The sequence below is a fragment of the Marinibaculum pumilum genome (genome assembly GCF_042646425.1).
Taxonomy (GTDB): domain Bacteria; phylum Pseudomonadota; class Alphaproteobacteria; order Ferrovibrionales; family Ferrovibrionaceae; genus Marinibaculum; species Marinibaculum pumilum.
Map to the genome: position 1 here is coordinate 223,050 of NZ_JBHRTR010000031.1, position 55,635 is coordinate 278,684.

Sequence of the window (55,635 nt, forward strand, 5' to 3'; positions counted from 1 at the left end):
GGCGGAGGTGGCGGCGGAGGCACCGCTGACCACCGTGGTGCACAATGCCGGCGCGATTCGCGAGAAGCTTCTGGAAGAGGTGACGGCGGAAGATATAGAGGCGCTGACGGCGCTGCACATCACCGCCGCTGTGCTGCTGGTGCAGGCCTTCCTGCCGACGATGAAGGCCGCCGGCTTCGGCCGCATCGTCCTGGTCGGCAGCCGTGCCGCCCTGGGCCTGCAGAAGCGCACGGCCTATTCGGCGACCAAGGCGGGGCTGATCGGCCTGATGCGGACCTGGGCGCTGGAACTGGGCCCGTCGGGCATCACCGCGAACCTGGTGGCGCCGGGACCGATCGCGGAGACGCAGATGTTCCACGACGTGATCCCGCGCGACGATCCCAGACTGGAACAGATCGCCCAAGGTGTGCCGGTGCGCCGCCTGGGCCGGCCGGCCGATGTGGCACGCGCCGTCGCCTTCCTGGCGGCGCCCGACAGCGGCTTCATCACGGGTCAGAACTTCTTCGTCTGCGGCGGCACCTCCGTCGGCAGCATTACCTACTAGGGGACCAATGTGACTGCGGAGACCGCCGCCTCGGCCGGCCTGGCCGGCTTCCTGGAGGGCATCGTCACGGGCCGCATCCGGGTGGTCGACCTGACCATGACCCTGCAGCCGGACTTCCCCACCATCGTCCTGCCACCGGAATTCGGCCAGAGCTGGCCGTTCCGGATGGAGGAGATCTCGCGCTACGACCATCGCGGGCCGTTCTGCTACTGGAACAATTTCGCCTGCGGGGAACATACCGGCACCCATTTCGATGCACCGATCCACTGGATATCGGGCAAGGACCTGCCGCAGAACGCCACCGACACCATTCCGCCGGAGAAGTTCATCGCCCATGCCTGCGTCATCGACTGCGTCGATGCGGCGGCTGGCGACCCGGACTACCTGCTCACCATCGCGGACGTTGAGGCCTGGGAGCAGCGTCACGGGCGCATCCCGCCGCGGTCATGGCTGCTGATGCGCACCGACTGGTCGCGCCGCGACTGGACCGGCTACATGAACATGGCGGAGGATGGCGCCCATACGCCGGGGCCGCATCCGGACCTCATCCCTTGGGCGGTGGAGGAACGCGACATCATCGGCTTCGGGAGCGAGGCGGTCGGCACCGATGCCGGCCAGGCGCAGCATTTTCCGGTGCCCTATCCCTGCCACTACCACGCGCATGGCAACAACCGCTTCGGCCTGCCGTCGCTGACCAACCTGGACAAGCTGCCGCCGCAGGGCGCGGTACTGATCACCCCGCCGCTGAAGATCCGCGACGGCTCCGGCAGCCCGACCCGGGTCCTGGCCCTGGTCGAGGAAGGCTGACGGTCGCCGCAGCGCTGCGCCGCGGAGCCGTCTTCAGGCCGCCACCGCCTGGGTCGGGTGCTGCCGCGCGCAGATCCGGAACGGAAGGCGCGGGGCGATGCCCACGATCAGGCGGCCCTGGAATTCCTCCGGCGCCCGGCCGTCCGGGCCCGGTTCTGCCACGGTGGAGAAGAGCAGAGCCGTGACCTGTCCCGGCTGCACCGCTTCGGGAGCTGCGCCGCCTTCGCCCGGCAGACCGGCGCAGAGCGGCAGGCAGATCCTGTGGACCAGCGTCTCGCCGCCGCCGACGATCAGGTTCGCTGCCGTCCAGCTGGTGGCGGCGCGGGTTTCCACGCCCAGCGCATAGAACGCCTCCAGCGGTCGGCTGTAGGCCGTCGGCCGGTCGTCGGCGGGGCGCTTGCGGGTCGCACCGGTGCCGAAGGTCCGCGCGATCGCGTTGCCGACGATCCGGTATTCGAAGCCGAGACGGCCGGCGCCGCGGTCGACCTTCAGCAGGCCGATATGCGGGACCAGGCTGCGCGGCAGCCGTTCCGGCCTGAAGGATCGCCGCTCCGGCGTCTGCGCGTCGCCGCGCAGGCTGTCCCAATGCGCGAAGAGCTGCCGCTGGACGACCGGTACGATCCCGGCCATGAAGTCCCCATGGGACAACTCGACGAATGTCGGATCCTGAAAAGCCATTGCCCCCGCCTGCTTCCCGATTGCCACCATCCCGGGATCCGGTCCCGATTTGATGCAACCGGGCCGGCCGTCCCTGTCTGGCAGCAGGCGTTGCAAGCGGCGGTCCAGACCAATATGGCCGATTTCGGGCCGCCCAATGTCGGCAGGTTCGTGTCGGCAGGCCCGCATCGGCCGGCCTGCACGGGCCGGCCGGGACTCAGTCGCGCTGGTCCTCTGGGATCAGGTCGTCCTTGGACGAAGAGAAGATGAAGAGGATCGTGGTGCGGCTCTTATGCGCATAGCCGAACTGCGGGTCTGTGGTGCCGACCATCTGCCCGTCCCGGCTGTCCGTTGCCGTTGCGACGAACTTGGCGATGCCCTTGCGCTCCTGGTCGCGATACAGCGCGAGGCTGGGCAGGGTCAGCAGGCCGATATCGATCTCCGGCGTGCCGATCAGGCTCTCCCGCTTGTCGATCGACAGGGCGCCGGAGCGGATGCTGACGATCATGTCCGCGCTGTCCCTGTCCTTCGCCAGCCGCGCGCCGTTCTTCAGCAGCCGGTCGCGGATTGCGCCCAGGGCATACTTGCCGTCAGGCGTGTCCATGTTCACCGGCTCGATATGGATGCGGGTCCCGGGCGGGATCGGCAGGCGCATCCGCTCCGCTGCCTCGTCGGCGGCCTTGGAGATCAGCAGCTGTTCCGTTGCGGTCCGCTCCGGGTGGGTCTGGCGGGCGGTGCTGCAGGCGGCAAGCAGAAGCGCCGGCGCAAGGATGGCGAGGATGGGAATAAGGCGGGGCATACTCGGGCGTGACGGGACCTGTACCGCCCCGCGCACCGGGCCGGCTTCGCCGTAGAATGATCCGGCGGGCGAAAAGGTTCCACCCGGCGCCGCCGTCAGGCGGAGGTAGCCCGGGGGATCAGCGGCGAAAGGCCGGAGCGACTGGTCTTGCCGTGCAGGCTGCGGCCCAGCGCCTCCTCGCAGAAGGCTGCGGTGTCCAGCAGGGCGTCCAGATCCAGCCCGGTGTTCAGGCCCATCGCCTCCAGCAGGTTGGCGAGGTCCTCCGTCGCCACATTGCCCGTATGCCCGCCGCCATACCTGATCTTCGCCGGATGGCCGCCGACCCCGCCGAAGGAGCAGTCGAAATGGCGGCAGCCGGCTTCCAGCGCGGCGATGCAGTTGGCGATGCCGCTGCCGCGGCTGTCGTGGAAATGTGCGATCGCGGTGAGCCCGGGCAGTTCCGCCGCCAGCTGCCGGAACAGCCGCGCGACGGCCGGCGGGGTGGCCATGCCGGTGGTATCGCCGAGGCTGACATGGCTGATGCCCAGTTCGGCGAAGCGGGTGCAGTCGGCGATCACCGCCGCCTCGTCGACCCGGCCCTCGAAGGGACAGCCGAAGACCACGGAGAGGGAGCCGACGATGCGGTAGCGCCCGCCCGCGGCGTCGGCCATCTCGGCGATCCGCTGCCACTGCTCGGCCTTGGAGCTGCGCAGGTTCTTCTGGCTGTGTGCCTCGCTGGCGGAGGCCAGCAGGCTGATCTCGTTCGGGCCGCGCCCGGCATCCGCGTCGGCATTGGCGCGCTCCACCGAGCGCAGGTTGGCGCAGGTCCCCTTGTAGAAGACGCCCGGCCCGCGACGGATCCGCGCCAGCACCTCGCTGGCGTCGGCGAACTGCGGCACCACCTTCGGGTTGGAATAGGAACTGGCCTCGATCCGCCGGAAGCCGAGCGCGGTGAAGCGGTCGATCAGCGCCACCTTGGTATCGGTGGCGACGAAGTCCGGCTCGTTCTGCAGCCCGTCCCGGGCGAAGCATTCGTTGAGGATGACGTCCGGGCCGGCCATCGCTGTCAGGCCTTCTCCTTGTCCTTGCTGAACAGCTGGATCGCGTGGTCGCGCAGCCGGTTCTTCTGGATCTTGTTGCTTTCGGTCATGCCGATCTGGTCGAAATTCTCCACGAAGGCCAGGTGGCGCGGCACCTTGTAGTTGGCGCAGCGGTCGGCGCAGAACGCGATCAGGCTGTCCTTGTCGAGCCTCTGCCCGCGCCGCAGCACAACGAAGGCGGCGGGGACCTCGCCCAGCCGTTCGTCGGGAATGCCGACCACCTGCGCCATGGCGACCGCCGGGTGCTGCAGCAGCACTGCCTCCACCTCCAGCGGCGCGACATTCTCGCCGCCGACACGGAACATGTCCTTCAGCCGGCCGAGGAACTGCAGGCGGCCCTTGATGTCGGTCTGGCCCAGATCGCCGGTATGCAGCCAGCCATTGGCCTCCAGCGCCTGGTCGGTTTCCTCCTGGCGCTTGTAGTAGCCCTTCATCACGCTCCAGCCGCGCACGCAGATTTCGCCGGGGATACCGTCCTCGCAGGCATCGCCGGTCTCCGGATCGACCACCACGCATTGCATGCCCCAGTGCGGGCGGCCCCAACCGGCCGCGCGAAGTTCCGGCGGGTCGGTGCGGTCGGACAGGATGACGTTCGGGCCGGCTTCCGACAGGCCATAGGCGTTGCAGATCTCGTAGGCGCCGAGCTCCTCCATCACCCGCAGCATCACCTCCTCGCCGGCGGCGGCCCAGCCGCCACGCAGGACCAGGTCGCGCTGGCTGGCGGTGGGATCGTCCAGCATCATCAGGAACATGGTGTCGTTGCCGGAGGTCAGGGTACAGGCCTCCGTCTCCATCGTCCGCAGCGCCTCCGCGGCGTCAAAGCGCGAGGCTGTGACCAGGGTGCAGCCGCCGACCAGGGAGACCAGCAGCGACATCGTCGTGCCCGCGACATGGCTGAACGGGCGCGGCGAATAATAGCGGTCGGTACCCTTCACCCCCATGCGGCGGCAGACGCTGGCGGCATTGCCCAGCATCGCCGAATGGGGAAGCATCACGCCTTTCGGATTGGCCGTGGTGCCGGACGTGAACTGGATCAGCATCAGGTCGTCGGGCATCACCGCCGCCCGCACCCGGCCCAGCTGCTGGTCGGAGATCACGCCGCCGCGGGTGGCGAAGGCGCTCCACGACATCGCGGCGGCGGGGACGGTATTGCCCACGACGACCAGGTTGCGCAGGTCGGGCAGCTTCTGGCCGGGCAGGGCCTTGTCGATCGCCGGTTCGATGCGGCGCAGCATGCCGACGAAGTCGATCTTGCCCAGGAAGCTGTCGGTGGTGAACAGCGCCTTAATGTCCTCGTGCTTCAGCGCATAGCCCAGCTCCTCGATCTTGAAGCGGGTGTTCAGCGGCACGGTGACCAGCCCGATGGAGGCGGCGGCGTAGTACAGCACCGCCCATTTCGCCGAATTGCCCAGCAGAATGCCGATATGGTCGCCGCGCTGCAGGCCCAGGCCCAGCATGCTCTTCGCCGCTGCATCGACATGCGCCTTCAGCGCCGTGTAGCTCAGCCGTCCGTCCTCCGCGACGATCGCCTCGCGATCCGCGCAGCGCTTGCAGGTATCCTCCAGGATCTTGAAGAGCGGTCCCGGCAGGGGGGAGGCGGTCAGGGGGGAACCGATGATGGCGGAGGTGCTCATGGCGTCATGCCTTCGGGTGCGGGGTTGCTGTCACTGCGTTGCGGTCAGGAGGCGGCGCCGCTGCCTGGCCCGGCGGTCATGCCGGCACGCCAGCTGGCGGTCTCCAGATTCTCTTCGATGGCCAGGATCTCGTGCGCCAGCGCGCCGTGCCGGCTGTCGTCGGCGCCGCGGTCGATCGCCTGCTTGGTCTGGCGCAGCGCCGCCACCGGCGCCCTGCAGATCTGTGCCGCCAGCTCGTCGGCGGCCGCCTGCAGCGCATCGTCGGGCACCACCCGGTTCACCAGGCCGATGGCACGCGCTTCCGCCGCGTCCAGCGCACGGCCGGTGAACAGCAGCTCCTTCGCCAGCCGCCGCCCGACGATCCGGGACAGCCGCTGGGTGGCGCCGACGGTGCCGCGCTGGGTCTCCGGGTAGCGGAAGCTGGCGCCTTGGCCGGCGATGATGAAGTCGCAGGCGGCGGCGATCTCGCAGCCGGAGCCGATGCAGGCCCCGCCGACGACGGCAATCGTGGGCATGGCCAGCCCCTCGATCGCGTCATAGGCGCGGAACGCGCGCAGGCGGCGGCCGCGGATCTGGTCGTCGTCCATGCCGCTTCGTTCCTTCAGGTCGGCACCGGCACAGAAGGCGGGGCCGTCCGCAGCCACCAGCACGCAGGCCAGGTCCGGCATCTCCGCCGCCTGCCGCACGGCGGCCAGAAGGTCCAGGCACATGGCGTTGTTCAGGGCGTTGCGCGCATCGGGCCGGTTCAGGGTGATGCGGGCCAGCCGGCCGGCGCCGCAGGGTTCGGTCGCGAACAGCACGGTCGACATCAGATCGCCCCCTCGCTGCGCAGCGCCGCGATCCGCTCCGGCGTATAGCCCAGCCGGTCGCGCAGCACCGCGTCGGTATGCTCGCCGAGGGTCGGCGGGCGCAGGAAGTCCGGATCGTCGAAGCCCTCGAAGCGGAAGGGCAGGGCCAGGCCCGGGAAGGTGCCGGCTTCGGGATGGTCGAATTCGCGGACCAGGCGGTGGTCGGCGACCTGCTCGTCGTGCAGCACCTCGGCCAGGTCGCGGACCGGGCCGGCGGGGACGCCGGCCGCGTCGCAGGCGTCGCACAGCTCGGCCCGGCTCAGGCCGGCGATCGCTTCCTCCAGCCGGGCCATGACCTCGGCCCGGTGGCGCACCCGGCCGGAATTGGTGGCGAAGCGCGGGTCCGCGCCCCAGTCGGCGATATCCAGCAGCCGGCACAGCGGTGCCCAGTGCTGGTCGGCGCCGGTGATGTGGACGAAGCCGCCGTCGCGGCAGCGGAAGGTGGCCGACGGCACCCGGCCCGGATGCTCGGTGCCCAGCCGGGCCGGCACCTCGCCCAGCGCGAAATGGCGGGCCGCGGCCAGGGTCAGCAGGCTGATCTGGCCGTCCAGCATGGCGAAGTCCAGATAGCCGCCGCGGCCGGTCTGCGACCGCCCGGTCAGCATCGACAGGATGCCGATGGCGATCCACAGGCCCGACGACAGGTCGGCGATCGGCAGGCCGGGTTTCACCGGTCCGCCGCCCTTTTCCCCCGTCAGGCTCATCAATCCGCCCATCGCCTGGAACACCGTGTCATAGCCCTTGCGCGACGCCATCGGGCCTTTCTGTCCGAAACCGGTGCACGAAACGTAAATGAGGCGCTGATTCCCGGCTTTCACGCTGGGCCAATCGAGGCCGTATTTCCGCAGGCCGCCGGTCGGGAAATTCTCGATCAGCACGTCCGCCGTGCCGATCAGGTCGCGCACCACGGCGCGGCCGGCCTCGCTGCGCAGGTTGGCGGTGACCGACAGCTTGCCGCGGTTGCAGGCGTAGAAATAGCCGCTGCGCTCCACCCCGATGGCGGCGGCGATCGCCGCCTCGTCGTCGCGCTTCTCCGGCGGCAGGGCGGCGCGGGCCGCATCGGCGCCGATGAAGGGTTCGTAGCCGCGGGTCTCGTCGCCGCTGCCGGGCTGCTCGATCTTGATCACCTCCGCACCCAGCTCCGCCAGGATCATGTCGGCGAAGGGACAGGCCAGGACCCGGGCCAGTTCGACGATGCGCACGCCTTCGAGCGGCTTCACGAGGCATCGTCCTTCCGGAAGCCGCGCATCCGCGCATTGGTCTGCCGGCCGAGCTCCAGGCCCTCCTGCAGCGGCAGGTCGGCGACCGCCTGTAGCAGCTTCTTGCTTTCCGCCATCGCCTGCGGCGATTGCGCGGCCAGGCTGGCGGCCAGCGCAGCGCCCTCGTCGGCGAGGGCGGCGGCGGGCACCACCCGGTTGACCAGGCCCAGGGCCTGCGCCTCCGCCGCGTCGATCCGCCGGCCCGTTGCCACCAGGTCAAAAGCGATCTTGCGGCCGACCTGGCGCACCAGGGAGGCCATGACGATGGCGGCAACGATGCCGTGCCGCACCTCCGGATAGGCGAAGATGGCGCTGTCGGCCGCCATCACGTAGTCGCAGGCCAGCGCCAGCCCGGCGCCGCCGCCCATCGCGTGACCGTTGACCAGCGCCACCACCGGCATCCGCAGCTGCGGCACCACCGCGTGCAGCCGCCCGGTCAGCGCGGCGCGGCGCTCCACCAGGTCCCGATTGTCGGGTGTCAGGTCCTTGAACTCAGACGTGTCGGCGCCGGCGCAGAAGCCGCGTCCGGCGCCGGTCAGGATCATGGCGCGCACGGCTCCGTCGGCCTCCGCCGCCTCGAAGGCCGCGACCAGTGCTTCGGTCAGGGCGAAGTTGAGGGCGTTGAGCTTCTCGGGACGGTTCATCACCAGGTGACGGACACCGTCGCGGTCCTCGCTCAGCAATACCGGCTCGGTCACGGCGCTCTTCCTCCCTTGCCCGCGATATGGTGGTTGCCGGCGCGCCCGAGCGTCTCTCGGTATGTGCCGGGCAGCGAGCAAGCTAGGAATTTTGTTTGACATCGTCAAACAGTTGCGCTGCCTTTCCAACCGCAAGGGGGAGGGAGCATGCGCATCGTCGACATGACATGGCGGGCCTACCGGATCGGCATGGCGGATCCCGACTGGCGCTCCGCCGGCGGCCGGTTCGAGGGGATCGCCGGCCAGTTCGTCTTCCTGCACGGCGAGGACGGCACCATCGGCCGTGGCACCGCCATCGCGCAGGAGCGGTTCGGCCTGGGTCCCGATGTCGTGGCGGCGTTCCTGGCGGAGCTGAAGCCGCGGATCGTGGGACGGCCCGCGGAGCGGATCGGTGCCTGCATGGCGGATCTGGAGGGGCTGTGGCAGGTGCCGGCAGTGGTGCGGGCCGGCATCGACTGCGCCCTGCACGAACTGGAAGCAAGGCGCCGCGGGGTGCCGCTGTGGAGCCTGTTCGGCGGGCCGCTGCGCGACACGATCCCCCAGGTCCGGATGATCCCGCTGAAGGCGCCGGAGGCGATGGCCGGCATGGCGGCCGCCTTTGCGGCGGAGGGCTACCGGTTCCTGAAGCTGAAAGTCGTGGGCCGGCCGGACGAGGATCTGGCCCGCATCGCCGCCGTGCATGCGGCGGTGGGCGTCCAGGCGCGGCTGATGGTCGATGCCAACGGCGCCTATGGGCTGCCCGACGCCCTGGCGGTGCTGCCGGAGATGAAGCGCCTGGGCATCGAGATCTTCGAGCAGCCGGTGGACCGCGACGACCTGGAGGGGCTGCGGCGCCTGCGCCAAGCGGGGCTGGTGCGCATCGAAGCGGACGAGAGCGCGGCCTCGGTGGCGCGCGTCCGCCGCCTCCTGGAGATGCGGGCCGTCGACCTGGTGGGGCTCAAGGTGCCGAAGCTCGGCGGGCTGCGGGCCACCGCCCAGGCGGCCGCGCTGTGCGACGCCGCGGGCATCCCCTACCGCTTCGGCACCACCTTCGGTTCCACCCTGGTGCAGGCGCAGAGCCTGGCGCTGGCGGCCTGCCTGCCGGGTCTGGCCTGGGCCAGCGAGCATGCCGTCTTTGCCGACTATGCCGACGATCCCTGCAGCGGTCTGTCGGTGACGGAGGGGACGCTGGCGGTGCCCGACGATTCCGGAAGCGGCGTGCAGCTGGGCTGAGCGGCCTGGGTTCAGGTGTCGAAGACGATCTCGCCGCCGGCTTCGCTCCGCATCTCCGCATAGACCTGCCGGCTGGTGCGCTCCACCCGGCGGATCAGCGCCACCAGCTCGCGCCGTTCCGCGGCGCTCAGCTCGCCCAGCATCCGTTCGTTGGTGGCGCGCCGCAGGGCCAGGACCTCGGCCACCAGCGCCCTTCCTTCCGGGGTCAGGACCAGTGACCGGCTGCGTGCGTCATCCGGGTTGGCGGTCTTCTCCACCAGGCCGCGCGCCACCAGCTGCGAGATGGTGCGACTCATCTGGCTGGTCAGGACGCCGGCACTGCGCGCCAGCGCCTGCAGGGTCGACTCGCCCAGCCGGTGGAGATTGGCCAGCGCCCGCCACTGCATGATGTTGAGGCCGAATTCCGGCCGGATCGACAGCAGGGCGATGCGGGTCGACACGTTTGCCAGGATCTGCAGGTGATAGCTGAACAGCCCCTCGATCGAGGCGCCGCCCTGCGGATCGGCGGCCGGTTCGGTGCCGGCCGTCGCCGTCGCCGCCGTCGCCGGTGCCCTTGCCTGGGTGGATTGGGGTTTCGCTCTGCTCATCACCTGTGTCCTGACGGCGGGCCTGGGACATCTCGTCCCACCTGCCCGTTCCCTAGCTCAGCACGGGCCGCAGGGCTTTGACAATGTGAAGTAAATTGCCTTCCATCTTTCGAACGAGGCCGGCATGCCGGCCTCGGGTTGCACCAGGAGGGCGTCATGAGCAGTGCGGAGACCTCAGCCCAGGACGCGGGCTTGCAGGACGTGGGCTTGCAGGACGTGGGGCCGCAGGACGTGGGCTCAGCGGAGGATGGCGCGCCCGACAGCTACCGGCCGCTCGACGACCGGACCCAGCCGGTGCCGGTGATCGCGGGCTATATCGAGACCGCCCGCCGCACACCGCGGCGGAACCCGGTGCAGCGGCCGACCACCCTGTCCGACCTGGTGGGGCCGCGCCAGTTCGGCGGCAAGCTGCCCCTGGGCAGCGGCGACCTGTACGAGACGAAGCAGGGTCACCCGGCACTCGGCGTGCGCATCCATGTCGAAGGCAGGGTGCTGGACGAGGAGGGTCGCGGCGTGCCCGGTGCGGTGCTGGAAATCTGGCAGGCCAATGCCGCCGGGCGGTACCGCTACGACGCCAGCGGCTTCGGCGCGATCGATCCGAACTTCGCCGGCTATGGCCGTATCCAGGCGGATGCGGAGGGCCGCTACAGCTTCGTCACGCTGAAGCCGGGCGCCTATCCCGTCTACAGCAATCCCGGGCGCTGGTGGCGACCGCCGCACATCCACCTGTCGATCTTCGGCGCCGGCATGGCCAGCCGGCTGATCACCCAGGTCTATTTCCCGGGCGAGCCGCTGAACGGCCGGGACATCATCCTGAACGCGATCCCCGATGCGGCGGCAAGGGAGCGGCTGGTGATGCGGGAAATGCCGATCCTGGACGTGCCTGCGGAGAACACCCTGGGCTTCCGGCAGGATTTCGTACTGCGCGGGCGTCACGCCACCCCGTTCGAGGAGCAGCACAGCGGCGGAAGCGGCACCGCGGCGGGAGGGCATGCCGGTGACTGAACTGCTGACGCCGACCGCCTTCCACACCACCGGGCCCTTCTTCCCGCCGGATTTCCTGCGGCCCGGCGACAACGACCTGACCTGGCTGACCGATCCGTCGCGACGGGCGCAGGGGGAGGCGCTGGTCATCACCGGCCGGATCACAGAGCAGGGCGGAGCACCGCGGACCAATGCGGTGGTGGAGCTCTGGCAGGCGGATGCCGGGGGCCGCTTCGCACATCCGCTGGATCCCGCACATGAAGAGGCCGATCCCGACTTCGCCGGCTGGGGCCGGACGGCAACCGACGGCGACGGGCAGTTCCACTTCGTCACCGTTCGCCCCGGCGCCTTCCGCGACCCGATGACCGGGGAGATGCGGGCGCCCCACCTGAACCTGCAGATCCTGTCCTCCGGCCTGATGCGCCGGCTGGTGACGGCGATCTGGTTTCCCGATGACCCGGCCAATGGCAGCGATCCTGTCCTGTCGGCCGTGCCGTCGGACCGGCGGGGCCTGCTGCTCGCGACCGCGGCACCGGAAAGCAATCTGGGGCCGGCCGGCGCGGCCTGCTACAGGGTCGATATCGCCCTTCAGGGCGTGGCGGAGACACCCTTCTTCGAGGATTGAGGGCTTCGGGCCTGCGGGACGGGGGCTACAGCACGCTCCCGATCGCCCAGACGCTGCCGGCCGTTGCGGCTGCCGAGGCCGCGAGGCCGAAGGCGACGACGAGACCGTCGCCAACGGCCAGGCCGAGGCTCAGGAGGCAGAGCGCCGCGCTGGGCATCGCGACGCCGAACGGCACCACGGCCAGCGGGAACATCAGCAGCGCCAGGAGGATCATCGGCAGGGCGAGCAATCGTTCCGCCGGCCCTCGGCCCAGCTGCGGCAGCCGCCGCCGGAACAGCCGGTCCAGCCACACGAGCTTCGGCTCCAGCCAGTCGATGGCATCGTTCAGCCGGTCGGCGGGCACCTCGACCCGGGCGGCGCGGCGCGGCATCCACAAGCCGTCGCGCCCCAGGGCCAGCTGACCCGCCATGCCGAGGATGATCGCCCCGGTGGCGATCGACATGCCGGGAATCGCCCCGACCGGGGAGAGCGCCAGCAGCGCCGGCGCGAAGATCGCCGCCGCATGGCCGCGCCGGCCCAGCCGTTCGACAAGGTCGCCCAGGGTCGTGTGCCCGCCGGCTTCCGCCTCCGCGGGGCGGAGGTCGTCCAGCATCTCGATAAGGCCGTCCGCCTGTGCCCGCCCCGGGCTGTCGTCCGGCCTGTCGCTGCCGCCGCTGCCCGCTGCCGCCTGCATCCCGGCCCCGCTGCGATCTCCGCTGGTCATGCCTCTCTAACGCTGCAACCATGGCGCGGTTCCCGCTGCGCTTCCAGGCCGGGGCGGGGGGCGAAGGGAACCGGGCGGGGAGGGCCGGGTTGGCGCTATCATGACCCGCAGCGAACTCAACATCCTCCGGCGCCTGTGGCGCAGCACCAAGCAGGGGCTGTGGTTCCGTCCCCTGCTCTGGATCCTGGCGGTGACCCTGCTGGCCCTGGCGACCTATCCTCTGGGGGCCTGGCTGCTGGACCTGCTGCCGCTGCCGGAGGTGAAGAGGGAGACAGCGCAGGCGCTGCTGGAACTGCTGGCCAGCGCCATGCTGACGGTGACCACCGTCGCCTTCTCGATGGTGATGGTGGTGATCACCTTCGCCTCCGGGCAGGTCTCCCCGCGGTCGATCCCGGGGATCCTGCGCGATGCCGCGATCCAGGATGCCCTGGGCGTGTTCCTGGCCGGGCTGGTCTTCGGCCTGCTGGGCATGCTGTCGATCGAGGTGATCGGCATCTGGCCCCACGGCCCGCTGGTCACCGTGCTGCTGGGCGGGGTGATCTGCACCCTCACGGTGATCTACCTGGTGCGCCTGATCCACCATGTCTCGCGCCGCGTCCAGGTCACCCACATCCTGGCCCAGCAGCGCATCCTGGGGCATGCGGCGATCGAGCGCTTCTTTGGCACGGCGCCGCCGGGCAAGGCCGTGCCTCTCGATACCGACGGTGCGGATGGGGCTGGCCGGTACCCCGGTTTCGGTGACTGCAAGCTGCAGCTGGATGCACCCGTCTCGGGCTATCTGCAGGTACTGAACCTGCAGGATGTCTTCCACTTCGCCCTGGCGCACGACCTGTTCGTCCGGGTGCTTCATACCGAAGGCGATTATGTCGGCCGCGGCTGGCCGATCTTCGACATCCATGCGGCCCGCATGCCGGATGACGAGACCCTGTCCGCGCTGCGCGCTACGGCCCAGATCGGCGAGGAGCGGACGCCGGAAGGCGATCCGCTGTTCCCGCTGGAAGTGCTCGGCGAGATCGGCGAGCGCGCCCTGTCGCCCGGCGTCAACGATACCGGGACGGCGCTTGCCGCACTCGACCATGTCGCCGACTGCCTGCTGCGCTGGGCCCGGCATGCCGATCGCCTGCCGGGGCTGACCGATGACGACGGCCGCCTGCGGGTCGCCGTCACGCCGCCGCGCCTGGCCACCGCGCTGGAACGGACGGTGGCGCGCATCCTGCGCAGCGGCCAGGGCAATCCGGAGGTGGAAAGGCGGGCCCTCTGGCTCCTGGACCAGCTGGCCCGAAGCGACAGCATCGATGCCATGGCACGCACCGCCATCGTCGCCCTGCGCCGTCGTGCCGCGCGGCGAAACGGGGAGGATGGCGGCAGCGGGAACTCCTGAACCCCGGCCACCGTTAATGCGACGCACGCCCCGTCCGGGCCGCCGGCGCGGACCGGAGGGGCAGCGATCTCAACGGAGGTGATGATGACGGCCGACAGCAACAGCAGGACCGATCGCAACCAGGGCGAGGGCGACCGCGAGTCCGCGCGCCGCTACAACAAGGATGCCCGCGAATTCGTCGCCGACCACGACGTGTCCAAGAAGGCGAAGGATGCAGAGAAGGCCCTGTCCGGCAAGGAGGGCAGCGCGCTGAAGGAAGCTGAGAAGGCGGGCAAGTCCAAGGCGCGGGAAGAGGATCCGCAGGTCAGCCGCGACCGCTGAGGCGGCCGCGGCCGACGATCACCTGCCATTCGGCCGGAAGGCCCTGCACAGGCAGAACAAGCGCCCGGCCGCACGAGAGATGCGGCCGGGCGGCGAAGCGTTGGCTTCATTGCGGGACCATGGGGTCGCATCCAAGCGAGGGCGAATGTCCAGAGATGATTCGGTTTCGGCGGGGACCGCGCTGGCCGCCCTGGCCATCTGCGAGTCACTGCTGATCTCGCTGGTGGAAAAGGGGCTGCTGGACGAAGTGGAGCGCGAGGAGATCCTGGAAGCCGCGCTGGAGATGCATGTCAGGGCGGAGAGCCAGCGCTTCAGCCGGCGTGAGCACGAGGCGGCGGCGGAAATGATCCGCCGTGTGCTGGTGCGCTCGGATGCGCTGGGCGGATGAGGCGCCGTAGCCGTTCCGGGCATGGCCGATCCAGGCAGGGCAGGCACAGGTCCTTGGCCCGCCGGGCGCCTGATCGTATAGAGGTCCGGCCCGGCAGGGGGCCGGGACTGCAGGCGATCAGGGATGTCAGACAGTACGTTTCACGTCGATCTTGCCCAGATGATTGAGCAGATCGTCGGCAAGCTGTCGCGCTTCTTCGACATGACCGAGGAAATGGCCGACGGCATCAGGGTCCTGTGCAAGGACAGCACGGAATTCGCCCGCGGCACCCTCCTGATCGAGGCGGACCAGCCCTATCAGAAGGTCTTCCTGGTGCGCCAAGGATGGGCGGTGCGATACAAGCTGCTGCCGTCGGGTGACCGGCAGATCATCAATTTCGCCCTGCCCGGCGACTTCCTGTGCTTCAACGCGTCGATCTTCGGGACCTCGGACCATTTCGTCGCCGCCAAAACGTTTCTGCAGACCTTCGCGTTCGACATCGCGCCGTTCCAGCACATGCTGACCAGCTATCCGGCGATGGCACTGGCGATGTCCTGGGCCAACGCCCACGAGGAGGCCGTCCTGGCGGAACGCATCGCCTCGCTCGGGCGCCGCTCCGCGCGGCAGCGGATGGCGCATCTGTTCTGCGAGCTGTGGCGGCGGCTGCAGCTGCTGGGGCTGACCGAGCAGGGGGCCTTCCCGCTGCCTGTCACGCAGGAGGATCTGGGCGACACACTGGGGCTCAGCGTCGTTCACGTGAACCGCACCCTGCGCCGCCTTTCCGCCGATGGCCTGATCGCCCGCGAGCACGGGCTGGTCAGGATCCTCGACATGGGCCGGCTGCAGCAGGTCGCAGGGTTCGAGGACGGCTATCTGCATTTCACCGAACTGGCCGCGCGGCGGCGCTAGTAGGGCCGCCGGCGACACGAGATCCGGCGAGCCGGACAGGAGGAGGGGAGCATGGAGGCCCCGGCGACGATCCGAGAACGGCTGGCTGCCGATGGAGGGGTCCAGCCCCTGATCGATTCCTGGGAGGTGTTCCCGGCTCTCGAGCAGGCCATTCACCAGGCGGAGCACGAGGTCCTGCTCGCCTACTGGACCTTCGACCAGCGCCTGCCGCTCAGCTCGACCGACCTGGCGCCGGGGCTGGAGACCTGGGAGGATCTGTTGCTGGAGAAGGCCCGGCAGGGCGTTGCCGTGCGGATCCTGCTGACCGATTTCGATCCCGTCATGGCCCATCCCCTGCATCGCGGGACCGTCCAGAGCTATCGCAGGCTCGAGGCGTTGCGGCGGCGGCTCGAGCCGGCCGCCGCGGAACGCCTGCAGGTCGTTCTGTCGCTGCATGATACCCGTGTCGGCCGGGCGGCCGAGCTGCTGCTGCAGCCCGTGGCGCGCGGCCGTCTGGCCGGGCTCTGCCGGGAAGCCAGCGCATTGGCCCGTGAGGAGGGCCGGGAGGCGCTGAACCGCTGGCTGGAGGCCGCGCCGGGGATCTGGCGCCATGTCGCGCTGCGGGGCGACGCATTGAAGCCCCGCGCGGGGCTGATCCCGATCCATCCCGCCGTGCATCACGAGAAGTCCTGCATCATCGACGGACGCACCGCCTTCGTCGGCGGCCTGGACATCGGTCCCAAGCAGTATGACGACCGGGAACACGATACCGAGATCCCCTGGCACGACCTGGCCTGCCGGATGAACGGAGAGGGGGTGGGGATCCTGGAGCGTCGCCTTCGGGCGCGCTGGCAGCGTGAACTGGCCCTGTTCCAGCATCGCTGCGGGCTGCTGCAGGCTCCGGACGGCGTGACCCCGCTGCCGGTGCCGGTCGCCGAAGGCGGTGAGCCGCGGGATGCCGGTGCCCCGGTTACGCCGCCCTCCGTGTCGCTGCCCTCCGCGGGCCTGCCGCTCGACACCGAGCCGCGGGTGCTGTCCACACAGGCGGCCCTGCGGACCCCGATCTTCCGGATGACGCCGCCGCCGGCCGATGACGGCTTCCGCAACGCCTATCTGGACCTGATCGGCTCCGCGGAACGGCTGCTCTATCTGGAAACGCAGTTCCTGCGTGCCGGCGAGATCGCGGAGGCCATCCTGCGGCGGGCCCGGGAGGTGCCGTCGCTGGAGGTCATCCTTCTGTTGCCTCTGGTCAGCGACCTGATGCGCGATACACGCGACCCCAACCCGGGGTCGCGCCACGGGCAATGGCTGCAGCGCGACGCGGTCCGCCGCCTGCGCAAGGGGCTGGGCCATCGCTTCGGGGTCTTCACCCTGGTCCGCAATGCGCCCGCGCCCGCCTCTGCCATGGCGCATACCCGCGCCTATGGCAGTGACATGGTCTACGTTCATGCCAAGCTCGCGATCGCCGACGACCGCCGCATGATCCTGGGTTCCGCCAATCTGAACGGGCGCAGCCTCCACTTGGACACGGAGGCCGGGATCGACTGGTCGGACCCGCCGGCGATCAACCTGTTTCGCCGGCGTCTGTGGCGCCACCTGTTCGGCGATCTCGAGGATGCCGAGGCGGTGGCCGCTTTGGAAAGCCGGCCCCTGGGGCATTGGCGCCGCCTGGCCACGGAGAATGCCGGGCGGCAACCGGGCGAGCGGCGCGGCTATGTCGTGCCATTTCCGGATGAGGCCCTTGGCTGGCGTGCCGCCCGGCACTGGCTGCTGCCCGACACCTGCGTCTGACATGCGGGCATCTGGCCGTGGGAAAGCAGGCCGGACCGCGCCTGCGCGGGCCAGCATGAGCGCCGGGTCAGGGAAAATCCGGACGTCGCAGGAAAACACAAAAGCCCGCCGACCTGGACAGGGCGGCGGGTCTTCCGGTGAGCAGCCGGACAGGCGTGTGGCTGCTGCCCGTCATCATCGGCAGAAGATAGGGGGGCCGCGCCTCGCCGCAAATCATGCGGGACGCGCGGCTGGCAGGCGCTAGCTGCGCTTGCGTCCCCGCTTCAGAATCTCGAGCATTTCGGACGGAACCTGCTCGTCCAGGATCGGGTCGTAGAGCTTGCGCAGTCCGGCCGACAGGACCTGGTCGATCCCGTCTCCCTGTTGCTCTTCCGCCTGGCTCTTGGGTTCAGCCTTCGCTTCTGCCTCCTGCCGGCCCTTGTTCTTGTCCTGGGCCATGGTGCGGCGTGACATCTCCATAGACGCCTCAGTCATGACGATACTGCCTTCTCAACGGAAACCTGGCCCTCAAGCAGCGGCCGCAGCGCGGCCCGGGCTCGCGACAGGCGGGAGCGCACGGTGCCGATCGGCACGTCCATGATCTCCGCGACCTCCTGGTAGGCCAGTCCCTCGACGCCGATCAGCATCAGCGTTTCCCGCTGATCCTCCGGCAGGGTGTCGATGGCAACCGCCAGTTCCTGCAGGGCCAGGGAATCGATCTGATTGCCCTGGGTCGGAATCTGCACCTCGTGCGGATCGGCATCCTTGGTGAACTTCGCCGCCCGGATGCCGTTGAGATGCGTATTCCGCATGATGGTGAACAGCCAGGCCAGCAGGTTGGTCCCCGGCTGGAACTGGTGCAGCTTGTCGAGCGCCCGCAACAGGGTGTCCTGCGTCAGGTCGTCGGCCTTGGCCTGCTCCCCGGTCAGGCTGCGTGCATAGCGGCGCAGCCTGGGGATATAGGATTCCAGGTCGTCGATCAGCGCTTCCTGCTCGACCGAAAGATCCGGACGGAGCCGGTCCTTCGCGCCTGCGGCAGGTGCCACCGTTTCCGCTGCTGCGGCGGCGAGCATCGGCTCGCGCATCACCACCGGCGCCGGACTCGACCGGCTTCCAACATTGTGGCTCGCCGTTGGTTTCATCAGGATCAGGCCTCCGCCTTCTCGAGGATCAGGTTCGGATCCCGGAACGACAGGGCCTGTGAAATCGCCGCCTTCAGGGTCTCGGGGTTGAAGGGCTTCTCGATCACATAGGTCGGTTCTGCCCGGGACCCGGTGAGCACGTCTTCTGGATGACCGGTCACATAGACGACCGGCGTACTGCCGCGGCGCATGATCTTCTGCGCCGCATCCAGGCCGCTGCTGCCGTCGGCCAGGCGGACGTCGGCAAGAACGAGGTCGGGCTGGGTGGCATCGAACAGTTCCAGCGCCTCGTTCTCGGTGGTCGCCGTCCCGGCAACCTGATGCCCCATCTCCTCAATGATCTGGCTGTTGCCCAGCGCGATCACCGGATCGTCCTCGATGATCAGGATATGCGCCTGCGGCAGGTTGGACAGCTCCTCCCGCGCATGGTCGATCATGGCGGCGATTTCTTCGTCGGGCTGGCGCAGGATCACGCTGATCTGCGGCACCTGGAACTGCTCCAGCTCGTAAAGCAGGAATGCCTGACGCTCCCGTCGCGGCAGGGTGGACAGCATCCGGCGGATCTGGGCGCCCTCGGGATCCGTGAGGTCGGCGCCGCGATCGGGCTGCGGTGGCGGCGCCAGGCGCATCCAGACATCGTGGAACGTGCGGAAAAGATGCAGTTTCGGCGCCCGCTCGAATTCCGCCTCGTCGATTTCCTGAAGGACCGCCTCCAGGCAGGCCTTCACATATTCGTCGCCGCGGATCTGCGACCCGGTCAGTGCCCGGGCATATCGGCGCAGATAGGGCAGGTGAGCAATCACCTGATCGGCCCCGCTACTCATTCAACCCCTCCTGTGTTGCTCGTGCCCGGCGGTTGGCCCGCCATGCGCACGATCAAGAACCCCGTTGAAACGCATGCCCAGCCAAATGGTTCCATGGACCCGTTTGGCCAGCGCGCGGTGCATTCCAACGACGACCGATCGCCAATCCTAGCATGCTCCGCGACGGGCGCGCGGCGGTGCCGCCGGGCCATGCGGTCCCGGCGGCACGATCATGCGTCAGTCGAAGTCGAGGTCGATATCGTCCTTGTCGGTCAGCGCGCCGGTGGCGGCGCCGACCGCGCCGCCCAGAATGGCGCCGTGGACCGGACTGGCGCCCAGCACGGCCGCGCCCAGGGCGCCGGTGCCGGCGCCAATGCCGCCGCCCGAAAGGGCGCGCTCGCCGCTCGAATTGCCGCAGGCGGCAACCGAGCCGGCCGTCAGCACACAGAATGCAATCACCGCGATCTTCTTCATAACCAGCCCTCCTTACCAGCGTGGTTTCGCAACGAAGAACAGCCGGTTCTGGTCTTGGTTCCGGCGAGTAATCGGCATTTGTTCCGGTGGTGTGACTTTCGTGACAGCCGTCACGATTTGGCCGCGGGAACCAACCGGGCAAGCGGTCGTTCTTTCTGTGCAGCCAATCAGATCCGCCCCGCCGCTGCTGGCAGGGCCTTGCGAACCGAGACGGGAGATCGAGACATGTTGGGTTGGGCACTTGGGTTTTTCATTCTTGCGCTGATCGCCGCACTGTTCGGCTTTGGCGGTATCGCTTCGGCATCTGCCGGCATCGCGCAGATTCTGTTCTTCATCTTCCTGGTGCTGCTTGCGATCTCGCTGATCGCGCATCTGTTCCGGGGGGCGGCGCGGCGCTGACCCGCCGGCCAGGCAAAAAAAGGGGGCGACCCGAAGGTCGCCCCCTTTTTTGTGCGCTGTACCGGACGCTCAATCGAAATCGAGATCGATATCGTCCTCGTCGGTGAGGGCGCCCGTTGCGGCACCGGCGGCACCGCCGACCGCGGCGCCCGCGACCGGATCCGCGCCCAGAACAGCAGCACCGAGGGCGCCGGTGCCGGCGCCGATGCCGCCACCGCTGAGCGCGCGCTCCCCCGTGGAATTGCCGCAGGCGGCCAGCCCGGCCGTGGTTGCGATGCAGAAGGCGACGATTGCGAGATTCTTCATGACCATGACCCCTTCTTGTTGGACAGGTTGAGGTGGTTCACCTGCCCAACACCAGGGTCGGAAACGAGGTTCCGAATAGGCCAGCCGGCCAGCGCCGCCCCGCGGCTTCGGTTCAGGCCAGCTGTTCGGCGTAGAGCGCCTGGTACTCCTCCGCGCCGATCTTCCGCGGGTTCGTATGTGTGCAGATATCGGCCAGGGCATGCTCCACCATGCCCGGCACCATGTCCGCGCCGACGCCCATCGCCTTCAGGTTGGGCGGCAGGCCGATCCGCGCGTTCAGCGCCTCGATCGCCGCCGCGAGATCCGTGTCGGGCGCCAGGCCCATCGCGTGCGCGATGCGCCCATACTTGTCTTCGGCATGCCCCGCATTGAAGCGCAGGACGGTTGGCAGCAGGACCGCGTTGAGGGTGCCGTGGTGCAGGTTCAGGGCCTTGATGCGGCCGGCGGCATGGCTCATGGAATGCACGGCGCCGAGCCCCTTGTTGAACGCCAGCGCGCCCTGGCTGGCCGCGATCATCATCTGTTTCCGGGCCTCGCGGTCCTGGCCGTCGGCCACTGCCCGTTCCAGGGCGCCGTCGCGGATCGCGCGGCTGAGCCCGTCATAGCCGAAGGCGTCGGCCATCGGGTTGTCTGTGGGCACCAGGATCGCCTCGATGCAATGGGTGACGCAGTCCATGCCGGTTGCTGCCGTCAGAAGGGGCGGCAGGCCGATGGTCAGCTCCGGATCGCAGATCGCCAGCCGCGGCACCAGCGATCCTGCCGCCAGGATCAGCTTCTCGCCGCTCTCCATCACGATTACAGAACCGCTGGAGACCTCGCTGCCGGTGCCGGCCGTGGTCGGCACCGCAACCACGGTGGCGGGGTTGCGGATCTTCTTGGTGCCGCCCCGGGCGGCCGTGAAGGACATCAGCTCGCCGTCATGAGTGGCCATGACGGCCACCGCCTTGGCCAGATCCATCGAGGAGCCGCCGCCCAGCGCGACGATGCCGTCGCAGCCTTCGGAGCGGTAGATCGCGGCGGCCTCCAGGACGGCCGCCTCGGTCGGGTTTTCCGGCGTCCTGTCGAAGACCGCGTGCGGCAGGCCGTCGAGCGAATCGACCAGCCGGGCCAGGAGGCCGATCCGGGCCAGTCCCGGGTCGGTACAGACCAGCGGGCGCGTGATACCGATCCTGCGCAGCTGGCCGTTCAGCTGCGACAGCGCGCCGAAATCCAGCAGGATGGAGAAGCGGAAGTTCATCAGGCCCATGACATTTCCTCGATTGTGTCCGGCGCGTGCCCGGTTGGCTGGGCGCCAAGTTGGCCCGCGCCGCGATGGCGTGCAACTTTCCCCGCCGGCGGACGCTGCGGAGGCCGGATGCGCATCGACGCGGGGGGGCGGCGGGTGCCAGAATGCGCCGCGGGGGCTGGATGTCACTGCATGGCTTCGGGGGACAGGCCATGCGCGGATCGTGGCACGGCGCGGCCGTGCCCATGGGCAGGTTTCAAAGGCACGACAAGGTCGTGCCCGGGGACAGGTTTCAAAGCAGATGGCAAGGCTCTTTTCGCAGGCAGCGCGCTGCGCTGCCATCCTCTCGATCATGGTCCTGTCCGGGGGCGGCACCGCGGTCGCGGCTGCGCCGGCCGACGGACAGGCGCCCATCCTGGCCGAAAAGGTCGCGGCCGGAACCCTGCCGCCGCTGGCGGACCGGCTGCCCGGGACACCGCGGGTCATGCAGGTGCCGGGGGCGGATCGGGCTGTGTATGGCGGCGAGCTGCGTACCCTGGTGCGCAGCGCCAAGGACGTGAAACTGGCCTTCGTCTACGGCTATGCGCGACTTGTCGGCTACGGGCCCGACTATCAGCTGGCCCCTGACATCCTGGAAAAGGTCGACGTGCAGGAAGACCGAGTCTTCACCCTGCACCTGCGCGAAGGCCATCGCTGGTCGGACGGCCATCCCTTCACCGCGGAGGACTTCCGCTACTGGTGGGACGATGTGGCCAACAATGCGGAGCTGTCGCCCAGCGGCCCGCCGCGCGACATGCTGGTCGACGGCAAGCCGCCGCTGTTCGAGGTCCTGGATGATCGGACCGTGCGCTACAGCTGGGAGAAGCCGAACCCGGTATTCCTGCCCCGCCTGGCGGGGGCGGCCCCCCTGCTGATCTACCGGCCCGCCCACTATCTGAAGCAGTTCCATGCGCGCTATGCCGAGGCGGCGGCGCTGCAACGGATGACCGGCGAGGCGCAGGCGGCCAACTGGGCGGTGCTGCATGACCGGGAGGACAATCTCTACAATTCGGACAATCCCGACCTGCCCAGCCTGCAGCCCTGGACCGTGCAGACGCGCAAGCCGGCGGAACGGTTCGTGATCGAGCGCAATCCCTATTTCCACCGGGTAGACCAGCGAGGGCGGCAACTGCCCTATATCGACCGGCTGATCCTGCTGGTGGTCAATCCGGGCCTGCTGGCGGCGAAGGCGGCCAGGGGGGAGGCGGACCTGGCGGCGCGCGGCCTGACCTTCCAGGACACGCCGCTGCTGCGCGAACATGCGGCGGAGTTCAGTTACCAGGTCCGGCTGTGGCGTCAGGCGACCGGCGGGCATATCGTCCTCTACCCGAACCTGAACACCAGCGACCCGGTCTGGGGGCCGCTGCTGCGCGACGTGCGGGTGCGGCGGGCACTGAGCCTGGGCATCGACCGCGACGCGGTGAATGAGTTCCTGTTCTTCGGCCTGGGCCGCCCGGGCAACAACACGGTGATGGAGGAAAGCCCGCTGTTCGAGCCGCACTACCGGCACGAATGGGCGGTCCACGATCTCGAGAAGGCCAACGCCCTGCTGGACGAGGCCGGACTGACGGTGCGCGATGCGCAGGGCTGGCGCCTGGGGCCGGACGGCAAGCCGCTGGAGATCGTGGCGGAGACCGCCGGCGAGCAGCCGGAACAGGTCGACGCCCTGGAACTGATCCAGTCGGACTGGGCGAAGCTGGGCATCGAGATGGCGATCCGACCCTCGCACCGCGACACCCTGCGCGGGCGGGCCCTGTCGGGCGAGTCGGTGCTGTCGGTCTGGCCGGGCCTGACCAACGGCCTGGTGACCGCCGACATGCCGCCGCTGGAGATGGCGCCCAACAGCCAGATCGACTTCCAGTGGCCGGTCTGGGGCCTCCATGCGGAGACGGCCGGTGCCTCCGGCACGCCGCCGGACCTGCCGGAAGCGCGCGAACTGTCGGAACTCTATGCCGCCTGGAAGGAGGCGAAGAGCGCCGGCGAGCGCGACGAGATCTGGACGCGCATGCTGCAGATCCATGCCGACCAGGTCTTCACCATCGGCGTCGTCGCAGGCGTGCCGCAGCCGGTGCTGGTCTCCGACCGTCTGCACAACGTGCCTGAAGAGGCCGTCTACAGTTTCGACCCGGGCGCCTTCTTCGGCGTCTACAACCCGCCCGGGTTCTGGCTCGATCCGAAATAGGAGCATGTGACGATGACACTGACCCCTGTCCGGTGGCTGCGACCGGCTGCCTGCCTCACCCTGATGGCGGCGGTCCTGGCACCGTTCGCCGCCGACCCGGCAAGGGCACAGGTCACGGCGGGCTACTCCATCGAGTTCGAGCTGCCCACCTTCCCCTTCAAGAAGGCAATGAACGCCCGCTTCCGGCCGGATCTCGACCCCCTGGTGGACGAGATCTCGCGCCGGCAGGAGGCGGGCGACGACGTGACCTGCTCACTGCAGATCTATCGCGAGGCGCATTGGCTGGTGAACTACACGCCCGATGCGGAGCGGGCAAAGAAGCGGATCGCCGACCTGGAGGAGAGCCTGAAGGAGAAGGACCAGTCCTGGGCGCTGGAGCAGACCGAGAGCGACGGCTCCTGGGGCGCCTGCTACGACGCCTGGTTCTTCCGTCTGCAGGCCTCGGTGGATCCGCTGAAGCGCCTGCAGGGGGAGGGGCAGCAGCCGAAATACCCGCTGAAATTCCTGCAGCCGGTGAACGAACCGAAGAAGCTTACCGACATGCTGGAGGAGATGAAGATCTCCGACATCGATGCCGGCGAGGCGAACCGGCGGCGGGAGCTGAACATGGTGGTGACCGCCATGGGGCAGCTTCTGTTCCTGGACTATCTGGCGCCGATGCTGCCGGCGGACTATCCCCGCGAGCAGGTCGCGCAGGGCCTGCGCGACTACATGGACAATGACTGGCAGAACAAGGACACGGGGTACTGGGGCGCCTGGTACCTGCAGAACGGCGAGCTAGTGAAGACCGACGATCTGAGTGTGACCTTCCACATCATTTCCTACCGCCGTGGCGACGTGAAGATGCTCGACCAGCTGGTGGACACCACCTTCAGCCTGCGGGAGACGAAATACCCCTATGGCTGGCAGGACCGCGGCACGACGAACAACCACCACAACTACGACGTGGCGACGATCCTGAAGTACGGCTGGCCGGCGATGGACTATATCCAGCGGTCCCGCGCCAGCGCCGAGATCGGCATCATGCTGGCGCGCAGCCTGCGCCTGACCCTGGACGGGCAGGGCCGGTTCTACACCGACGCCTACGACAATATCGGCGATGCCTACTATTTCGGCGTCTCGTTCCTCGACGTCGCCGGCTATTTCGACCCGTCGAAGCGGTTCTGGGCGCAGAAGCTCAAATTCCCCGAATCCCGGAACCTGAAGCAGCGCCTGATCGCGAACATGAAGGCCCTGGACAGCGAGGACCCGATGATCCTGCTGGCTCTCCAGAAGCTGGGCGTGGATACGACAGGCGATGGTGCCGCGGCGGGCGACGACCCGGGGTCGTCCGACTAGAGCGGCATCCGGCTATAGGGTTCCCATCTTTGGTAGAAGCGTAGTCGTTCTCGGGCTTGACCCGAAAACCCATTCCGCAACCCGGTCAGCAGCTGGGAGGCTGGCGGAATGGATCCCCGATCAAGTCGGAGATGACGATTGTGTATGTGTCGCCGCTTCCATCTGTTCCGGGACCGCTCTAGAAGTCCGCCTGGCCCGAAGGAATGGCCGCCATATGGGCGGCGAGCCATTCCTTCGGGGTCAGCACGGTAACCGGCAGTGACTGCCGCACCGACAGCAGGTCGGAGTCGCTGCTGATCAGGGTGGCCCCGGCGATCTGGGCCAGAGCCGCGAACTTGCGGTCCGACGGGTCCGGCACCACCGCGAAGACGGCGGGCGGGGCGCCGGACTCGAACGCGCATCCATCCTCGAACAGGCGCTCCGCGATGGTGGGGTCGAGCCGGGGGATCTGTCTCAGGACATGGCGGGTTTCGGCGCGGGTATCCGCATTCCAGGCCAGCCGGAGCCGGCCGTCCGCAGCCAGCGACACGATCCGGCCGCTGGCGCTGCCGGAATTGAAGCCGGCGGCCACGAAGACGTTGGTGTCGAGTACGACCAGCGGCGCGGCGGCCGGACAGGCCCCGTCCGCCGGTGCCTGCCCGGACGCGTCCAAACCGCGGCGGTCCGCTAGTCGGCGGCCTGCTGTCCCTTGTCGTCGGCGCCGGCAGTCTCCAGCGCCTTGATGCGGCGTTCCAGCTTGGACATGCGCGAGTCCATCTGGGCGATGTCGATCGCGGAGCGCTCGGTGTCCACCGCCAGGGAGACGACGATGTTCTGCAACGCCCAGAGCGTGCCCTCCGCCCGGGCGAACAAGAGGTCGTTGAGGGTGTAGTCGCTGTCATCCTCGCTGACCGGTTCGTCGCCCAGCGCCGGCAGGGTCGCGCCGATCCCAAGGCCGAGCAGGATGCCCGCCGTCAGGGTCAGAATGGTCCGTCGCATCGCATCCTCCCGCGCCGGGGATGGTCCCGGGCGCACCGATTGGTCCCTGCCGGCCATTCTGCGGATCGTCGGCCGCGGGACAAGGGGGTGTCGCCGCCGGGCGGTTGCCGGGCGGCCCTCAGTCCAGCTGGAAGAGCAGGGATTTCAGGTAGGCCGTCTCCGGCAGGGCGACATGGACCGGATGGTCCGCCGACGCGCCGGCCGCCTGCAGCAGCCGGCCGCCGCGGCCGGCCAGTTGCAGGCCGCGGCCGACTTCCTCCGCGAAGCGGTCCGGCTCCACGGCATGGCTGCAGGAGGCGATGAACAGGAAGCCGCCGGGCTGGACGCGGTCGGCCGCCAGGCGGGCCAGCTTGCGATAGGCCTTGGCGGCGGTCGGCACGTCCTTGCGGGAGCGCGCGAAGGGCGGCGGGTCCGCGATCACCATCCCGAAGCGGCGGCCGTCCTGCGCCAGGGCGGCCAGGGCCTGAAACGCCTCCTGACGGTGGAAGGAGACCTGGTCGCCGAAGCCGTTGGCGGCGGCCGCCGCCCTGGCCAGCTCAAGCGCGGGGGCGGAAGAATCGATCCCGATGACCGCCGCCGCGCCGCCGGCTGCGGCATGCAGGGCGAAGCCGCCGGAATGGCAGTACAGGTCCAGCACCTCCAGGTCGCGGGCCAGGCGGCCGGCCATGATCCTGTTGTCGCGCTGGTCGTGGTACCAGCCGGTCTTCTGCCCGGCCATCGGGTCGGCATGGAAGGTGACGCCGTTCTCCTGCAGGGTCACCGGACCGCCGGTACTGCCATGTGCGATGCTGGCCGGCAGCGGCGGCAGACCCTCGCGATGTCGCGCCGTCTCGTCGCCTCGCAGGATCACGCAGGCGGCGCCCGATTGCGCCGCGACGGCAGCCACCACCGCGTCCCGCAGCCCGTCCAGGCCGGCGCCGTTGACCTGCACCACAGCGGTGTCGCCGATCCGGTCCACCACCAGTGCCGGCAGGCCGTCCGCCTCGGCATGAACGATGCGGCATTGCGGCCAGAGACCCAGGCGTTGCCGAAGGGCGATGGCCTGGCCCAGCCGCTGGTCCAAAAGCGCTTCGTCGAAGGGGCGGTCGGGTGCGGCATCGTACAGCCGCACCGCGATCAGGCTCTGCGGCGTGACGAAGCCGCTGCCCAGCGGTGCGCCGCCGGCATCGGTCACCGTGACCTGCGTGCCGGCGCCCAGCGCCTTCGCCGCCGGCATGTCGATCTCGTTGGCGTAGATCCAGGGGCGCAGGCGTGCCGCAGCGTCGCCGCGACCGCGCCGCCGGTCGCCCCGCCGGTCGCCCCCGGGGCGGGCCAGCAGAGACAGGCGCGGCAGGCTCATCGTGTGTCCTCCGGGCGGCACGCCATCAGCTGTCGCCATAAACGAAGCCCAGAAGGGCGAAGCGCGTACCGCTTTCCACCGCCATCACCTCGTGCAGCAGGGAGCAGGAGAAGACGATCGCCGCCCCCGTTTCCGGCCGGTAGCGGTGTTCGGAGAATTCCGGGAAGCGCAGGCTGCCGCCCTCGAAGGATTCGGTGTTCAGGTTCACCGTCACCGCGAAGCGGCGATGGGCGACGGCCGGTTCGGTATTGTCCCGGTGCGGGATCGGGCGTCCGCCCCGGTCGCCGCCATAGCGCGCGATGCGATAGGTCTCCCGTCGCGTGATGCGGTACTGGAACGCCTTCTGGATCACCGGCAGCAGGCGGGCCTGGAAACGGCTGTCGATCAGTGCGTTGGTATCCTGGTCGATCACCCAATGATCGATCCGGTCCTCCCGGCCATAGTCCGGGATCCGCATCTTGTAGTCGGTGGTCTGGCCGGCGACGTTGTGACCGGGTTCGACGAACTTCTGGCCGCGCATCGTGTAGACGGTCATCAGGCGCTTGCAGTCCGCCGGGCTCAGGACGTCCGGGACCGTCAGCACCGGCGGATGCATCACGCCCGGCGCGACCGCCGCGGCCGGCACCAGCACCTGCAGCGCCGCCGCAAGTGCCTCCCCCAGCGCAGCCGGGTCTGTGCTGTCCCGCACCACCGCGCGCACATGCCCGTTCGGTGCGACCGCGATGCCGACCAGCTCGCCACTCTCACCGGGCAGCGCGGTGCCGCGTGCCTGCAGCGCCAGGGTGGCCCGCTGCCAGGCGGGCTCCGGCCCGGCCGCTGCGGCAGGCGGTGCGTTGCGGCCGATGGTGACGCAGAGCAGGCGCGGCAAAGCCGTGTCCAGTGCGGCATGCAGCCGGTCGGCACAGGCCGCCGCCTGCGCGGCGTGATGCGGCCCGTGCAGCAGCCAGGCCTGCGGCCGGCCGGCAAAGGCATCGTCGTAGAGGTCGATCTCGGTGCCGGCCGCATCGGCAAGGGAAAGCTGCGGCGCCACGTCGCCGGCCGCAATGGCACCTGGGCTGGGCTGCTGCATGTCGGTCACTCCGCCTCCGGGTTGCGACAGCGGTAGCGCAGGGGGCACGGCAGGGGAACCGCCAAAGTGTCGCGCCGTGCCGGCCTTTCCGGTGGCGGACCGGATTTTGCATCCACCTTGTGTCGGGTGTCACACAGGGATCGCTTGCAGCGGAGCGGTCCGGTCATTTAGTCACAATACGACGCAAATCTGCCTTGTCTTGCTCCTTTTGGGGCGGCATGGACGTGTACAGGGCCAGGATCGGAAGCATGGGATCGCATCGCCGCAGCCTGCTGGGTGCCACGGCGCTGTCCGCCATCGGGCCGGCGGCACAGGTGGCGTGCCTGCGCGCGCTCCGCGGTCCGGTCGCCTGCCGGTCGGTCCTGGGATTGCCGGTCGTGGGCCTGGCGGCGGTCCTGATCGCCGCCCCGGCGGCGGCGAACCCGGAAGGGGGCGTCGTGGTCGGCGGGCAGGTGGCGATCTCGACGCCGGATGCGCGGACCCTGCGCATCGACCAGGGCAGCCAGAACGCCATCGTCAACTGGAAACGGTTCGACATCGCCCCCGGGGAGGCGGTGGAGATCCACCAGCCCAACGCCTCCTCGGCGATCCTGAACCGGGTCACCGGCAGCACGGAGGCCTCGCGCCTGCTGGGCCGGCTGACCGCCAACGGCCAGGTGATGCTGGTCAATCCGAACGGCGTGATGATCGGCCGCGACGCGGTGATCGATGTCGGCGCCCTGGTGGCGACCACCGCCGACATCCCGGACGCCGATTTCATGGCCGGAGGACGGGCCTTCAGCATATCCGGCAATCCCGATGCGGCGGTGACCAACGCCGGCACGATCAACGTGCGGGAAGGCGGCCTGGTCGCCCTGGTGGCGCCGGGGGTGGAGAATTCGGGCGTGATCACCGCACGCCTCGGCCGGGTGGCCATGGCGTCGGGCGACACCGTCACCCTGGACTTCTATGGCGACGGCCTGCTTGAGGTCGCCGCCGATTCCAGCCTGCTGCGCGAGGTCGTCGATGCCGACGGCAATCCGCTGGATGTCGCCGTCAGCAACCGGGGCACGATCCGCGCCGACGGTGGCCAGGTCTGGCTGACCGCGGCGTCGGGCGCGCGGATCCTGGAAACCGCGGTGAATGTCCAGGGCCTGGTCCAGGCCGACACGGTGGCGGAGCAGAATGGCGAGATCGTCCTCACTGCCGGCGATTCTGGCGGGGTGGAAATCATCGGCACGGTCAATGCCCGCGGCACGGGGACGGGCGGCGATGGCGGCCGGGTCCAGGTGGCGGGCCGGCGGATCATCCAGCGCGGTCCGGTGGACGTGTCCGGCACGGACGAGGGCAGCGGCGGCAGCGTCAGTTTCGATGCCGCCGGCATGGTGGCGGTGGGCAACCGGGTCTCCGCCGGCGGCGGCCAGGGCGGCGACATCCGGGTCGCGGCGCGGACCCTGTCGTCGGCCGGGCGGCTGGACTCCACAGGTGCCGCTGGTGTGGGCGGCAGCATCGACATCGCGGCCGGCGGCAGTGTGATCGAGACCGCGTCGGCGCTGGTCGATGCTTCCGGCACCACCGATGGCGGCGCGATCCGGGTGGTGGCGGCGCGTCAGGTCACTACCTCCGGCACATTGCTGGCGGAGGGCGGCAGCGGCCGCGGCGGCCGGATCGACATGACGGCGCCGGCGGTGAAGCTGCTCTCGCCGCGCCTCAGCGTGGCCGGGGCCGGCGGCGGCGGCGGCCTGCGGATCGGCGGCGAGTTCCAGGGCGGCAAGCATCTGGAGGTGGATGAGCTGGCCAATGCCAGCACCGTGGTGGCGACCGACGCCACCCGGCTCAGCGCCGCGGCGACGGGCGCGGACGGCGATGGCGGCACCGCCATCATCTGGTCCGACCAGGAAACCGTCTTCCTGGGAGAGATCGACGTGCGGCCGGGCAGCGTCGGCGGCAATGGCGGACTGGCGGAGATCTCTTCGGCCGGGCTGCTGACATGGCGGGGCCAGGTCGCCACGGGGCGCGGCGACCGCGCCGGCCAGGTCCTGCTGGACCCGAAGAACATCACCATCGCCGCGCCGACCTACAGCCAGTACAGCCTGATCCTGGGCTACAACTATACCGACCTGCTGCCGCAGGAGCAGGTCAGCACGGGCGACCAGTTCGGCACCAGCGTCAGCCTGTCCGGCCAGCGCCTGGTGGCGGGCGCGCCGGGCGATGACGGGGTGGACGACACGACCACCGACGCAGGCGCTGTCTATATGTTCTATTTCGCCGACACCGCGTTCAGCGGCGGCATCCTGCAGGGGGTGATCGGCAAAGGCTATACCGGCGGCAACAATGTCGATGTCAGCCAGCTGGAAGCCGGCGACGAGTTCGGCTCCGCCGTCTCCCTGGGAAGCACGACCCTGCTGGTCGGGGCACCGAACGACGACGGCGCGGCCGGCTCGGCGGCCGACAATTACGGCGCTGTCTACAGCTTCTCCTTCAGCACGGCCTCGCTGACCGCCGGTTCCCTGGTCGGCCGGCTGGGCCACGGCTATAGCGGCACGAACGACCTCGACATGTCCGCGATCCTGGACACGGGCGACTATTTCGGCCAGGGCGCGGCGCTGTCGGGCACCAGCTTCGCGGTCGGCGCGCCGGGCGATGCCGGCTCGCTCGACGCGCTGGCCGGGGCCGGCGCGGTCTATACCTTCACCAGCGGCACCGGACTGACATCGCCAGTTCAGCAGTCGGTGATCGGCCATGGCTATTCCGGCGGCAAGAACCTGGACCCGAGCATCCAGCTGGGCGACGGGTTCGGCTATTCGGTGGCGCTGGACGGCACACGGATGGCGGCCGGCGCGATCGGCGATGACGGGTCGGGCGACGGCATCACCGATGCCGGCGCGGTCTATCTGCTGACCTTCTCCGACACCGCCTTTTCGACGCCGATACAGGGCGGCACGGTCGGCGTCGGCTATATCGGCGGCAACGACGTCAACATTTCGCTGGATTCCAACGACCGGTTGGGCAAGGCGGTCGGCCTGGGCACCCTGTCGCTCTATGTCGGCGCGCCGGAGGATGACGGCAGCGGCGGTTCGGGCTCGTCGAACTACGGCGCCGTCTACAAGATCGACTTCTCCGACGCGGCCATGAACGGCGGCACGCTCTATGGCACCGCCGGGCGCAACTATATCGGCGCAAATGACGTTGACGTCTCGCTGACCTCGTCCGCCTTCTTCGGCCGGGCGCTGGGGGTCGACGGCAGCCGCTGGGCGGCAGGCGAGCCCGGCAATACCGGTGCCAGCAACCCCGTCACCAATGCCGGCGCGGTGCGGCTGTTCACAGGCTTCGGCTCCACCAGCCTGGCGGGCACGGTGGGCCGCAACTATGCGGGAACGAAGGATATCGACGTCAGCCGGCTGCCGGCGCAGGCCGACGCCTTCGGTTCCGCCGTCGCCCTGTACGACCAGCAGCTCGCCGTCGGCGCACCGATGGACGACGGGGCCGGTGATCCGGGCAGCACCGGCAATGCCGGCGCCGTCTACCTGTTCAAGTTCAGCGACAGCAGCTTCAGCGGCGGCGCGCTCAAGGGGATCATGGGCTCCGGTTATGTCGGCGGCAGCAATGTCGACGTGACCGCGCTGTCGGCGGCCGACAATTTCGGCGCCGCCGTTTCCCTGGAGGGCACCAAGCTGGCCGTGGGCGCCCCGGGCGACGACGGCGCCGCGGATTCGGTCACCAATGCCGGGGCGGTCTATCTCTACACCTTCACCGACGCCAATTTCAGCGGCGCGACCCAGGCTCATCTGCTGCAGGCGGATTCCGGCGGCACGCTGACCGCCGGCGACAGCCTGGAGGCGAATGACGAATTCGGCAGTGCCGTCTCCCTGAACGCCGACCGTCTGGCCGTCGGCACGCCGGGCGATGACGGCAGCGGCAATGTGGCTGCCGATGTCGGCGCGGTGCGCCTCTACTCCGTACCCGCCGCCCTGACCGGGGCGACCCTGATCGGCAAGATCGGCGCCGGCTATTCCGGCGGCAGCGATATCGATCCCGACGGCCTGTCCGCCGGCGACGGTCTTGGCAGTGCGGTGGCTTTGGAATCGACCCGGCTTGCCGTTGGTGCGCCTCTGGCGAAGACGGCGACCGACACGGGCAGCGAAGTCGGGGCCGTTCATCTCTACACCTTCTCGTCCAGCACTCTCGTTTCCGGGAGCCAGGTCGGCATTGTCGGATCCGGCGACTACTCGGCCTTCGGTCAGACGGTCAACGTCGCGCTGGGCAGTGGCGACAAGTTCGGCAGTGGCGTTGCGATCAACGATGAGTGGCTGGCGGTCGGCGCGCCCGGCGATGACGGTGCCTCCAACACCGTCACCGACGCGGGCGCCGCCTACTATTTCGAGTTCGCCGACCAGGCCTTCACCTCGCCCGCCCAGAAAGCGGTGTTCGGCAACGGCTATACCGGCGGCGCGAACCTGAATGTCGGGGTCGAATCCGGCGATCTTTTCGGCGCCGCTGTCTCGCTGAACGGTGACCGGCTGGCGGTCGGGGCCAGCAACGACGACGGGTCCGGCAACCTGGCCACTGGATCGGGGGCGGTCTACCTGTTCGCCGTCGGCAATGGCAGTGCCAGCAACCAGTATTTCGCCAGCAATCCCTCTGGTAGCGTCACTCTGTCCAGCGCAGCCCTGGCCGACCTGCTGGCCACGCCGCAGGACGTGGTCCTGCAGGCCAGCAACGACATCACCCTGTCCGACGCGATCACCGTGAACAACGCCGCCGGCGATGGCGGAAACCTCTACCTGGCCGCCGGCCGGTCGATCCAGTTGAACAACTCGGTCACCACCGACAATGGCAACTTCTACGCCCGTGCCAATGCCTCGGCTTCGGACGGCGTGGTCGATGCGCAGCGGGATGCGGGTGCCGCCACCCTGACGATGGTCGATGGTTATTCGATCAATGCGGGGACCGGCGAGGTGAGGCTGGAAATCGCCGACGGGGCCGGCAACACCAACACCACCAGCGGCAACCTCACCGTCTCCCAGATCACTGCAGGCGACGTCTACATCTCCAACGACGGTACGACGGCCGGCTCCGACGTCCTGAATGCCGGCAGCACTCCGACGATCACCGCGAACTCGGTGGCGTTCAGCGCCACCAGCGGCAAGATCGGCGATGCCGGCTTTCCGATGAATGTCAGTGCCGGGAAACTGGAGGCGGCCGCCAGCGGCAATATCGACCTGAAGAGCTTCACCGCCGTCCAGATAGGCGGGGTCGCGCTGGGCTCCCTGGACGGGATCAGCGCCGGCGGTACCCTGGCGCTGGATGCCTCCGGCCAGATCTCCCAGACCGAAAAGGTCTATTCCACTGGCGGCGCCAGCTTCAGTTCCGGCGGCGCGCCAATCGTGCTGGACCACGCCGGCAATGACTTCACGGCCGCGCTCGCCCTGTCCAGCACCTCTGGCGCGGTGACGGTGCGCGACGCCAACGCGCTGTCGCTGGCCTCCTCCACGGTCAACGGCACCTTCACCGTCACCGCCGGCGGGGCGATCACCCAGTCGGCGGCCCTGACGGTGAATGCACCCTCCAGCTTCACCACCACCGCAGGCGACATCACCCTGTCGAACACCGGCAATACGTTCGGCTCGACGATGACGCTGACCACTGCCACCGGCGGCAATGCGACGGTCGACGCAGGCTCCGGCATCACCCTCGGGACGGTGGATGTGGGTGGCAACCTGCAGGTGTCCGGCAGCGGCCCGGCGACCCTGACCCAGGACGTGACTGCCGTCGGCAATGCGGTCTTCCCCAACGGCATCATCGCTTCCAGCGATCTCGATGTCGTCAGCGAGACCGGCTACATCTCCGTGAACACCGTCAGCCACGGTACCAACAACCTGCTGCTGGCCGCCGACACGATGTTCCTGGATGGCAACTGGAGCGGCACCGGCACCCGAACGATCAAGCCCTATAGCGCCAACCGCGACGTCGCGATCGCGCCCGCCGCCACCCCGACGAATGCGTTGGAGATCACCATGGCGGAGGTCGCGCGGCTGGAGAATGACAGCCCGTCGATGGTCACGATCGGGCGGCGGGACGGCAGCTCGACGATGAACACAGGCACCTGGTCGTTCAACGACCCGCTGACCCTGCTCGGCAATACCATCAACCTCAGTTCTTCCACCCTGACGAAGTCCGCCGGTGCCCTGACCCTGGGCGCGAACGGCGCGGTCACGGGCGCGGTCAATCTCGCCGCCGGCACCGGCACCCTGTCGATCGACGCCGCAAGCGTCAGCATCACCGGCACCGTCAACGGCCAGACCGGCAGCCAGGCCGCGCAGTATGTCAGCTATACCGGCTCCAGCGGCAGCGGCCCCTTCACCATCAACGGGTCGGCCTTCCATACCGTGACCCCCAGCACGCCGGCCCCGTCGCCGGTGGAGGAGGTGCCGGACGAGGATGACGAGGAGGTGGTCGAGGCCCCTGTCGATGACGGCGGGTCCGGCGCCGGCGATGGCGGTGACGGATCGTCCGGCGGGGGCTCCGGCGATGCCGGCGGCGGATCGGATCCCGTCGATGGTGGATCGGGCGATAGCGGCGCGGGTGATGGCGACAGCGGCGACCCCGGCGCGGGCGAGACTGTGGCCGATGCCACCGGGACGGAGACAGGCGATGGGGAGACCCTCGCCGATGCCGAGAAGGCCGCCGCAGGCTTCGATTCCGCCGAGGTGGAGGCGGTGGAGGCGAGTGCCCAGGTCTCCGGCACTATCGATGAGGTCGTGGCGGCCAACACCGTGACCCAGAACCTGACCGACGCCGCGCTGGACACTGCGACCGGCCTGTCCGGCAGTGCCGATGCGGAGGCCGGCGATGGCGGCGACGGGGAAGGGGGGTCGGACAGCGAAGGCAGCGGCCGGCAGAGCGCCCTGCAGGAGCAGGAGCCGTTCGAGGAGGGCGAGGAGGCCCAGGACGAGGAGCAGGCCGCCGATGACGAGGAGACGGCCCGCCAGGACGACGAGGGCGAGCCCGAGGAAGACGAGGAGGAGCAGGCCCCCCGCAGGCAGGAGAAGGGCTATGCCTCCAACCGCTATGTCGAGGTGGTCGATGTCGAGGAAGCCGCGGAGAGTCAGGACGCGGATGACGGCGGTGCCGGGCTGGGCGCCGGCTGTGCCTGCTGATTGGACGATGCGGCCGCCGGTCGGCAAAGGCTGAGCTTCCGGACCCCGGTTTGTGCTATGGCAGATGGCGAGCGCCGGCACAGGCGAAACAGCACCGGCGGCCACGAGACCGCCGCAGCAGGGGAGGGGGTTCAGAACCATGGAATTCTGCAAGACGGAGCGCGACGGCCGCATCCTGACCGTGACCATCAACCGCCCGGAGCGCATGAACGCGGTGCATCCGCCGCTCGGCTTCGAGCTCGACCGGGTCTTCACCGAGTTTCGCGACGATCCGGACCTCTGGGTCTGCATCCTCACCGGTGCCGGCGACAAGGCCTTCTCCGCCGGCAATGACCTGAAGTACCAGGCCGAGGGCAATGTCATGGCCTGGCCGACCACCGGCTTCGGCGGCCTGACCGCCCGCTTCGACATCGAGAAGCCGCTGATCGCCGCCTGCAACGGACTGGCGATGGGCGGCGGCTTCGAGATGGCGCTGGCCTGCGACATCATCATCGCCGCGGAATCCGCCCGCTTCGCCCTGCCGGAGCCCAAGGTCGGTCTGGCGGCGCTGGGCGGCGGGCTGCACCGCCTGCCGCGGATGATCGGCCTGAAGCAGGCGATGGGCATGATCCTGACCGGCCGCGCCGTTTCGGCCGCCGATGGCCTGGCGATGGGCTTCGTCACCGACGTGGTGCCCGACGGCGAGGCGCTGCCGGCGGCCCGCAAATGGGCGGAGCAGATCATCGACTGCTCGCCCGTCTCGATCCGCACCTCGATGGACGTGGTGCGGCGCAGCCTGGCGCAGCCGAGCCTGGAAGCGGCGGTCCGCGCCAGCTATGACAGCGTGACCCGCCTGCGCGCCAGCGAGGACGCCAAGGAAGGCCCCCGCGCCTTCGCCGAGAAGCGGAAGCCGAACTGGACCGGCCGCTGATCCGGCCCCTCCTACACCAGCGACCACCACAGATGACGGAGTGACGGCGCCATGGGATGGCAGGCGGCGATCGAGGAACTGCGCGAGCGCGAACGCCAGGCGCAGCAGATGGGCGGGCCGGACAAGGTCAGGCGCCAGCACGACAACGGCAAGCTGACGGTCCGGGAACGGATCGACGCGCTGCTCGACAAGGGCAGCTTCCACGAGGTCGGCGCCCTGGCCGGCAAGGCCGAGTATGACGAGGACGGCCGCCTGCTGCAGTTCCGGCCGGCCAATTTCGTGATGGGGCGCGGCCGCATCGACGGCCGCCGGGTGATGGTGGGCGGCGACGACTTCACCGTGCGCGGCGGCGCGGCCGATGCCGCGATCTGGGAAAAGCAGGTGATGGCGGAGCAGTTCGCCAACGAGTACCGGATGCCGATCGTCCGGCTGGTGGACGGCACCGGCGGCGGCGGTTCGGTGAAGTCGCTGGAGACCGACGGCAAGACCTATGTGCCCCGCAACCCCGGCTGGGACTGGGTGGTGGCGAACATGGGCAAGGTGCCGGTCGTGGCGCTCGGCCTGGGCTCGGTCGCCGGGCTGGGCGCGGCGCGGATGGCCACCAGCCACTATGCGGTGATGGTGCAGGAGACCTCGCATATGTTCATCGCCGGCCCGCCGGTGGTGGCGCGTGCGGGCGAAACCCTGACCAAGGAGGAACTGGGCGGATCCGGCATCCATGTGAAGGCCGGCGCGGTCGACGATCACGTGAAGACAGAGGTGGAAGCATTTGAAAAGGCACGGAAATTTCTGTCTTATCTTCCGTCCTCGGTCTACGACCTGCCGCCACGGGCGGAGCCGCAGGACGATCCCGGCCGGCGGGAGGAGATGCTGCTCGACGCCGTGCCGCAGGACCGGCGCAAGGTCTACAAGATGCGGCCGATCCTGGAGGCGGTGCTGGACAGCGGCTCGTTCTTCGAGATCGGCCGCCATTTCGGCAAGTCGGTGATCACCGGCCTGGCGCGGCTGGACGGCTGGCCGGTCGCGGTGCTGGCCTCCGATCCCTACCATTACGGCGGCGGCTGGACCGCATCCTCCGCCCAGAAGATCACCCGTTTCGTGGATCTGGCGGAGACCTTCCACCTGCCGGTCGTCCACCTGGTCGACTGCCCCGGCTTCCTGATCGGCCTGGAGAGCGAGGAGGCGGCGACCATCCGGCATGGCGCCCGGGCCCTGGCGGCGGTCTACCAGGCGAAAGTGCCCTGGTGCTCGATCCTGATCCGCAAGGTCTTCGGCGTGGCCGGGGCGGGGCACATGAACCACACCCGGGTGCATTACCGCTATGCCTGGCCGTCCGGCGACTGGGGCTCCCTGCCGCTGGAGGGCGGCATCGAGGCGGCCTATCGCGCCGACCTGGATGCCGCGGAGGATCGCGATGCCTTGCGGGCGGAGATCGAGACCCGGCTGAACAAGGTGCGGTCCCCCTTCAGGACGGCCGAGGCCTTCCTGGTGGAGGAGATTATCGACCCGCGGGAGACCCGGCCGCTGCTCTGCGAGTTCGCCAACATGGCGGCGCCGCTGCGGACCGCCGGCCCGACTTCATTTCATATGAGACCTTAAGGACGCTTTATAAATTATTTTAAAATAAGAGTTTTCATCATTTTAGATGCCGCTCGGCCCGGATCGGCGGGAAAACCGCGATTCGGACCCGGCGGGACGTTTTCTAGCAGGGCCGGCGCAGACCGCGGGCCTGTCCGGGCGCGACCCGCAGGCGGCTGCCGGCGGCGCCGGGAAACATCCGCAGTGCCGCTACTTGCGGCGCGAAGCTCAGTTATCGCCCTCCGCCGCAGACGTTGCGCGGGGCGCCGGCTTTTCGCGCTGCCTGCGGCATGGCGTATGCTTTTGCGGCATGTGACCCGGTTGGCGCCGGCAGGCGAGTCCGTCCCGTCCGGCGCAGTGTCGGGTCACGGCTAGCGGCTCAACTGGAGGCGGGTGGAGCGATGTCGAACCGGGCTCTGAGGATCGACGAAGGTCAGTTCGAACTGCCGGGCATGGATGCCGAAGCAGGCGAGGGATCTTCGTCCGGCAAGGAACCGGGCGCAGTGATCGATCCGCAAGGTGCGCCGGCCGCCGCCGACGCGTCTGTCGGTGAGGCGATGGCCGAGCCGCCCACCATGGCCGGGCAGGCGGCGCCGGGCGGCCAGCCGGTCGCGGATCTGGGCCCGGTCGGCGTCCTGGCGGGCGAGGAGGCAATGGTCCGCGCCTTCAACCAGCTCCGTGCCGCCGTCCGCGACGCTTCCGGCCGGGACAGCCTGGCCGGAAGCGGGGATGAAGCGCCGTTGGCCGAAACGCGGACCGAAGAGATGCCGGCGCCCGGGATCCCGGCCGCTTCCGGCGGCGCGCCCGCTGCAGAGGCCGGGCCGGGGCCGGAAAGCCTGTCGGCGGAACGGCCGCAGTCCCTGCGCGAGGATGCCCTGTTCACCTTCGGGCCTGGCGGCGGCCGGGTCTTTCTGTCCGGCGGTGCCGGCTGGACCGATGTCGTCCGCCTGCAGGGGGTTCATACGCCGCCCGACGGCCAGCTCTGGAATCTTGATCTCCAGGCGGGTACAGCAACGGAGGTCGACGGCGCGATCCTGCTGTCGGAGGATGCTGCCGGCGTGGTCCGGCTTTCCGATGGCGCCGAACTGGTCTTCTCGGGGATCGAACGCATCGAGTGGTAGACGCCGCAGGCGCGCGGCTCCCGGACGGAACGGCGGGCCGGGCGGCGCGACAGGAACTGGGTCACGGATCTTCGGGGAATTTCTATGTCGGACAGGAGCCAACGCGGCCACTTGACCGTGGTCTCGCACCCGCTGGTGCAGCACAAGCTGACCCTGCTGCGTCGCCGCGAGACCTCGACGGCGAGTTTCCGGCAGCTTGTCCGCGAACTCAGCCTGCTGCTGGCCTACGAGGTGACCCGCGAGCTCGAGCTGACGATGGAGGAGATCGAGACGCCGGTCGCGCCGATGGTCGCGCCGGTCCTGGCGGGCAAGAAGCTCTGCTTCATTTCCATCCTGCGCGCCGGCAATGGCATTCTGGACGGGATGCTCGACCTGGTCCCCTCGGCGCGGGTCGGGCATGTCGGCCTGTGGCGGGACCCCAAGACCCTGAAGCCGGTCGAATACTACTTCAAGGTGCCCAGCGACCTGTCGGACCGGCTCTGCATCGTTGTCGACCCGATGCTGGCGACCGGCAATTCCGCCGCTGCGGCGATCGCGAAGCTGAAGGAGGCCGGCGCCAGCCGCCTGCGCTTCGTCTGCCTGCTGGCCGCCCCGGAAGGCGTCGCCGTGATGAAGGAAAACTGCCCGGAAGTGCCGATCTTCACCGCAGCCCTCGACCAGCGGCTGAACGACCACGGCTATATCGTGCCGGGCCTGGGCGATGCCGGGGACCGCATCTACGGCACGCGCTGAGCAGGGCGATCATAGGGCCGCCAGCGTTGCGGCCGGAGGATCGGGATGACCGGCGCCGACCTGCATGACTATCCGGTCGACCCTGTCGGCTATGGCTGCTCCCGTCCGGATCCGGCATGGCCGGCCGGCAGCGGGCTGGCGGTACAGCTGTCGATCGTCGTTCCCGATGCAGCCCCTGATGCCGCCCCCGACAGTGTCAGGGGCGCAGCTGAGGCCGCCTCGCACGGCGTGGCGGCCGCCACCGACAGCCCGGAGCGAGGCTTCGAACGGGCGCGCCGGGCCGGCGTGCGCCGCCGGCGCAGCACCGGGTATGGCAGCCGGGTGGGCATCCATCGCCTGCGTCAATTGCTGCGCCAGCACCACCTTCCGGCCACCTGGTTCCTGGCCCCGAGCCTTGCGGAACGCCTGCCGGCCTTCGCCGCCGGCCTTGTCGCCGATGGCCAGGAGGTGGCGTTGCTGGGCAGCGCCGCCGATCTGGCGGGCGGACAGGCGGCGATCGGACGGCTGCGCGACCGCCTGGCCAGGGTGACCGGGACGGCGCCGGTCGGCTGGCGCTCCCTGTCCCGCCACCCGGACGGCCGCAAGACCCTGGTTGCGGCCGGCGGCTTTCTCTATGACACGGATGCCGCCGACGACGATCTGCCCTACTGGCAGCTTGCCGCGGGCAGGCCGCTGCTGGTCCTGCCGGCAACGCCGCTGGCGGGGCGCGGTGCGGCCGCTATGGCGCGCGCCCTGGCGCGGGGCAGGGCGGAAGCGCCGGCCCGTCCGCAATGCCTGCGGCTGGAGGTCGATCCCGACCGGTTGGGCCGGCCGGACGAGGCCGAGGCGTTCGCGGCGATGCTTGCAGAGCTGGCTTCCGGCCCCGATCTTTGGGTCGCCACCGCCGCCGCAATGGCCCGTCATTGGGGCGACCGGTTTCCGTTCACCTGGGATTGAGCCGGGCCACCACGGCCCTGGTTGCGGGCATGAGGCAGGCATGGGGGCCCGAACCTGTCGGACGGTATCATTGGGGAGAACATTGGCTGCGGATCAGGCATGGCAGGAGAGGGACGATCCCGCGGGACTTCATGCCCTGCTTCAGGAGATCGAGGGCTGCCGGATCTGCGCCGGATCCCTCGGCCATCCGCCGCGGCCGGTGCTGCGGCTGCGACCGCGGGCGCGCATCCTGATCTGCGGCCAGGCACCGGGCACCCGGGTGCATGAGACCGGCATCCCCTTCAACGACCCCTCCGGCGACCGGCTGCGGGACTGGCTCGATGTCGATCGGGACACCTTCTACGATGCCGGCCGCATCGCCATCCTGCCGATGGGATTCTGCTTTCCGGGCCAGGATGCGCGGGGCGGCGACCTGCCGCCCCGGCGGGAATGCGCACCAGCCTGGCGGGAGCGCCTGTCGCCCTGGCTGGCGCAGGTCCGCCTGACCCTGCTGATCGGCCAGTATGCCCAGGCATGGTATCTGGGCCGCCGCCGCCGGCAGAGCCTGACGGAGACCGTGCGTCACTGGCGCGACTATCTGCCGGATTTCCTGCCGCTGCCGCATCCGAGCTGGCGCAACAATGCCTGGCTGCGCCGGCACGGCTGGTTCGCGGCCGAAGTGCTGCCGGAGCTGCGCCGCCGTGTCGGCCTGCTGCTGGAGGAGGCCGCATGACGGCGGCGATGCTGTGCCGGACCGGCCTGTTGCTCGTGGCGCTGGCGCTGGCCGCCGGTTGCGCGCCGAAGGTGCAGCCGCCCGGACCGCTGTATCAGCCGGCTGCGGAGCCGCCGGCGGCGACGGCCGCAGGCGGTGCCGGGGCCGACCTTGTGGAAGCAATGGTGCCGCCGCCGACCCGGCCCGGTCCCGGGCGCCTGGAGGACGGCCATTTCACGATGCCGGACGGCACGGAACTGCCCTATCGCCGCTGGCAGCCGGAGGATGGGCCGGCCGAGGCGGTCGTCGTGGCGCTGCACGGTTTCAACGACTACAGCCGGGCGTTCGAGCTGCCAGGCCAGGCCTGGGCGAAGCACGGGCTGGTGACCTATGCCTACGATCAGCGCGGTTTCGGCCGTTCACCGCATCGAGGAATCTGGCCCGGCTGGCAGCGGATGACCGCCGATCTCTGGTCGGTCGCCGCCGCGGTACGAGCCGCCCATCCGGACCTGCCCCTCTATCTGGTGGGCGAGAGCATGGGCGGCGCGGTGATCCTGGCGTCGTTCGGCAGCGAAAGTGCGCGCTTCCGGCAGGCGGCCGGCGACCCGCCGGTGGCCGGGGCGATCCTGTCCGCCCCGGCGGTCTGGGGCCGCTCCACGATGCCGCCGGTCTACCGCTGGGGGCTCTGGTTCGCTGCGCATACCCTGCCATGGCACCCGGTGTCCGGCAGCGGCCTGCGCCGCCAGGCCAGCGACAATGTCGCGATCCTGCGCCAGCTCTGGCGGGACCCGCTGGCGATCAAGTACACCCGGACCGACGCGGTCTGGGGCCTGGTCAACCTGATGGACGCCGCGCTGGCGGCATCGGGCAGCATCGACGTGCCGGTGATGACCCTGTACGGCGAGAAGGACGAGATCGTGCCGCCGGGCCCGGTCGAGCGGATGCGCGAGCGCCTGCCGGAGGATGCCGATCACCGCCTCTATCCCGAAGGCTGGCACCTGCTGTTCCGCGACCTCGGCGCCCAGGTGGTGTGGGACGACACCGCCGACTGGATGCTGCGCGACCGTGCGCGTGCCCCCGACCGGGGAGGCTGAGGCGACACAGGTCCTGACGACCGCTCTCCGGGTCCGCTCCAGAACCCCCAGCTAGCCTGTGGTGACCCGGTTTCGGCCGGCTTCCTTCGAGGCGTAGAGCGCTTCGTCCGCGCGTTTCCGCAGGCTGTCGATGTCGTCATCGGTCACAAGGGTGGAGAGCCCGAAGCTTGCCGTCGGCCGGACCTCACCTCCACCACCGGCGATGGACAGGTCGGCAATGTCCCTGCGCAGCTTCTCGGCCACGCAAAGCGCGCCCTCCTGGCCCGTTTCGGGCAGGAGAACGGCGAACTCTTCGCCACCCAGACGACCACTGAGATCGGCGTTTCGCAGGCGCCGCTGCAAGACAGCGCCCACGGCGGCGAGGACCGCGTCACCGACATCATGGCCATGGTCGTCATTCACGGCCTTGAAGTGATCGAGATCGAACGTGATGAACGACAGGGACCGGCCATAACGGCGGGCGCGTTCCATCTCGACCGAAAGAATCTCCAGGAAGCGCCGCCGATTGTGCAGGCCGGTCAGATCGTCATAGTCGGCGAGGCGGCGCATCCGCCGCTCATCGGCCAGCCGCTGGACGTGGTGCCGCATGCGGGCCTGCAGCACGAGCGGCTCCACCGGCTTCACAATATAGTCCACAGCTCCCTGGTCGAGCCCGCGCACCTGGTCCTTGGGCGCGTTCTTCGCGGTCACGAAGATGACCGGGACCTGCCGGAGCCCCGGAAGTTTGCGAATCTCTGCCAACAGGGCGTGACCATCCATGTCCGGCAGCGAGATATCGAGCAGTATCGTGTCGGGAGTGAATCCCTCCAGCGCCTGCATGGCCTCCGCCGCGCTCGCCGCCACGACCGTACTGCCGAAGGAATTCAGGACGGCCTGGAGGATGGTTGCACTGCTCGGCTCATCCTCGACGACCAGGAAGCGGGTTTGGGTTTGATCCATCGACAGTCACTCGAAATTGTGCTGGCTCACGGCGATACTCTTACCCGAAACTAACGTTTCGCGTTCCTCGCGGCGTGCAGTGCCAATCCTGTCCCACGGTGCAGTGTTCCATGCTCGGCATTCTATACGGCCTGATCCAGAACGCCGCGCTGTTGGCACTGGTCCTGATTGCTTATATCAGCCTGCCCGGCCAATTGGGATGGCGAGAACGGTTCGGAGACCGCCTGTTCCTCGGCGCGGTGATGGGTCTTGCCTCCGTGCTGGTGATGTTTGCCGCGATCGAGGTCGCGCCCGGGGTGATATTCGATGTGCGTGCCGCGCCGGTTCTCGTCGCCGGCATGGTCGGTGGCTCTCCGGCAGCAGCAGTTGCAGCCCTGTGCGCTGTGACGGCCAGGGCGATCATCGGCGGGGCCGGGATGTGGATCGGTATCCTGGCGCTGGCCTGCTATGCAGCCGGCGGGAGCCTAGTCTACCACCTGCTCAAGACCACTGGGCGAAATCTGACGCTCTGGCCGACAATCGGCGCGACTGTCGGTCTTACGTTTCTCGGCCTGTCGGTGCTGTTTCTGCTGCCTGACCAGGACCTCGCCTGGCGGCTGTACCGCCAGCTTGGCCCCCTGGTTGCCGCCGGCAACCTTCTGGGCGTGGGGCTGATCACCATGCTGCTGCTGATGGAGCGGCGGCGACGCATGCTGGTCCGGCACCTGCGGCAGAGCGAATCGGCTGCCCGTGCCGCCCTGGATGCCCGCAGCCGCTTCATTGCCGCGATGAGTCATGAAATCCGTACACCGCTCAACTCTGTGATCGGCTATGCTCAACTCCTGTCCGACGAGGCGCTGTCACAGGAAGCAAGCCAGCGCCTGACCCGTCTTACCGCGGCTGCCGGTTCCCTGCTCAGCCTGATCGATGATGTCCTGGACTATGCCAAGATCCAGGCCGGGCATCTGTCCGTGGTTGCCAAGCCGACGGCCGTCGCAGACGTGGCGAGGCATAGCTTAACCATGCATGAGAGCCTTGCTGCGGAACGGGGTCTGGCACTGCGCCTCGAGATCCCGGCGAGATTCCCACACCTGGTGTCGATCGACGGCGACCGTGTTGCGCAACTGATCAGCAACCTTCTTACCAACGCGATCAAGTTCACGCCCAGCGGCGAGGTTCTGCTTACGCTCGATTTCGACCGCGCCAATGAAGAACTCTCGATCGCGATCCAGGACACCGGCGTGGGGATCGCCGAAGCGGACCGGGACCGGATATTCCAGGCATTCGAGCGGCTGCAATCCGCGCCCGCTCCCGGCACCGGCCTGGGATTGGCCATCGTGACGACAATCGTCCGCTCCATGGGGGGGCGGATCGACCTCATTAGCGAGGTCGATCAGGGCAGCACCTTCACATTGCGGCTTCCCTGTGCGGAGCTTTCCGAAGAGGCGGAAGCGACGGCGTCGGCGTCGGCGCGAGCGGCGACAGAGGAGTTGCAATCGCTCGCCGGCCTGCATGTATTGGTGGTCGACGATACGCTGATGAACGCAGACATCGTTCGCGCCATGCTGGTGAAGGCGGGTTGCCATGTAGAGGTCGCCGACGATGGCGCAAAAGCCGTCGCGATGACCGCACAAGCGGACTACGATCTGATCCTCATGGATATCCGCATGCCGGTGATGGACGGCTACAAGGCAACCCGCGAGATCCGTGCCAGGGAACAGGCCCTGCAGGTGAATCCGGTGCCAATCGTGGCACTGACGGCCCATGTCTCCCGCGCGGATGCCGAGGCCTGCCAGATTGCCGGCATGGACGGCTTTCTGACAAAGCCGCTGGAGCGCGAAATCCTGCTGTCGACGATCCAGACCTTGGCCGCCGGCCGAAACAGTCCTTCCCGGCACTTCATTCGATCCGGGGAGACGCCAACCGGGCGTCAGTGGCCAGGCAGGGCTGCGACCGACCGGAGGGGCGCCGCTGTCGCCCCCTCCGTGTCTCCCCTCATGGACCTGGATCGCCTGATGCAACTCGAACAGTTCATGTCCGGCCAGGAAGTGGCGAACCTGCTTGCCGGTGCCGAGTCAGCCATTGCGGCGGAGCGGGACCGGCTGGTGGTCGCGCCATTGCCCGAGGATGCGGTCCAGGCTTTCCATCGCCTGGTGTCCGTAGCCGGGAATGCGGGCCTGCTCCAGCTCAGCGAATGCAGTCGCGACTACGAGGCGCGTCTTCTGGCGGGAGAAGAATTGACCGAGGCGGACATCGCCGCCTTCGCCGATCTCTGCCGCACCAGTCTGGAGGCGCTGAGCCGCTACCGCCCGGCAGGAGCGGCCTAGAACGGTCCCATCTTTGATAGAAAAGTTCTCGTTCTCGGGCTTGACCCGAGAACCCATTCCGCATGCCGTTCAGATGCCCCACGGCTGGCGGAATGGATCCCGGATCAAGTCCGGGATGACCATCGTGGTCGGGTGACCGCTTCCACCTGAGCTGGGAACGCTCTAGATCAACTTGCGCTCGGAGCGACTCATCCGAGCGTCAGGAGGTTGATCGGTTTCAAAAAAATAGAGAACTCACGGTCAGCCGCGCAGTCCCTTTTTCTCGAAGCCTTCCAGCAGGGGAACCAGCTCCTCCGGGACCGGGGCCGACTTGTGGCTCGTCTGGTCGGTATTGACCCAGACCACCTCGCCGCTGGCATAGAGGTCGTCCTTGCCCTGCGGATGAATCTCGACGGCGAAGCCGATGCTCGAGCGGCCGATCCGTGCGGTGCGCACATGCACCTCGATCTCGTCGTCGAACAGGATCGGGCGCTTGTAGTCGACCAGGGTACGCACGGTATGGAAGTCGGTGCCGGTGCGTTCCACCTGTGCCATGTAGTCGTAACCGAGTTCGCGGAAATATTCGGTGATCGCGGTGTCGAAGTAGGTCAGGTAGTGGGCGTTGAACACCACCTTCTGCCCGTCGATCTCGCTGTAGCGCACGCGGAAGGGGAAGCAGAAATTGAACTCGGCACGGGCCATGCACGTTCTCCTGTCGGTCCTGGATCGTCGGCTGATGCGCGGGAAGCGGCTGTTTAGCGGCGGCGCCGCCCGGCGGCAAGGCTGTGGCAGGCGGCCTACAGGCTGCGCAGCGCCCCGGTGATCTGGCGCACCACGTCGCGGATCCGCGGCTCCCGGCGCGCCGTGAAGGGCAGCGGCCGGCACTGGTCCATCGCCGCCAGGCCCAGCCGCACGGTCAGCAGGCCGGCGAGCACCCCCTGGCCGGCCTTGGTGCCGATCGCGGCGGCGGCGCCGCCCACCATGTCGGAGACCATGTGGTTGAGCCCCTCCGTGGCGCCGGCGGTGACGGCTGTCGCGAAGGCGCGGCGCACGATCCGCCAGCTGGTCAGCGGCCCGGGCCGCATGCCGTAGGCGGCGGCAATGCCGCGCACCAGCCGCATGCTGCGCCACAGCATGAAGGCCATGTCGAAAGCGGCATAGGGGCTGATCGCATTGGCGATCGCCGCCGACCGGGCCGCGACGGCGGTTTCCCGCAGGGCGCGGTCGTCGGCCTCCCGCAGCAGCATGCCTTCCGCCGCCGACAGCGCATCCTGCGCCGACAGGCCGCTGAGGCCGGCCAGGCGGTCGGCATCGGTATCGACCGGCAGGACATGCGACAGGCGCCTGGCGATCTCCGCGATGCGGCCGGGATCCTCCGCCGCCAGGGCCTCTGCCGCCTGCCTGCGCCAGCCGTCGGCGCGCCCGAACCGCAGCCAGGCCTTCAGGTCCCGGAACGCCAGCAGCGAGAGCGACGCGCAGGCGATCGCCAGCAGGCCGCCGCCGACAAAGCCCAGGGCCGGTTCGATCTGGTAGAGGTCGCGCAGGCCGGTCGCGACATCGACCCCCAGGAACAGCAGCACAAGGGCGGCAGCGGCGGCCAGGAACCAACCGGCGGTGCCGCTGCCCGCGCCGGGCGCAGCGGCGAGATCCGTTGCGCCGGCGGTCGCCGGAAGGCCCAGTGCCGGAGCCTCACGCTCCGCCGGCCGGACGATCCAGTCGATCCGCTCCTCGCCGGAAAAGGTGGTGGCACCCGGTTGCGCCCTGCCGGACGGCCTGTCGTCCGCGGCCGCGGGCGGGATCCTCTCGCTCGTCACGTCAGGGCGTCCCCGATCAGGAATTGCAGCATATGGTCCATGTTCAGATGCGGCAGGCCGCGCCCCGCCGCAACCATGCCCGGCGGCGGCAGGAAGCGGGGCACCGGACCGTCGAAGCCGGTCCGCGCCGCCGGCGCGGCGGGGTCGGTCGGTATCGCGCCGGGAAAGAACAGGGTGGTGCCGCGATAACCCTCAGCCGGGCCCGCGACGCAGCGCCGGCGTTCGCCGCCGACCTCGCGCCAGGCCTCGCCGGTGGCGGCGATCGCCGCCAGGGCGAAGACGGCGGTCTCGGCACCCTCATAGCGGATCCGGTTGCTGCTGCCGAAACAGAGATTCTCGGTCAGACGGCGCAGATCCGGCCGCAGCGGGTCCGGGACATGGTCCGCCTTGGTCGCGCAGAAGGCGATGCGGTCGATGCGTGGCGCGAACAGCCGCGACAGCCAGGACGGCCGGCCATGGCGGAACACCTGCAGCACCTCGTCCAGCGCCTGCGAAAGCTGGTCGAGGCGCGCGCCGCCTGCGGCCAGGGCGCTCAGGGTGTCGACCAGGACGATCTGCCGGTTCAGCCGCCCGAACTGCTCCCGCAGGAAGGGTTCGACCACCTGCCGGCGATAGCCCTCGTAGCGCCGTGCCATCAGGGCCCGCAGGCTGTTGCGGCGGCTGCCGCCGCCCGCGCTGTCCGGCAGCGGGGCGAAGGTCAGCACCGGCGAGCCGGCGAGGTCGCCTGGCAGCAGGAAGCGCCCCGGCGTCATCGCCAGCGGGGCGCCGGCATTTTCCCGCCGGATCTGAAGGTAGCGCCGGAATGGCTGTGCCAGCGCCTCGGCCGCCGCGTCGGTCGCCTCGGCCTCCGGATCGGCCTGGGCCATGGCGGCCAGGAAGGCACTGGCGGCCGGCCGCGCATCCGCCGACTGCGCGTCCGCCAACAGCCGCGCCGACCATTCCGCATAGTCCAGCCGCAGCAGGGTGAGGTCGAGCAGCCATTCGCCGGGATAGTCGACGATGTCGAGATGCAGGGTGCGGGTCTCGCCGAACTGCCGCGCCAGCCAGGAGCCGGGGCGATAGCGCAGGGAGAGGCGGATCTCGCTGATATTGGTGGTGCCGGGTGGCCAGCAGGCGGCCGGGTCGCCGCCCTGCGCTTGCGCGTGTGCCGGATCGTCGCCGGCCAGCATGGCGAGATGGGCCTCGAACGGAAAGCGCGGCAGGGTCAGGTCGGGCTGCGGGTTCAGGCGGGCCGCCTCGATCCGGCCTTCGGCAACCGCGTGCAGGCCGGGCAGCCGGTCGCGGTGCAGGAGGTTGCGCAGCAGCGAAGTGATGAACACCGTCTTGCCCGCGCGCGCCAGTCCGGTCACGCCGATGCGCAGGTTCTGCTGGAAGGCCTGTTCCACACCGTCCCGTGCCGCTTCCAGGCCGTTGTCGATCTGCCGGCCGAGGCGGTCCAGCACGGTCACGCGCGCGGCCCCGATCCGTCGTCTGCCTGCGCTCCGGCGGCATCCGGGTCCGGCCGGACCGGGAACTCCATGGCGCGGTGCATCGTTACCGCTCCAGTCGGCTTGACCCGCTGCGCGGCAGCGCGGAAATTTGTCACTGGCATATGCGAGAATTTAACCTAAGTTCGGGCCGGTTGTAGAAGGGGGTGCGATTGATACGACGCTTCTATTTCGTAGCCGGACCGGCGATTGCAACGCCTGTATTCCACGCCGACGCAGGGCAGGGCGTCGGCGGTGCCGGCTTTTCCTGACCGATGGGGTGCCAGGTGCAAATTCTTCCCTTACGTCGTGCGCCATCCTATCTGGCCGCGGTTTTTTCACTTGTTGTGGCCCTTCGGACGCTGAAGTAGCCTCGACGGGATGCCCACAACCAATCTCGATAGCCCCGAGACGGCAGTCCTCGGCGGCAAGCCGCGATCCGACGCCGGCCGCCGGCGCTGGCGCCGCCTGCTGCAGCGGCCGGGCCGGGAGCGGCCGATCTCCCTGCATCTGCTGATTCTGGGTGCTGCCGCCGCCCTGCCGGCAATCATCTTCGCGGGCTACCTTGTCTTCCGTTTCGATGGCGCACAACGCCAGGCGACGGAGGCGATCGCCGCATCCACCGCGCGGTCGGTGAGCAGCGGGATCGACAGGGCGGTCGAGGGGATGATGATCACCCTGCGCGTCCTGGCCAGCGCGAACGCCCTGCAGGAGGCCGACTACGAGGCTTTCCACGCCCGCACCCATGCGGCCCTGCGGGGCAGCGGCACCTATTTCATCCTGGTCGACGACGCCTATCAGCAGCTGTTGAACACCCGTGTGCCCTACGGCACGCCGCTGCCGCACACCGCCGACCCCGAATCCGCGACAGAGGCGCTGCGTACCGGCGGGCTGGTGGTGTCGGACCTGTTCTTCGGTACGGTCTCGCAGTCCTTCGTGTTCAATGTCGTCTCGCCGCTGGAACTGGCGGACAATCGCCGCTACGCGCTGATCCTGACGAAGAATGCCAGCGACCTGCAGGCCCTGATCGACGAACAGCGCCTGGCGGAAGGCTGGTCGATCAGCCTGACCGACCGCAGCGGGCAACTGGTCGCCGGCTCGGGCGAGGGCAGCATCGGCGAGATCGAGAAGTTCACCCAGGGCCTCTCGGATCTCGATGGCGGCGGCGGCCCGACCTATGTGACCCGCGACGGCGAACGCTACCTGGTCTCCGTCGAAACGGTGCCCCTGTCGCGCTGGCGGGTCACGGTATGGGCGTCGGAGTCGGTGGTCGAACAGCCGCTTCGTGAGTCGCTGCAGCTGCTGATCCTTGCCGGGCTGCTGATTCTGGGCGCCACCTTCATCCTGTCCCTCTGGTACGGTCGCCATATTGCGGCGCCGATCCGCCGCCTGATGCGCAATGCCCGCGCGCTGGGGCAGGGCGAACGGGTCGCCTCGTTCGAGTCCCCTGTGCGGGAGGCGAACGAGGTCGCCGACGCGCTTGCCGCGGCCAGCCGGCAACGTGCGGCGGCGGAGGAACGCATACACCTGCTGATGCGGGAACTGTCGCATCGGGCGAAGAACCAGCTGGCCGTCGTGTCTGCAATGGCGCGGCAGACCTCCGCGAATGCCGAGTCGCTGGCGGATTTCGCGCCGACCTTCAACGAGCGGGTGCAGGCCCTGGCCCGCTCCACCAGCCTGCTGGGCGAGCAGAACTGGCAGGCGGCGGGCCTGCGGCAGCTGATCGCGACCCAGCTCGCCCCTTTCGACGGCGAGGATCTGCCGCGCATCGCGCTGGACGGTCCCGATCTGGAGCTCAGCGCCGATGCGGCGCAGAACCTGGGGCTGGCGCTGCACGAGATGGCCACCAATGCCAGCAAGTACGGTGCCCTCAGCCGCGAGGACGGCAGGATCGGCGTCACCTGGCGGCTGCGCGACGAGGCGGGCGAGCGGCGGCTGGAATTCGTCTGGGCGGAGCGCGGTGGTCCGAAGGTGTCGCCACCCAGTCGCTCGGGCTTCGGGACGGTGGTGATCGAGCGTCTGGCGGCACAGTCCCTGAAGGCGAAGGTCGAAACGGACTTCGATCCGGCCGGCGTGACCTGGCGCCTGGACATGCCCGCGGACCTGTTGCAGCCTGATCGCGGCCTGTTCGGCTAGGGCATCCTGCGTCCGGCCGGACGCAGAGAAGATGCTCTATCTCGTTGAAATCGATCGACTTATTTCCGCTCGGATGAGTCCATCCGAGCGCAAGTCGATCCAGCCTGTCCGCTCCGGCCCCGTTGCGCGGCCCGCCGCGGTCGCCGATCCCGGATCCCGATGACAACCCGCGTCCCTCATCATCCCGCGACATTCTCGCTGCTGACCCTGTCGGTGGCCCTAGGCGTCCTCGCCTCGGTCATCTACGTGCCGTCGATACCGGCGATCGCCCTTGCTCTGGGGGTCGGCGAAGGCGCCGTGCAGCACAGCATGACGCTGTATCTGCTGGCCTTCGCGGTCAGCACCCTGCTGATCGGCCCGATCTCCGACAGGCTGGGCCGGCGACCGACCCTGATCGGCGGCCTCGTGCTGTTCTCCCTCTCCGGCGTGGCCTGCGCGCTGTCGGACACGATCCTGACCCTGCAGCTCGCCCGCATGGTGCAGGGCGTCGGCGCCTGCGCCTGCATGATCGTCGGCCGCGCCGTGGTCCGCGACATCTACGACCGGGAACGTACGGCCCGCGCGATGGCGATCCTGGGCATCGTCGTGGCCTCCGGCCCGGCGCTGGCGCCGCTGCTGGGCGGGCAGCTGCAGGTTCTGTTCGGCTGGGAATCCAGCTTCGTCTTCGTGGCCGGCTGGGGCGCGCTGCTGCTGCTGATGGCGATCTGGGTGCTGCCGGAAACGGTCGACCGCCGGCAGGTCGCGCCGGGGGTGGTCCGGCAGTTCGCCCACAGCTACAGCCTGCTGCTGACTGCGCCGCCCTTCATCGGCTATGCGCTGTCTGTCGGCGGCGGTGCGGTCGGCTTCTATGCCTTCACCGCGGCGGCGCCGATCGTGCTGATCAGCGTCCATGGCGTGCCGGCCGAACTCTACGGCTTCTTCGCCGCCTGTCCGCCGATCGGCTTCGTCACGGGCAGCTGGGTGTGCAGCCGGCTGACCAGCCGCTTCGGCATCGAACGGATGATCCTGGCCGGCTGCATCGGCATCCTGCTGACCGGCACGGCCATCGTGGGCCTGGACCTGGGCGTCGGCGGCCCCTATGCGATCGCGCTGCCGATGATCGCCTTCGGCTTCTCCAATGGCCTTTCGATGCCGAATGCCTTTGCCGGCGGTCTCAGCGTCTATCCGCGGATCGCCGGCGCGGCCTCGGGCCTGCAGACCTTCTGCCAGATGGGCGGCGGTGCCCTGGGCACCCTGCTGGTGGCGGAATTCGCCGTGCGGACCGGGTGGGAGCTCGGGGTCATGATCATCGCCGGCGGCCTCGCCGCGCTCGCCGGTGGACTGATGGTGCTGCTCCCCTGGGCGCCGCCCAGCGGTGCGGCGGGCCAGGGCGACGGCCAGGCGGCGCGACCGGACTGATCGTGCCGGCGTGCGTCATGCGCGTGATGGAGACTGGGTGGCTTGCCGCCCGAAGCCCGCCAAGGGACTTTCTCGGGGCGAATTTCTGGGGGGCGAAGGGTGGTGGGCGATACTGGACTCGAACCAGTGACCTCTCCGATGTGAACGGAACGCTCTACCAACTGAGCTAATCGCCCGCTGCAGAACTGGCCCTTTGCCGCGACGGTAAGGTCGGGACGGGGCCGGCAGCGAAAATTCGCCCGTGACCGGGCGAGGCGATGCGTATAATGAGACGGCCGCATGATTGTCAACCAGCTTCGTGAACCAGGGACGAGGGACCGGCCGTCGGACGCTGTTGCGGCCGCGCTGCCGGAACCGGTCGGCCCTGTCCTGGCCTGGCTCCTCCGCTGGCATTGGCGGCTGGAGCCGGTGGTGATTCCCGCAGCCCTGCTGCTTCTGGCGCCGATTCTGGTCTATGCCAGCAATGGCCTGACCCCGCTTCTGGCATTGCTGGCTCTGTTCTACCTGCCGCGGGTGACACAGAGCCTGCCGGGCCTGACCCGGCTGCGACAGCGCTACTGGTGGCTGCCCATGGCCTTTCTTGTGTTCTGGGCTTCCGCCTCCGCCTTCTGGTCGCTGCAGCCGCAGGACGACCTGATCTCCGGCCTGCAGCTGGGCGCGACGATGGCGATCGGCGTGCTGGTGGTGCGCGGCCTGTGCCTGACGCCGCCGCCTGCGGCCCGCCGCATGGGCCTGTTCCTGCCGCTGTCGGTCCTGTTGGTCGCGCTGCTGGCGGCGGCGGAGATCCTGCTGGATTTCCCCTATACCCGCCGCATGCTGGCCCAGCCGCCGGACTATGAGGGGCCGGATTTCCTGTTCCTCAACAATATCGCCCGGGGCATGCCGATGATGCTTTTCCTGGCCTGGCCGGCGGTCTACCTGCTGTGGTTCCAGCAGCGCCGGCGGCTCCTCGCGGTCCTGCTTCTGGCGCTGGTCGCGGCGGTCCTGCTGTACCTGCCGATGGGCGCGACGAAGATGGCGCTGGTGGCGTCCGCTGCGGCGGGCGGGCTGGCCCTGCTCTGGCCCCGGATCGCGATCGTCCTGACCTGCACCGGCGCCGTGCTTGTGGGCCTGGCGATGGGCGCGCTCCTGTTCCTGGCCCCGCCAGGGGAGGTCGCCACCGCGGCGGCCGGCCGCCTGCCCGACAGCTGGACGCACCGGCTGCAGATCTGGCGCTATACCGCCGACCATATCGCGGAGCGGCCGCTTGAGGGCTTCGGCTTCGACGCCTCGCGCAGGATCGGCGGCCAGCTCGTGTCGCCGACCCGGCAGGTGCCGCTGGTGACAGGCAATGGCGGCCAGCGGCTGCCACTTCACCCACACAGCATGCCGCTGCAGGTCTGGCTGGAACTTGGCGTGATCGGACTGGTTGCGGTCGCGTTCCTGATGTTCGGCGTGCTGCGGCTGATCTGGCGCATGGCCTGGGACCCGCCGGGGACCGCCATGGCCCTTGCCACGCTGGTCTCATGGACGGTAATCGCCAGCCTCAGCTTCGGCATCTGGCAGACTTGGTGGCTCAATGCCGCCTGGCTGGCCGTGGCGGCCGTCGTGCTGGCGCGGCGGATGGTCGCCGACCGCGATCCGTCCGCCCGCGCAATTCAGCCGGCAGGCACTTCGGACGGCATCACCGAGCGCATCCCGGCAAGCACCTCGGGCAGGTCGTCGTAGCGGTCCAGCAGGGCATTGCCGCCCAGCTCCGCCGGCGGGATGGCGGTATAGCCGAAGGTGACAACCACCACCGGCACGCCGGCGCCGCGGGCGGCCGCCACGTCGTTGTGCGAATCGCCCAGCATGACCGCCTGGTCCGGCGTTACATCGAAGCGGCGCAGGCATTCGCTCACCATCGCCGGGTCCGGCTTGCGGGTGGGCAGGGTGTCGCCGCAGACGGTCGTGTCCACCAGCCCCTGCAGGTCCAGCGCATCCAGCAGCAGGGTGGTGGGGCCGGTGGTCTTGTTGGTGCAGACGGCGATCCGGCAGCCCGCGGCGCGGGCCCGCCGGATCTGCTCCACGACACCGGGGAAGGGCCGGCCATGGTCGGCGATATGGGCGCGGTAATAGTCCAGGAACCGGGTCATGGCGGCGTCGATGCCGTCGGGCGGCGGACCGCCGGTGGCCGCGAAGCCGCGTTCCAGCAAGACCCTTGCGCCATCGCCGACCATGTGGCGGACCTCGTCCAGCCCCCGCGGCGGGCGACCATAGGTCGCCAGCACATGGTCCAGCGCGGCGGTCAGGTCCGGTGCGCTGTCGACCAGGGTGCCGTCCAGGTCGAAGATCAGGGCCCGCGGCCAGCCGCCTGCCCAGCCGGTGTCTTGGGGCTGGCCGGGCCTGGCCGGCATGTCGGCGCCGTCCTTTGGTAGCATTCAGAAACAGCCTTTGATTCGGTAAACCGGTCTTGTTTCGGTAGATCCGTGTGGGTCGCCGCGGGCGATGGCCGGACCGGTGCCAGCAAGCCCGGCGGGCACCGCCCCGTCAACCCCGATTGCACCGCCTGCCGGCCGGGCCGGATTGCCGGAACCTGCCCCTTTCACCGATCGTTCAGCCGTCTCCCCCATCATCGCGGACCGCCCATGACCTCAGAGACCCTTGCCGTCGTGATCCTTGCCGCCGGGCGCGGCACCCGCATGCGCTCGCACATGCCGAAGGTACTGCATCCGGTCGGCCAGCGTTCCCTGCTGGACCATGTCCTGGATGCGGCGCGCCGGCTGGAGGCCGGCCGCCGCATCGTCGTGCTGGGCCGCGACATGGATGCGGTTGCGGCGCTCTGCGCCCGCCACGGCGTGGAGACGGTGGTGCAGGATCCGCCACGCGGCACCGGCGATGCGGTGCGCGCGGCGGCGGTGGCGCTGGAGGGGCATGCCGGGCCGGTGCTGGTGCTGTATGGCGACACGCCGCTGCTGACC

The 55,635-nt window shown here is 69.3% G+C and carries 50 protein-coding genes and 1 tRNA gene (1 of these 51 cut by a window edge); 26 read left to right on the top strand and 25 right to left on the bottom strand.

Translation table 11 applies throughout. The annotated features are described in order from the left end of the window. Together ACFOGJ_RS18510 and ACFOGJ_RS18515 are read left to right on the top strand one after the other, a co-directional pair. The coding region (locus tag ACFOGJ_RS18510; protein ID WP_379903265.1) for an SDR family NAD(P)-dependent oxidoreductase at positions 1–544 on the top strand (544 nt) is incomplete at its 5' end. A gap of 9 nt (positions 545–553) precedes the next feature. After that, positions 554–1,351 carry a cyclase family protein gene (locus tag ACFOGJ_RS18515; protein WP_379903267.1) on the top strand — a complete coding sequence of 266 codons (798 nt, stop codon included), beginning with the start codon at positions 554–556 and terminating at the stop codon, positions 1,349–1,351. A gap of 33 nt (positions 1,352–1,384) precedes the next feature. Here the strand turns inward: ACFOGJ_RS18515 and ACFOGJ_RS18520 are convergent, their stop codons facing one another. From ACFOGJ_RS18520 to ACFOGJ_RS18550, 7 genes are all read right to left on the bottom strand, one after another. Continuing rightward, on the bottom strand, positions 1,385–2,029 hold the full coding sequence (locus ACFOGJ_RS18520; RefSeq protein WP_379903268.1) for a PAS domain-containing protein: 645 nt from the start codon (positions 2,027–2,029) through the stop codon (positions 1,385–1,387). Positions 2,030–2,225: 196 nt separating this feature from the next. Further along, positions 2,226–2,807, bottom strand: a complete 582-nt coding sequence (locus tag ACFOGJ_RS18525) for a DUF6655 family protein (RefSeq protein ID WP_379903270.1) — start codon at positions 2,805–2,807, stop codon at positions 2,226–2,228. A 95-nt stretch (positions 2,808–2,902) separates the two neighbouring features. After that, positions 2,903–3,847, bottom strand: a complete 945-nt coding sequence (locus tag ACFOGJ_RS18530) for a hydroxymethylglutaryl-CoA lyase (RefSeq protein ID WP_379903272.1) — start codon at positions 3,845–3,847, stop codon at positions 2,903–2,905. Between the two features lie 5 nt (positions 3,848–3,852). Next, positions 3,853–5,520 (bottom strand): AMP-binding protein, encoded by a 1,668-nt coding sequence (locus tag ACFOGJ_RS18535; protein ID WP_379903274.1) that lies wholly within the window; start codon positions 5,518–5,520, stop codon positions 3,853–3,855. A gap of 44 nt (positions 5,521–5,564) precedes the next feature. Further along, complete coding sequence (locus ACFOGJ_RS18540; protein WP_379903276.1) at positions 5,565–6,329, bottom strand: enoyl-CoA hydratase/isomerase family protein; 765 nt, start codon at positions 6,327–6,329, stop codon at positions 5,565–5,567. Continuing rightward, positions 6,329–7,588 carry a CaiB/BaiF CoA transferase family protein gene (locus ACFOGJ_RS18545; RefSeq protein ID WP_379903278.1) on the bottom strand — a complete coding sequence of 420 codons (1,260 nt, stop codon included), beginning with the start codon at positions 7,586–7,588 and terminating at the stop codon, positions 6,329–6,331. Before ACFOGJ_RS18545 ends, ACFOGJ_RS18540 begins: the two co-directional genes overlap by 1 nt. Next, positions 7,585–8,325: an enoyl-CoA hydratase/isomerase family protein gene (locus ACFOGJ_RS18550; RefSeq protein ID WP_379903280.1), complete on the bottom strand. Its 741-nt coding sequence runs from the start codon at positions 8,323–8,325 to the stop codon at positions 7,585–7,587. The genes ACFOGJ_RS18545 and ACFOGJ_RS18550 overlap by 4 nt, the downstream gene beginning before the upstream one ends. A gap of 147 nt (positions 8,326–8,472) precedes the next feature. Here ACFOGJ_RS18550 and ACFOGJ_RS18555 point away from each other — a divergent pair, with 147 nt between their 5' ends. Further along, complete coding sequence (locus tag ACFOGJ_RS18555; RefSeq protein ID WP_379903282.1) at positions 8,473–9,537, top strand: mandelate racemase/muconate lactonizing enzyme family protein; 1,065 nt, start codon at positions 8,473–8,475, stop codon at positions 9,535–9,537. Positions 9,538–9,548: 11 nt separating this feature from the next. Here the strand turns inward: ACFOGJ_RS18555 and ACFOGJ_RS18560 are convergent, their stop codons facing one another. After that, positions 9,549–10,124: a MarR family winged helix-turn-helix transcriptional regulator gene (locus ACFOGJ_RS18560; protein ID WP_379903284.1), complete on the bottom strand. Its 576-nt coding sequence runs from the start codon at positions 10,122–10,124 to the stop codon at positions 9,549–9,551. A 156-nt stretch (positions 10,125–10,280) separates the two neighbouring features. Between ACFOGJ_RS18560 and ACFOGJ_RS18565 the strand changes: the two genes are divergently transcribed. Together ACFOGJ_RS18565 and pcaG are read left to right on the top strand one after the other, a co-directional pair. Next, positions 10,281–11,129: a dioxygenase family protein gene (locus tag ACFOGJ_RS18565; RefSeq protein WP_379903286.1), complete on the top strand. Its 849-nt coding sequence runs from the start codon at positions 10,281–10,283 to the stop codon at positions 11,127–11,129. Continuing rightward, a complete protein-coding gene (gene pcaG / locus ACFOGJ_RS18570; RefSeq protein ID WP_379903287.1) occupies positions 11,122–11,733 on the top strand; it encodes a protocatechuate 3,4-dioxygenase subunit alpha in 612 nt (203 codons plus the stop codon). The genes ACFOGJ_RS18565 and pcaG overlap by 8 nt, the downstream gene beginning before the upstream one ends. A 25-nt stretch (positions 11,734–11,758) precedes the next feature. Here pcaG and ACFOGJ_RS18575 read toward each other — a convergent pair whose 3' ends face one another. Then, a complete protein-coding gene (locus tag ACFOGJ_RS18575) occupies positions 11,759–12,436 on the bottom strand; it encodes an exopolysaccharide biosynthesis protein (RefSeq protein WP_379903289.1) in 678 nt (225 codons plus the stop codon). Between the two features lie 100 nt (positions 12,437–12,536). Between ACFOGJ_RS18575 and ACFOGJ_RS18580 the strand changes: the two genes are divergently transcribed. From ACFOGJ_RS18580 to ACFOGJ_RS18600, 5 genes are all read left to right on the top strand, one after another. Continuing rightward, positions 12,537–13,817, top strand: a complete 1,281-nt coding sequence (locus ACFOGJ_RS18580) for a DUF2254 domain-containing protein (RefSeq protein ID WP_379903291.1) — start codon at positions 12,537–12,539, stop codon at positions 13,815–13,817. A gap of 84 nt (positions 13,818–13,901) precedes the next feature. Further along, complete coding sequence (locus tag ACFOGJ_RS18585) at positions 13,902–14,138, top strand: hypothetical protein (RefSeq protein WP_379903293.1); 237 nt, start codon at positions 13,902–13,904, stop codon at positions 14,136–14,138. Between the two features lie 145 nt (positions 14,139–14,283). Further along, entirely contained in the window at positions 14,284–14,526 is a 243-nt protein-coding gene (locus tag ACFOGJ_RS18590) for a hypothetical protein (protein WP_379903295.1), read from the top strand. 123 nt (positions 14,527–14,649) lie between these two features. Continuing rightward, the gene (locus tag ACFOGJ_RS18595) at positions 14,650–15,414 is read left to right on the top strand and encodes a Crp/Fnr family transcriptional regulator (protein ID WP_379903297.1); all 765 of its coding nucleotides are present in this window, start codon (positions 14,650–14,652) and stop codon (positions 15,412–15,414) included. Between the two features lie 51 nt (positions 15,415–15,465). After that, positions 15,466–17,184 (top strand): phospholipase D-like domain-containing protein, encoded by a 1,719-nt coding sequence (locus ACFOGJ_RS18600; RefSeq protein ID WP_379903299.1) that lies wholly within the window; start codon positions 15,466–15,468, stop codon positions 17,182–17,184. Positions 17,185–17,424: 240 nt separating this feature from the next. Here the strand turns inward: ACFOGJ_RS18600 and ACFOGJ_RS18605 are convergent, their stop codons facing one another. The 4 genes from ACFOGJ_RS18605 to ACFOGJ_RS18620 all read right to left on the bottom strand — a co-directional run bounded on the left by ACFOGJ_RS18605 (position 17,425) and on the right by ACFOGJ_RS18620 (position 19,582). Continuing rightward, complete coding sequence (locus tag ACFOGJ_RS18605) at positions 17,425–17,658, bottom strand: hypothetical protein (RefSeq protein ID WP_379903301.1); 234 nt, start codon at positions 17,656–17,658, stop codon at positions 17,425–17,427. Then, positions 17,655–18,305 (bottom strand): RNA polymerase sigma factor, encoded by a 651-nt coding sequence (locus ACFOGJ_RS18610; RefSeq protein WP_379903303.1) that lies wholly within the window; start codon positions 18,303–18,305, stop codon positions 17,655–17,657. The genes ACFOGJ_RS18605 and ACFOGJ_RS18610 overlap by 4 nt, the downstream gene beginning before the upstream one ends. Positions 18,306–18,310: 5 nt before the next feature. Further along, complete coding sequence (locus ACFOGJ_RS18615) at positions 18,311–19,129, bottom strand: response regulator (protein WP_379903304.1); 819 nt, start codon at positions 19,127–19,129, stop codon at positions 18,311–18,313. A 216-nt stretch (positions 19,130–19,345) separates the two neighbouring features. Beyond that, entirely contained in the window at positions 19,346–19,582 is a 237-nt protein-coding gene (locus ACFOGJ_RS18620) for a hypothetical protein (RefSeq protein WP_379903306.1), read from the bottom strand. Positions 19,583–19,807: 225 nt separating this feature from the next. On the opposite strand from ACFOGJ_RS18620, the gene ACFOGJ_RS18625 reads away from it, so the two are divergent. Then, positions 19,808–19,981 carry a DUF1328 domain-containing protein gene (locus ACFOGJ_RS18625; protein WP_379903308.1) on the top strand — a complete coding sequence of 58 codons (174 nt, stop codon included), beginning with the start codon at positions 19,808–19,810 and terminating at the stop codon, positions 19,979–19,981. Positions 19,982–20,050: 69 nt separating this feature from the next. Here the strand turns inward: ACFOGJ_RS18625 and ACFOGJ_RS18630 are convergent, their stop codons facing one another. Then, on the bottom strand, positions 20,051–20,287 hold the full coding sequence (locus tag ACFOGJ_RS18630) for a hypothetical protein (protein WP_379903310.1): 237 nt from the start codon (positions 20,285–20,287) through the stop codon (positions 20,051–20,053). Between the two features lie 112 nt (positions 20,288–20,399). Then, positions 20,400–21,533: an iron-containing alcohol dehydrogenase gene (locus ACFOGJ_RS18635; RefSeq protein WP_379903311.1), complete on the bottom strand. Its 1,134-nt coding sequence runs from the start codon at positions 21,531–21,533 to the stop codon at positions 20,400–20,402. A 280-nt stretch (positions 21,534–21,813) separates the two neighbouring features. Between ACFOGJ_RS18635 and ACFOGJ_RS18640 the strand changes: the two genes are divergently transcribed. Both ACFOGJ_RS18640 and ACFOGJ_RS18645 read left to right on the top strand, forming a co-directional pair. Next, on the top strand, positions 21,814–23,733 hold the full coding sequence (locus ACFOGJ_RS18640; RefSeq protein ID WP_379903313.1) for an ABC transporter substrate-binding protein: 1,920 nt from the start codon (positions 21,814–21,816) through the stop codon (positions 23,731–23,733). Between the two features lie 12 nt (positions 23,734–23,745). Continuing rightward, positions 23,746–25,071, top strand: coding sequence for a hypothetical protein (locus ACFOGJ_RS18645; protein ID WP_379903315.1), 1,326 nt, complete (start codon positions 23,746–23,748; stop codon positions 25,069–25,071). A 178-nt stretch (positions 25,072–25,249) separates the two neighbouring features. On the opposite strand, the gene ACFOGJ_RS18650 is transcribed toward ACFOGJ_RS18645, so the two are convergent. The 4 genes from ACFOGJ_RS18650 to ACFOGJ_RS18665 all read right to left on the bottom strand — a co-directional run bounded on the left by ACFOGJ_RS18650 (position 25,250) and on the right by ACFOGJ_RS18665 (position 28,457). Further along, positions 25,250–25,723 carry a PIN domain-containing protein gene (locus ACFOGJ_RS18650; RefSeq protein ID WP_379903317.1) on the bottom strand — a complete coding sequence of 158 codons (474 nt, stop codon included), beginning with the start codon at positions 25,721–25,723 and terminating at the stop codon, positions 25,250–25,252. A gap of 14 nt (positions 25,724–25,737) precedes the next feature. Continuing rightward, positions 25,738–26,049 (bottom strand): hypothetical protein, encoded by a 312-nt coding sequence (locus tag ACFOGJ_RS18655; protein ID WP_379903319.1) that lies wholly within the window; start codon positions 26,047–26,049, stop codon positions 25,738–25,740. Positions 26,050–26,167: 118 nt separating this feature from the next. Next, entirely contained in the window at positions 26,168–27,388 is a 1,221-nt protein-coding gene (locus tag ACFOGJ_RS18660; protein ID WP_379903321.1) for a class I SAM-dependent rRNA methyltransferase, read from the bottom strand. A gap of 25 nt (positions 27,389–27,413) precedes the next feature. Beyond that, on the bottom strand, positions 27,414–28,457 hold the full coding sequence (locus ACFOGJ_RS18665) for a 2OG-Fe(II) oxygenase (RefSeq protein WP_379903686.1): 1,044 nt from the start codon (positions 28,455–28,457) through the stop codon (positions 27,414–27,416). Between the two features lie 248 nt (positions 28,458–28,705). Between ACFOGJ_RS18665 and ACFOGJ_RS18670 the strand changes: the two genes are divergently transcribed. The 8 genes from ACFOGJ_RS18670 (at position 28,706) to ACFOGJ_RS18705 (ending at position 42,658) form a co-directional block, all read left to right on the top strand. After that, positions 28,706–35,596: a two-partner secretion domain-containing protein gene (locus ACFOGJ_RS18670; protein WP_379903323.1), complete on the top strand. Its 6,891-nt coding sequence runs from the start codon at positions 28,706–28,708 to the stop codon at positions 35,594–35,596. A gap of 139 nt (positions 35,597–35,735) precedes the next feature. Beyond that, positions 35,736–36,506 carry an enoyl-CoA hydratase-related protein gene (locus ACFOGJ_RS18675; protein ID WP_379903325.1) on the top strand — a complete coding sequence of 257 codons (771 nt, stop codon included), beginning with the start codon at positions 35,736–35,738 and terminating at the stop codon, positions 36,504–36,506. Between the two features lie 51 nt (positions 36,507–36,557). Further along, on the top strand, positions 36,558–38,105 hold the full coding sequence (locus ACFOGJ_RS18680) for an acyl-CoA carboxylase subunit beta (RefSeq protein ID WP_379903327.1): 1,548 nt from the start codon (positions 36,558–36,560) through the stop codon (positions 38,103–38,105). A 380-nt stretch (positions 38,106–38,485) separates the two neighbouring features. Beyond that, positions 38,486–39,205, top strand: a complete 720-nt coding sequence (locus ACFOGJ_RS18685) for a hypothetical protein (protein ID WP_379903329.1) — start codon at positions 38,486–38,488, stop codon at positions 39,203–39,205. A 117-nt stretch (positions 39,206–39,322) separates the two neighbouring features. Continuing rightward, a complete protein-coding gene (gene upp, locus ACFOGJ_RS18690) occupies positions 39,323–39,937 on the top strand; it encodes a uracil phosphoribosyltransferase (RefSeq protein ID WP_449288595.1) in 615 nt (204 codons plus the stop codon). A gap of 45 nt (positions 39,938–39,982) precedes the next feature. Continuing rightward, a complete protein-coding gene (locus ACFOGJ_RS18695; protein ID WP_379903332.1) occupies positions 39,983–40,873 on the top strand; it encodes a hypothetical protein in 891 nt (296 codons plus the stop codon). Positions 40,874–40,955: 82 nt separating this feature from the next. Further along, positions 40,956–41,585 (top strand): uracil-DNA glycosylase family protein, encoded by a 630-nt coding sequence (locus tag ACFOGJ_RS18700; protein ID WP_379903334.1) that lies wholly within the window; start codon positions 40,956–40,958, stop codon positions 41,583–41,585. Then, the gene (locus ACFOGJ_RS18705) at positions 41,582–42,658 is read left to right on the top strand and encodes an alpha/beta hydrolase (protein ID WP_379903336.1); all 1,077 of its coding nucleotides are present in this window, start codon (positions 41,582–41,584) and stop codon (positions 42,656–42,658) included. Before ACFOGJ_RS18700 ends, ACFOGJ_RS18705 begins: the two co-directional genes overlap by 4 nt. Before the next feature lie 51 nt (positions 42,659–42,709). On the opposite strand, the gene ACFOGJ_RS18710 is transcribed toward ACFOGJ_RS18705, so the two are convergent. After that, positions 42,710–43,597, bottom strand: coding sequence for a diguanylate cyclase (locus ACFOGJ_RS18710; RefSeq protein WP_379903338.1), 888 nt, complete (start codon positions 43,595–43,597; stop codon positions 42,710–42,712). 110 nt (positions 43,598–43,707) lie between these two features. Between ACFOGJ_RS18710 and ACFOGJ_RS18715 the strand changes: the two genes are divergently transcribed. Beyond that, a complete protein-coding gene (locus ACFOGJ_RS18715; protein ID WP_379903340.1) occupies positions 43,708–45,903 on the top strand; it encodes an ATP-binding protein in 2,196 nt (731 codons plus the stop codon). A 240-nt stretch (positions 45,904–46,143) separates the two neighbouring features. Here the strand turns inward: ACFOGJ_RS18715 and ACFOGJ_RS18720 are convergent, their stop codons facing one another. The 3 genes from ACFOGJ_RS18720 to ACFOGJ_RS18730 all read right to left on the bottom strand — a co-directional run bounded on the left by ACFOGJ_RS18720 (position 46,144) and on the right by ACFOGJ_RS18730 (position 49,144). Then, the gene (locus ACFOGJ_RS18720) at positions 46,144–46,584 is read right to left on the bottom strand and encodes an acyl-CoA thioesterase (RefSeq protein WP_379903342.1); all 441 of its coding nucleotides are present in this window, start codon (positions 46,582–46,584) and stop codon (positions 46,144–46,146) included. 95 nt (positions 46,585–46,679) lie between these two features. Continuing rightward, on the bottom strand, positions 46,680–47,696 hold the full coding sequence (locus ACFOGJ_RS18725; RefSeq protein ID WP_379903344.1) for a TIGR01620 family protein: 1,017 nt from the start codon (positions 47,694–47,696) through the stop codon (positions 46,680–46,682). Next, positions 47,693–49,144, bottom strand: coding sequence for a YcjX family protein (locus ACFOGJ_RS18730; RefSeq protein WP_379903346.1), 1,452 nt, complete (start codon positions 49,142–49,144; stop codon positions 47,693–47,695). The genes ACFOGJ_RS18725 and ACFOGJ_RS18730 overlap by 4 nt, the downstream gene beginning before the upstream one ends. 399 nt (positions 49,145–49,543) lie before the next feature. On the opposite strand from ACFOGJ_RS18730, the gene ACFOGJ_RS18735 reads away from it, so the two are divergent. Together ACFOGJ_RS18735 and ACFOGJ_RS18740 are read left to right on the top strand one after the other, a co-directional pair. After that, on the top strand, positions 49,544–51,298 hold the full coding sequence (locus ACFOGJ_RS18735) for an HWE histidine kinase domain-containing protein (protein WP_379903348.1): 1,755 nt from the start codon (positions 49,544–49,546) through the stop codon (positions 51,296–51,298). 159 nt (positions 51,299–51,457) lie between these two features. Continuing rightward, positions 51,458–52,696, top strand: coding sequence for a multidrug effflux MFS transporter (locus ACFOGJ_RS18740; RefSeq protein WP_379903350.1), 1,239 nt, complete (start codon positions 51,458–51,460; stop codon positions 52,694–52,696). A 100-nt stretch (positions 52,697–52,796) separates the two neighbouring features. Here ACFOGJ_RS18740 and ACFOGJ_RS18745 read toward each other — a convergent pair. Further along, positions 52,797–52,872, bottom strand: a tRNA-Val gene (locus tag ACFOGJ_RS18745). 235 nt (positions 52,873–53,107) lie between these two features. Here ACFOGJ_RS18745 and ACFOGJ_RS18750 point away from each other — a divergent pair. Continuing rightward, a complete protein-coding gene (locus tag ACFOGJ_RS18750; RefSeq protein ID WP_379903352.1) occupies positions 53,108–54,403 on the top strand; it encodes an O-antigen ligase family protein in 1,296 nt (431 codons plus the stop codon). On the opposite strand, the gene gph is transcribed toward ACFOGJ_RS18750, so the two are convergent. Next, a complete protein-coding gene (gene gph / locus ACFOGJ_RS18755) occupies positions 54,334–55,071 on the bottom strand; it encodes a phosphoglycolate phosphatase (protein ID WP_379903354.1) in 738 nt (245 codons plus the stop codon). The two genes, ACFOGJ_RS18750 and gph, sit on opposite strands and share 70 nt — an antisense overlap. A 231-nt stretch (positions 55,072–55,302) precedes the next feature. On the opposite strand from gph, the gene glmU reads away from it, so the two are divergent. Next, positions 55,303–55,635, top strand: partial view of a bifunctional UDP-N-acetylglucosamine diphosphorylase/glucosamine-1-phosphate N-acetyltransferase GlmU gene (gene glmU / locus ACFOGJ_RS18760; RefSeq protein ID WP_379903356.1) — the beginning only. The gene runs 1,014 nt beyond the window's last position; 333 of the gene's 1,347 nt are visible here — the first part of the coding sequence; its start codon is at positions 55,303–55,305; its stop codon lies off the right edge, out of view.

What these genes read in the sequence shown, in the direction of transcription:
- ACFOGJ_RS18520 (WP_379903268.1), bottom strand. Translation starts at nt 2,029, where the DNA reads ATGGCTTTTCAGGATCCGACATTCGTCGAGTTGTCCCATGGGGACTTC.
- ACFOGJ_RS18525 (WP_379903270.1), bottom strand. Translation starts at nt 2,807, where the DNA reads ATGCCCCGCCTTATTCCCATCCTCGCCATCCTTGCGCCGGCGCTTCTG.
- ACFOGJ_RS18530 (WP_379903272.1), bottom strand. Translation starts at nt 3,847, where the DNA reads ATGGCCGGCCCGGACGTCATCCTCAACGAATGCTTCGCCCGGGACGGG.
- ACFOGJ_RS18535 (WP_379903274.1), bottom strand. Translation starts at nt 5,520, where the DNA reads ATGAGCACCTCCGCCATCATCGGTTCCCCCCTGACCGCCTCCCCCCTG.
- ACFOGJ_RS18540 (WP_379903276.1), bottom strand. Translation starts at nt 6,329, where the DNA reads ATGTCGACCGTGCTGTTCGCGACCGAACCCTGCGGCGCCGGCCGGCTG.
- ACFOGJ_RS18555 (WP_379903282.1), top strand. Translation starts at nt 8,473, where the DNA reads ATGCGCATCGTCGACATGACATGGCGGGCCTACCGGATCGGCATGGCG.
- ACFOGJ_RS18560 (WP_379903284.1), bottom strand. Translation starts at nt 10,124, where the DNA reads ATGAGCAGAGCGAAACCCCAATCCACCCAGGCAAGGGCACCGGCGACG.
- ACFOGJ_RS18565 (WP_379903286.1), top strand. Translation starts at nt 10,281, where the DNA reads ATGAGCAGTGCGGAGACCTCAGCCCAGGACGCGGGCTTGCAGGACGTG.
- ACFOGJ_RS18575 (WP_379903289.1), bottom strand. Translation starts at nt 12,436, where the DNA reads ATGACCAGCGGAGATCGCAGCGGGGCCGGGATGCAGGCGGCAGCGGGC.
- ACFOGJ_RS18580 (WP_379903291.1), top strand. Translation starts at nt 12,537, where the DNA reads ATGACCCGCAGCGAACTCAACATCCTCCGGCGCCTGTGGCGCAGCACC.
- ACFOGJ_RS18585 (WP_379903293.1), top strand. Translation starts at nt 13,902, where the DNA reads ATGACGGCCGACAGCAACAGCAGGACCGATCGCAACCAGGGCGAGGGC.
- ACFOGJ_RS18590 (WP_379903295.1), top strand. Translation starts at nt 14,284, where the DNA reads ATGTCCAGAGATGATTCGGTTTCGGCGGGGACCGCGCTGGCCGCCCTG.
- ACFOGJ_RS18595 (WP_379903297.1), top strand. Translation starts at nt 14,650, where the DNA reads ATGTCAGACAGTACGTTTCACGTCGATCTTGCCCAGATGATTGAGCAG.
- ACFOGJ_RS18600 (WP_379903299.1), top strand. Translation starts at nt 15,466, where the DNA reads ATGGAGGCCCCGGCGACGATCCGAGAACGGCTGGCTGCCGATGGAGGG.
- ACFOGJ_RS18605 (WP_379903301.1), bottom strand. Translation starts at nt 17,658, where the DNA reads ATGACTGAGGCGTCTATGGAGATGTCACGCCGCACCATGGCCCAGGAC.
- ACFOGJ_RS18610 (WP_379903303.1), bottom strand. Translation starts at nt 18,305, where the DNA reads ATGAAACCAACGGCGAGCCACAATGTTGGAAGCCGGTCGAGTCCGGCG.
- ACFOGJ_RS18615 (WP_379903304.1), bottom strand. Translation starts at nt 19,129, where the DNA reads ATGAGTAGCGGGGCCGATCAGGTGATTGCTCACCTGCCCTATCTGCGC.
- ACFOGJ_RS18620 (WP_379903306.1), bottom strand. Translation starts at nt 19,582, where the DNA reads ATGAAGAAGATCGCGGTGATTGCATTCTGTGTGCTGACGGCCGGCTCG.
- ACFOGJ_RS18625 (WP_379903308.1), top strand. Translation starts at nt 19,808, where the DNA reads ATGTTGGGTTGGGCACTTGGGTTTTTCATTCTTGCGCTGATCGCCGCA.
- ACFOGJ_RS18630 (WP_379903310.1), bottom strand. Translation starts at nt 20,287, where the DNA reads ATGAAGAATCTCGCAATCGTCGCCTTCTGCATCGCAACCACGGCCGGG.
- ACFOGJ_RS18635 (WP_379903311.1), bottom strand. Translation starts at nt 21,533, where the DNA reads ATGGGCCTGATGAACTTCCGCTTCTCCATCCTGCTGGATTTCGGCGCG.
- ACFOGJ_RS18640 (WP_379903313.1), top strand. Translation starts at nt 21,814, where the DNA reads ATGGCAAGGCTCTTTTCGCAGGCAGCGCGCTGCGCTGCCATCCTCTCG.
- ACFOGJ_RS18645 (WP_379903315.1), top strand. Translation starts at nt 23,746, where the DNA reads ATGACACTGACCCCTGTCCGGTGGCTGCGACCGGCTGCCTGCCTCACC.
- ACFOGJ_RS18655 (WP_379903319.1), bottom strand. Translation starts at nt 26,049, where the DNA reads ATGCGACGGACCATTCTGACCCTGACGGCGGGCATCCTGCTCGGCCTT.
- ACFOGJ_RS18660 (WP_379903321.1), bottom strand. Translation starts at nt 27,388, where the DNA reads ATGAGCCTGCCGCGCCTGTCTCTGCTGGCCCGCCCCGGGGGCGACCGG.
- ACFOGJ_RS18665 (WP_379903686.1), bottom strand. Translation starts at nt 28,457, where the DNA reads ATGCAGCAGCCCAGCCCAGGTGCCATTGCGGCCGGCGACGTGGCGCCG.
- ACFOGJ_RS18670 (WP_379903323.1), top strand. Translation starts at nt 28,706, where the DNA reads ATGGGATCGCATCGCCGCAGCCTGCTGGGTGCCACGGCGCTGTCCGCC.
- ACFOGJ_RS18675 (WP_379903325.1), top strand. Translation starts at nt 35,736, where the DNA reads ATGGAATTCTGCAAGACGGAGCGCGACGGCCGCATCCTGACCGTGACC.
- ACFOGJ_RS18680 (WP_379903327.1), top strand. Translation starts at nt 36,558, where the DNA reads ATGGGATGGCAGGCGGCGATCGAGGAACTGCGCGAGCGCGAACGCCAG.
- ACFOGJ_RS18685 (WP_379903329.1), top strand. Translation starts at nt 38,486, where the DNA reads ATGTCGAACCGGGCTCTGAGGATCGACGAAGGTCAGTTCGAACTGCCG.
- ACFOGJ_RS18695 (WP_379903332.1), top strand. Translation starts at nt 39,983, where the DNA reads ATGACCGGCGCCGACCTGCATGACTATCCGGTCGACCCTGTCGGCTAT.
- ACFOGJ_RS18705 (WP_379903336.1), top strand. Translation starts at nt 41,582, where the DNA reads ATGACGGCGGCGATGCTGTGCCGGACCGGCCTGTTGCTCGTGGCGCTG.
- ACFOGJ_RS18710 (WP_379903338.1), bottom strand. Translation starts at nt 43,597, where the DNA reads ATGGATCAAACCCAAACCCGCTTCCTGGTCGTCGAGGATGAGCCGAGC.
- ACFOGJ_RS18715 (WP_379903340.1), top strand. Translation starts at nt 43,708, where the DNA reads ATGCTCGGCATTCTATACGGCCTGATCCAGAACGCCGCGCTGTTGGCA.
- ACFOGJ_RS18720 (WP_379903342.1), bottom strand. Translation starts at nt 46,584, where the DNA reads ATGGCCCGTGCCGAGTTCAATTTCTGCTTCCCCTTCCGCGTGCGCTAC.
- ACFOGJ_RS18735 (WP_379903348.1), top strand. Translation starts at nt 49,544, where the DNA reads ATGCCCACAACCAATCTCGATAGCCCCGAGACGGCAGTCCTCGGCGGC.
- ACFOGJ_RS18740 (WP_379903350.1), top strand. Translation starts at nt 51,458, where the DNA reads ATGACAACCCGCGTCCCTCATCATCCCGCGACATTCTCGCTGCTGACC.
- gph (WP_379903354.1), bottom strand. Translation starts at nt 55,071, where the DNA reads ATGCCGGCCAGGCCCGGCCAGCCCCAAGACACCGGCTGGGCAGGCGGC.